We start from the raw sequence: 57,671 nt of genomic DNA on the forward strand, positions 1-57,671 counted from the left end.
AAAGAATGGAAGAAGATAAAAACGAAACAGACAAATCTCGTCAAATTAGGTGTAGACAGAGAAAAAGCGTGGGAATGGGCAAATAGCCGCAAGGCTTACTGGCGAATTGCTAACAGTCCTATCCTGCACAGAGCTCTTGATAACAAATACTGGCGAGGACTAGGTCTGAAAAGTCTTTTGAACAGATATCAAACAATGCGTTGGACTTAATGAAACCGCCGTATACGAGAACCGTACGTACCGTGGTGTGAGAGGGGAAGGTTAATCACCTTCCTCTACTCGATTTATGAGAAACTTCTTCTTTCGGCTTTGCCAAAAAGCCAGCTATGGCAATACTTAAAAGCACTACCCAAAATGTAAACTTCCATACAGTGCTTTGTGGAAATGCTTCAGGGATAATCGCTAATGCTGGATGAGCGAACGTGAGCATGACAAGTTTTACCCCAACCCAGCCTACGATAATAAATGCTGCAGTTTCTAATGCGGGACGATCATGTAAAAGCTTAACGAACAAAGTGGCTGCAAAGCGCATAATGATAAGTCCAATCATGCCACCTAAGAAAATGACAGCGAACTGTGCTCCATCCATACCGCCTATTGATGGAAACGGCGTTGTTGGAAGTGTGATCGCTAATGCGAATGCAGCAAGGATAGAGTCAACTGCGAATGCAATATCGGCAATCTCAACTTTAACGACGGTCATCCAAAAACCAGATTGTCTTTTTGGTTTTACACGTTTTTGTTTGCTGCTTTTCACGTTTGCGCTGTACGTTTTCACGAGATGATTAATACTTAAAAACAGAAGGTAAGCAGCTCCAATCGCTTGTAATTGCCAGATGTTTACGAGATAAGATATGACGAAAAGTGCAATGAAGCGAAGGACAAAAGCGCCAGCTAATCCATAAAACAAGGCTTTTTTTCGTTGTTTATTTGGTAAATGCTTTACCATGACTGCCATCACGAGTGCGTTATCGGCAGCGAGTATGCCTTCGAGACCGATTAAAATGACGAGAACCCATAAATATTCTAGAATTAACGCTGTTTCCATTCCAGAAACCTCCTCGTAAAATAAAAATGACCTTTACTTCTCGTCCAGTAAAGGCCATACAAAGTATAAAAAACCTTTACCGCACGTTGGCAAAGGTCTTGCTAACAACATACTTGTTGCCAACAAAGCCGAGGATTGCTCCTGGATTGACGACTTTGCTGCTAAAGCTACTCCCCTTTGGGTCATTACTTGTTACTTCTACTATAAAAGAAAGTAAACTGAACGTCAAATACTTTTTTACGAAAGTGACAACTATAACTGTTATGTCCGGTGTGCGACTTAAGCTTGTGTTCAGGCTTTCAGTATTATCGTTAACATTTATTATAAAGAGACAGATAGACTACGAACGACTGCGACGCGTAAGCGCGTGTTAGGAAGCTCTATATCTGTGCCTAAGATTCGCTACCTATAAATAGAGGCACGGCAGACTTAATACGCCACATTCTGTGGCAACGTCTGCTTGCCCCACTCCTGTGTGCCTAAGTCTCGTTTTTCCACGTTTCAATCGTACATACAGGTGTTAAAATCGTGATAAGTTTTGCTACTCGTTTGCTTACGCAAATGATTACTTTAAATCAGTGGCTTTTTTGAAACGATGACCCCATCTTCGTCAGCGTAAACGTAATCGCCAGGTTGCCAGTTCACACAACCGAATGAAAACGTACCATTTCGTTCGCCTTCGCCTTTTTTCTTACTTTTCAATGGGTTTGTGCCAAGTGCAAAAACACCAATATCAATCTTAGCAATATCAGCAGAATCACGAATACAGCCATTAATAATAACGCCCGCAATTCCTCTTGATTCGGCAATGCCAGCGAGGCGATCGCCCATTAATGCACATTTTTTTGAACCTCCGCCATTTACGACGATCACGGAGCCTGCAGGTACTGTTTCGAGTGCTTCTAAAAAAAGCACATTATCTTCGTATACACTGACTGTTTCAATTTTTCCAGAAAAACGTTTTCTTTTTCCATACGATTTAAATCCGAGTTCACACACTTGTACATCGTTTGCGTGATCGTCACACAAATCGGCCGTTTTAAAATTCGTCATGAGCCATTCCTCCAATTTCTTTGTGATATCTTAAGTTTTTTTAAGAAAAAAGCAGAAAAATGTATGTAACGTGATTACATATCATATCGTAACAGATGATACGTTTCGGTGCTACTGTGAAAAAGTATAAACATAAATATGGTATGCTTAGCAATAATGGGATTTTAAAAGCGAGGCGCGTATGATGAAAGACATTTCAAGTTCACTCATTATTGATGAAGCGATAAACAAGCTTAAAAATATGAAAAACGGTCAAAGTGACCGCTCTATCGTTGAACATTTGTACGCCATTCGAGCGTATTGTGATTTGCTTATTAAAATATATGAGGGTGACATGGAGCCGACACAAAAGCGACCGAAACAAGTTGTAGAAAAACATGAATCACCTCGAGATGATTATGATTCGATTTTTGATTTCTAGCTTTCGTATCCATTGACAAGTGTTTCAAGTTTGCCTGTTTCAGGATCAATAATTAGTCCGTGAACAGCGGTATCTTTCGGAAGGAGAGGGTGATGCTGAATCATGTCGACACTAGATTTTACTCCTTCTTCAACCGTGTCAAAACCTTTCAGCCATGAGGCTAAGTCAATGCCAGCATGTTCTAACGTCGTTAATGTTTCTTTGGAAGCTCCGCGTTCAACGGCTTTCTTAAGAATTGTTTTCGAGTCAAGACTTTGCATACCACAATCACGGTGTCCAACAACACAGATTTCATCAGCATTCAGCTCATAGACGGCAACGAGAATGCTGCGCATAATACTTCCAAATGGATGTGATACGATGGCACCGCCATTTTTAATAATTTTAACGTCACCATTTTTTAAGTTCATCGCATTGGGTAACAATTCAACAAGTCTCGTATCCATACACGATAATACAACGAGCTTTTTATTTGGAAATTTTGTCGTTTTATATTTTTCATATCGTTCATTTTCAACAAAAGTACGGTTAAACTCTAAAATTTCATTAAGAATTGTCATAGAATTCCCCCAATTTTTTAATGATTACATAAGTATACACGATCTTTTTCAGAATCAATAGTAAAAACATGCAAGAAGTAACTCATTTTGATATCTTGTAAAAAGAAATAACCGATGTTATGGAGGAATTGAAGATGAAAGCATTTTTAATTTTAGGTGCATTGAATGCATTTCTTGCGGTTGCGTTAGGTGCATTTGGAGCACATGGTTTGGAAGGTAAGCTTTCTGAACGATTGATGGACGTTTATAAAACAGGTGTTCAATACCATATGATGCATGCACTTGGACTTATTTTTATTGCGTTGCTAGCAGATCGGTTCACAGGATCGAATCTCATTCATTGGGCAGGATGGACGATGTTTATCGGGATTATTTTATTTTCTGGAAGTTTGTATGCGTTAAGCATGACGAATGTCGGTGTGCTTGGGGCGATTACACCATTTGGGGGCGTCGCGTTTTTAACTGCATGGACTTTCGTAGCTATCGCCGCCATTAAAGCATTATAGTTCTTGATATGAATATCAAAAGAAAAAAGAGAAATCGGATCGATGCCGATTTCTTTTAACGTCATCTCGAAGGGTAGGTTTCCAATGTGTAGGGGTATGTGTATTCAATTGGTTCATCGAATGTAACGTAATCAACGTAAACCATTAAAATGAGGTAGCGTCGATCGGTTTGCGGATCACGTAATATGACATGGTCGCGTCCAGCTGCTAAAATTTCACCTCGAAATACTTTTGCATTCCACTTTTCATTATTTTCAAATGTTGCATAAACAGTCGCTATCTTCCCGCGGTTTAAGCGTAAAATATTTTCAACATACGATTGTTCTTGTGGCAGTTGTCCTCCAGATCCCGGTCCGATTCCAGAAGGCACCGGGACAGTTGGTGTTAGTTGTTGCTGGTAACTTTGGTTCATTTGTTGCATCTGCTGGGGCAGCATTTGTGTCATTTGCGGTTGCATTTGTTGTGCTTGGTAGCTTTGAGCTGGATGTTGTCCGTAGTAAGGGTATTGACGATATTTTTGACTCAAAAAAAATCATCCTTTCCTTTAAAGTTAATTTTTTCCTTTCAAGAAGTTGGAATATAGTGCCAAACAGAAAGTTTTTGATTTGTTTGAAGGTTTGCTTTCATCGAACTTCTCGATCAAAATACACTTGGGCAATCTGTTTGCGTTGGACTATAAAAACAATGTGTTTTAAATCGTCCAGCATTCCATTGGTTATACCATTGTGCAGGACATGGACCACCTGGATCGAAAAACCAAAGGCTATTTGTTGCTGGATGAAACCGTTCTCCTTGAATTGTTCTTCGCGCTAGACGCTTATCTTGTTCTCGAGCACGTTGGTAAAAGTAACCTTTCATTGTTGCTTCAAATCCGCCGGGTCGTTGAAATACCATTTGTTCAATCGTTCGAATGTTAGTAAAATCTAAACAATCTACAAGAACGCGATTCACACCGACATTCCCGACCATAAGCATGCCGAGTTCCCCTTCACCTTCAGCTTCTGCTCGCATCAGCCGGGCCAATAATTCTACTTCTTTTTCATTGTGGGGAATAACTGCCATTTACTCACCTCTTTCTCTCATCGATGAATAAGGTGTTTGCCCAAACAGCTTATGCAATTTTTTAAAAAAAGTGCATAATAAAAAGCATATGCTGTACAGTAAAGTGAAGGTTGTTGCTTCAGTCTGATAACTAGTGAATCTTAAATTATCGTTTTATAAAGTAAAATTTATTCAGTTACCGCGTGGGATATGAAACACCGGAATTTGACAACGAAGAGGAAGTTGTTTGAGGAGTACCGTTCTATTAAAAACAAAAAGCTCCCGCAATAAACACGGAAGCTCATGATTATATAGCTAAAAATTTAGCAACTTCGTCTTTTTTCAGTAAATTACCGACGAAGAATGAACCAAATTCAGCATATTTAGCACTTGTTTCATCAAAGCGCATTTCATATACAATTTTCTTAAATTGCAGGACGTCGTGGGCGAATAATGTCACACACCATTCCCAATCATCAAACCCGACAGAACCACCGATAATTTGTTTGACTTTGCCAGCGTACTTACGGCCAATCATCCCGTGGTTGTACATGAGTTTACGTCTTTCATCCATTGAAAGCAAATACCAGTTTTGATCGACATTGCGACGTTTGTCCATCGGATAAAAGCAAATATGGTTCCATTCAGGAAGCTCAGGTTTCAAGCGTGATTGGATAAATGGATCTGTCTCAGGGTCTACATCTTTTTGTGGTATGTAGTTACCAAGCTCGGTGACAGAAACATAAGAGTAAACTGGAATGGTATACTGAGCAAATGTCGTTTTGTTAAATGCATTTTCGATTTCGTTTAATTCTTGCATCGTCGGGCGAAGAAGCATAATCATAAAGTCTGCTTTTTGACCTACGATTGAATACAACGTGTATTCACCTTCACGTTTTTCTTTTACAGCATCCCACTCTTCTAAAAAAGTGAGAAATTCATTAATTGCTGATTCCCGCTCATCATTGGATAACATTTTCCAAGCTGTCCAGTCCATTTTTCGAAAGTCATGAAGACAATACCAACCATCTAACGTTTGTGGTGCTTCACTCACAACAAAACCCTCCTTAAACTGATGAATATCACTTCATGTAGTTTAACTATAACATAGTGAGAATATGGAAAGAAAACGAACAAGTGAATGGTTTATAACAATTTATTGTATATGATGTGACAACCTCCTTTTTCAAGGCAAGAGCTTAAAAAGTCTTTTGAAAGCTACGGTTTGTGAGCACCGTCAAAACCGACATTCTGTGTCCCGAACGATTTCAATCGTCCTTCACTCACGATCGGTCCCTTTAAATGTTTAGCGGTAAGAGAACTTTTTTCGTCCGTAATTTGACTCGGTCATAATACGTTTTAAAAAGTATTGTTTCATCCTCATTTAAGTCTGTTTGAATGACGTGTCCATATTCGTTTAGTAAATAAATGAGCCGGCGATTTAATTCTGAATGAGCGATGTGTTGTGATGAAATTTCTGCTAGCGATGCCATCGCTTCAGGGTAAATTGGAGGGCAACAGTTCGGTTCATTGTCAGATGCTCGTTTGTAAAAATGTTCGATGACGCGTGCCCGCTCGGAGCCGCTACCACTCGTACATACATACACTTGAGTAGCGACACCGCCACGGATGCGACGTTGTGAAATGCCAGCAAACTTTTTTCCGTTAATGCTTAAATCATATCGACCTGGGCAGTAGGAACCGACAATTTCTCCAGTTTCAAAGTCAATTCCGTACGGAGCAAGCAGCATCCTCAAAAAAACTACCATCGTTTCAAACCCTTTTTCTATCGAGAGATTGTTATCTTTTTCATGTAAAATAAGCGATAGATTATAAATTCCTTCGTCAAGAACGACAGCGAGCCCGCCTGAATTACGCACGATGACGTTCCAACCGTCAGCCTTCAAAAACTCGACCCCTTCGCGCAACGCCGAAAGTCGTCCATCTTGAATGCCGAGGACGATCGTTTTGTCGTGCACCCAAGAGCGGGCGACAGCGGGCGATTGTTTTTTTCCGACGGCTTCACAAAGCGTATCGTCAAGTGCAAACGAAGAAAGTGCATCATGATTTGGTGCGAACTGTGAGTTTTCAATGACTCTCCACGTTTCTTGCGTTAAGATAGAATGTAAATTCATTGATTGATTTCTCCTCGTTATGTTTAAATACCTTTTGTTATTATAGCACGTTCAATCTTGTATATTTGAGGGGGTGCGTTCATGGTATATAACGAAAAGCTGCATGAAGAAAAAGTGTTTAAAGATCCTGTCCATCGTTACGTTCATGTTCGAGATAAGTTAATTTGGGATTTAATCGGGACGAAAGAATTCCAAAGGCTTAGGCGAATCCGACAGCTCGGTACGACGTATTTAACGTTTCATGGTGCGGAACATAGCCGCTTTAGCCATTCACTCGGCGTCTATGAAATTATGCGGAGAATCATTGAAAACTTTCAACAGTTTACGAACTGGAGTGAAGAGGAACGTCTGCTTGGCTTGTCCGCAGCGTTACTCCACGACATTGGTCACGGTCCATTTTCACATACGTTTGAAAAAGTATTTCATCTTAACCATGAAAAGTTTACAGAAGAAATCATTCTTGGTGAGACGGAAGTAAATACAGTTTTGTCGAAAGCAAATCAAGATTTTCCGCAACAAGTAGCAGACATCATTGCGAAAACGTCTAAAAATAAATTGCTCGTCAGTTTGATCTCAAGTCAAATTGATGCTGATCGGATGGACTATTTGCTTCGTGATGCGTATTTTACTGGGGTAAGCTACGGTCAGTTTGATCTTGAACGAATTTTGCGTGTCATGCGTTTCTATGACGATCAAGTCGTCATAAAGTCAACAGGCATGCACGCCGTTGAGCATTATATTATGAGCCGTTACCAAATGTATTGGCAAGTGTACTTTCATCCAGTTTCGCGTAGTGCTGAAGTCATTTTAAGAAAAATTTTACACCGAGTGAAAGATCTAGCGTCTCAAGGGTATGCATTTAAACAACCCCCAGATGTATTTCATTCTTTTTTTACAGGAAAAGTAAGCCTTTCGGAATATTTACAGCTCGATGAATCTTTTATTTTATACTTTTTTCAAAAATGGCAAGCAGAAGATGACGAAATTTTAGCTGATTTATGCCGACGCTTTACTAATCGTAAGCTGTTTAAATATATGGAATTTAATCCGATGCAAGTGAAGGAATGGTATGAGTTATATGAAGCGTTTCAAGAAGCGCAGATCGATCCAGATTATTATCTTATCCTTGATTCTTCCTCGGATTTACCCTACGATTTTTACCGTCCTGGAGAAGAGGAAGAACGGATTCCCATTCAATTGCTAATGCCAAATGGCGATGTTCGAGAACTTTCGAGAGAATCAGAATTAGTCGATGCGATTTCAGGGAAGAAACGTACGGATCATAAATTGTATTTTCCACTCGATCAAATTGAAGATTTATCGACGAACCGAGCGGCGAAACTGCGAATCGTTGAGATGCTGAAGCGAGGAGGCACATAAACAATGTTAGAAAATCACGCAAAATTAATGGCTGTATTGCAAAGCTCTGGAGAAATCGTTGGGAGAAAAAAGCTCCAAAAAATGATTTTCATCGCAAAAAAATTAAACTTTCCATTTTACGAAAAATACGATTTTCATTTTTATGGTCCATATTCTGAAGAAGTGACGTTGAAAATTGAAGAATTAGTAAACTTAGGGCTCGTTGTTGAAACACAAGAAAAAGTGGGTGGCTACGTGCAATATCGCTATTCTTTATCCGATAAAGGTGAGCAATTTTTAACAAACTATGATGTCAATCCCCTTGCGCTTCGTCGCTGTGTGAAAGTGATGAATCGTGAAAGTGCACGGTTCCTTGAACTCGTTTCAACGATGATGTACTTTGAACATTTAGAAAAGCATGATATCATCCACAAAGTTTCCGTCGTTAAAGAAAAACAGTACTATACCGAACGTGAACTTGCCGATGCCTTTGAATTTATTGAGACGTTAAAAACGCTCATTCATTGATTTTTCGCTCGTTTCCATTAATACGCGAATTCGAGACCAAAGTTTGTGTCCAACGGCATAACGGAATAGTAATAACGTTATATAGCAAGCGAAAATAATTGCAAATGTCGAAGTGAAAATCGCAACGTAAGAGAATAAAAACTCTCGTAATTCAGGTAGTGCTTTGCTCGGGAAAGGTAGAAGAAGCAGTAAGCTTATACATTCATACGTAATTGCAATCGATATGATTAGTGTATGAACGGAATGTTTGCTTGATGTCGGAAACAGTTTGCGATAAATGATGCTGAAGCAAGTGATTGAAATGGTGATCGCGATCAGGATCGGTGCACTGAACTGTGCAGTTAACATGTACAAGAAAAGGAAAGACAAGCTTGCACTGATTCCTATTCCGATTCCGAAAAATAAATAGCGCTGATGACAAATCCACGTTTTCATGTACGAGCGCTCTCCTTCAAAATGATCTTCTTAGTCCATCTATATACCCGAAGCATGGAAAAAATAACGTTTGCTGAATGACAGTTGTGACGGAACAGATACGAATACGAAGGGTTATCATATAAAACCCGATTCACTTGCAAAAATCCTTAATTCGAGTCGTTAGTGTCAACGAGTTAAGTTATGCTTCATGATGTCACAAATTGACATTTGCTACGAACGATGTGATAATCTTAATATGAGTATATGTTCATGCATGCATAATATAGGTAAGAGATAAGTATTGGAATGACGTCGTTTTTTCGCTTCATACACATTCAATTGTAAATAGACGAGAGTTTCTACCTACTGCATTTTTAAAAAATATGAAAATAGTCAACGATAGAAGAATAAGAGCACCTTTATAGACATGCAGCGATTAAACGAAAGCATTGATTTAGAGAGGAGCTTAAAATGGGGAACGATCATGGACATTTCGAATCACATGGGGCAAACAAAAAAGTTTTATTACTCAGCTTTATCGTCATAACGTTATATATGATTGTGGAGGCTATAGGCGGATTTCTTACAAATAGTCTTGCTTTGTTGGCAGATGCTGGTCATATGTTAAGTGACGCGATATCACTTGGGATTGCATTATTGGCTTTTACATTCGGGGAAAAAGCTGCAAATTATAGTAAAACCTATGGATATAAACGATTTGAAATTTTAGCCGCTGTTCTAAACGGGTTAACACTCGTTATTATAGCCATTTATATTTTTTACGAAGCCATCCAGCGATTTCAATACCCACCTGAAGTTGCTTCTAGAGGAATGTTAATCATCGCTACAATTGGCTTATTTGTTAATATTTTTGTAGCGTGGATTATGATGCGTGGCGGGGATGTAGAAGAGAACTTGAATATGCGCGGAGCATACTTGCATGTGATTAGTGATATGTTTGGTTCCATTGGTGCCATTATCGCTGCAATGCTTATCTTATTCTTCGGATGGAGCTGGGCAGATCCACTTGCAAGTGTTGCTGTTGCCGTACTCGTATTACGCAGTGGTTATTCAGTGTTGAAATCCGGGATCCATGTCTTAATGGAAGGAACACCACAAAATGTAGATATGAGCAACGTAATAAAAATCATCCAAAATACGCAAGGAATTGAAAACATTCACGATTTGCACGTTTGGGCGATCACAAGTGGATTCAATGCGTTATCTTGCCATGCCGTTGTAGATGACCAACTGTCGATAGCCGAAAGTGAACGATTGCTCAAGCAAATCGAACAAAACCTTGAACATCAAAACATTCACCATATGACGATTCAATTAGAAACATCGTCACATCAACATAACAATTCGATTTTATGTGAAATGAAAGTTGAACGATTTATACATCGGTAACATCATTCCTAATAGGACTGTTGAGTTCTATCACAAATGTTAAACATAAGGGGCATTACACTGGTTATCATGTCATGCCCTCATGTTCCGTTTACACGTGTGGCAAAAATATGAGTTGATATAAAAACAGTACAGCAAACACGTATAGTAGCGGGTGTACTTCACGCCACTTTCCTTTAGCCAGCTTCATTAATGGATAAGAGATAAATCCTAATGCAATCCCTGTTGCAATACTTGACGTAAGTGGCATACTAATGACGATAAGAAATGTCGGAAAGGCTTCATCAAAATCGTTCCAATTTATTTTGCCTAAGTTTCCTGCCATAAGCGCACCGACGACGATAAGGGCAGGAGCCGTAATGGCAGAAATACTTGATACCGCACTAACGAGCGGACCGAAAAAGGCCGCGATGATGAACAGTATACTGACAACGAGTGTCGTTAAGCCCGTCCTCCCCCCTGCAGCAACACCGGTGGACGATTCAATATAGGCACTTGTTGGGCTCGTACCGAACACAGCTCCAGCCGTCGCTGCAACGGAGTCAGCGAGGAGTGCGTGTCGAGCTTTTGGAAGCTTTCCTTTTTTCATTAACCCCGCTTGTTCAGCAACTCCGATCATCGTACCTGTTGTATCAAACAGCGTGACAATTAAAAACGAAAAAACAACAGCGTATAATCCGTAATGGACGACGTCCATAAATGCTTGCAACGGACTTCCGAATATAAAAAACTCTGGAAGAGCCGGTAATTTAACAAACCCTTCAGTAAACGAAAGTTGATCAGTAAAATAAGCGATCAACCCTGTAATGATCATTCCGATAAAGAGAGCACCATTGACATTCATTGCGATGAGAATAATTGTAACCGCTAATCCGATGAGCGCGAGTATGACAGAAGGTGAATGCAAATCACCTAACGTTACGAGGTTATCTGGATGCTCTGCTATAATACCGGACATTCGCAAGCCGATAAAAGCGATAAACAATCCGATTCCCGCAGTAATTCCGTACTTTAAATTTGCCGGAATGGCTTCGATTAATTTTTCTCGAAACGGAGTAAGTGATAAAATGATAAATAAAATTCCGGAAACAAAAACAGCACCGAACGCTACTTCGTAAGGAACGTTTGCTTGTCCAACGACTGAAAAAGCAAAATATGCATTTAGCCCCATTGCTGGCGCAATGGCGATCGGATAGTTAGCAAGAAGTGCCATCCACAGTGTTCCGATGACGGAAGCGATAATCGTTGCAATAAATACCGTATCAAAAGGTACTCCGGCATTAGACAAAATAATAGGATTGACGATAATGATGTATACCATCGTAAGAAATGTCGTAACTCCTGCTAAAATTTCTGTCTTAACGGTCGTGTTATGTTCTCGTAATTTAAACAACGTTGTCCTCCTTACACGTGTATATAAAAACACTTTTTAATCGTATTCATTTTGGGTCAGGTTTGCAAGAAAAAACGTTATAGCGGAATGAATTATGATTAATATGGTAAAATGTTAGATAAAGAATGCGGAGGGATTCGTAATGAAAGACATTTTTAAAAGTGACAATTCAGATTTTACGATCATCTCGAATGACTCAACAGATGGACACGGTGGTTTCGGTGCCGGTTCATTTTCTTTAAATAATATGACACCTGTCTTTGTTGATATTGAAGCAAATGAAGCTTTTATCGATGTCGGGGCCATGCACGCGCGAAGTAAGGTGGAAAAACGCGTAAAATTTTTACATGAAGAAGAAGCAGTTCCGAAACCTGCAAAGCCTTATTGGCTCGTCTGGGTGACGACTGAGCGATCAGAAGCGGGTCCGTATTACGCTGGAGTTGCTGCTTGTTATATGACCGTAAATAAAGAAGCAAAACGTGGTTTTAAAAATTTTCCTGATCATGTAAACAAAATGGATAAATCACGCAAAGGCCAAATTGTTGTCGCTCATATGGACGATAAGTCAAAAGCGATTTTAAAAGATTTTTTAAAAGGTTTTAATGCTGAAATGTGGGAGAATTCGAGTGAAAAATTAAAAAATGATCTGTCATAGCATTCGTTGTTCAAAATAGAGAGGAATGTGAGACAAAGTTGTTGATGATATAACAAAGTGTAGATTCATGAATGGTCGTTTTGCGAGGCAAAGTCTGTGAATCTTTTATGAAAATTGTAGAAAACTCTTGTCGTTCGTAGCGCGAACAATTAAAATAGATAGTACATGTGTAAATGAGCTGACAACATTCGGTTCCGTCTACCGAACTAGGAAGCACAATGAAACACATGTTACTAGGACACAAAAATGCCCGAGGAGAAATGAGCTTCTCGGGCATTTTTATTCGACAAAAGGTTTCAGTAAGATTTCCCACCATTTTTTCTCTTCTTCTTCAGCTGGTGTTTGCTGTCCTTTCTTATCGCCATGTAAAGGACAAGCATCAGTCGGTTCCGTTCCTTTTACATAATACATATATTTTGTCTGTTCACAGTCTTCTGTTGCACGTTGACCTGTTAAAGGGTCGATGCGTATGCCGATGACGTTATCTGTTGGCTTGAACTCAATGACGGGCTTATCTTTTAGCGCTTTTTCCATATAGTGAGCCCAAATTCGTTTTGCATAGCCGGTATCGTTCACTTTGTGTAATGTTTTTCCTTTATCGTATCCTGACCAGACGGCTGTTACGAGCTGAGGTGTATACCCGATCATCCAACTATCAGTTGACGTCGTACCTGATTTACCAGCCATCGGTCGCGTTAAAATGTTTTGAATCGAAGACCCAGTTACTGTTGTATATCCGTTTAAATTTTCATCGAACATGCCTGTCATTAAATTTGTCGTAACAAATGCAATATTTTCATCTAGCACTTTGTTTATTTTTTCTTTATGTTCGTAAATGATGTTTCCGTCTCTGTCGGTTACTTTTTCGATAAAATACGGCTCTGCTTCTTTTCCACTGTTCGCAAAGATGGCATACGCATGTGCCATTTCCATTACGCTAACAGGTTCTGTTCCAAGAGCAAGGGAAGGAAATTTAGGCAAGTGGCTTGAAATTCCAACTTTACTTGCAACATCGACGAGCTTGTCCAAGCCAATGAGTAAATGGGTTTTTACTGCGTACGTATTATCAGAAACCGCAATGGCTTGAGCGAGTGTAATAAAGTCATTTGCGTATCGATTTTCATAATTGCTTGGCGAATACGTATCGGCTCCGTCGTTAAATGTAAACGTCGTTTCTTCACTTAAGAGTGGAGTCGATGGTGTAAAGCCATGTTCGAGTGCAGCATAGTATAAAAGCGGTTTGAACGTACTTCCTGGTGCGCGTTTCGCCTTTAATGCTCGGTTAAAAGTACTTTTTTCATAGTTTCGTCCACCGACGAGTGCCTTCACGGCCCCGGTTTTTGGATCGATGGAAACGAGAGCCGTTTCTAGCTCCTCATTGTCTGTAATCGTACTCTCGATTAACGCTTCAGCTTTTTCTTGCATTGATTGATTGAGCGTTGTATAAATGTTTAACCCACCAGCTTCAACGACATCTTTGCTTAAACCGATTTCTTCAATTAACGCTTCTTCAACCGCGTCAAGAAAGTATGGTGCTATCGCTTTTTCACGTTCTTCTTTTTGCTTAATTATAATGTTTTCAGATTTTGCTTTACTTTCTTCCAGTTCTGAAATATAGCCGTTGCTTGCCATCGCTTCTAACACAACTTCTTGGCGTTGTTTTGCTTTGTCAAAAGCGCGTTCAGGTGAATAGTAAGTCGGACCTTTCGGAATTCCCGCGATCAAACTCGCTTCAGATAAAGATAGCTCTTTTGCCGATTTTTGAAAGTAATAATTTGCAGCTTCCTCAATTCCGTACGCTCCATGCCCGTAATAAATCGTATTTAAGTAGCCTTCGAGAATTTCGTCCTTTGAATAATTTAACTCGAGTCGAATCGCATAAAATGTCTCTTTCAGTTTACGAACCCATGTTTTCTCATGGCTTAAGTAAATGTTTCGGGCAAGCTGCATTGTAATTGTGCTCGCACCTTCTACTTTTGCTCTAGCCTTTATATTTGCGATCGCGGAACCTAAAATTCGTTTCATGTCAAAGCCAAAGTGGTTGTAGAACCGCTTATCTTCGATCGCGATTGTCGCTTCAATAAGTTCATCAGAAATATCTTGAAGCGAGACCCATTCTCGGTTGATTCCTGATTGGTTTGCTTTTGCGATCACGACATCGTTTTCATCGTAATACGTACTGTTTATTGGTACGTGCATCGGTGGCGGACCACTAATTTTTACATACCCAAACAAAAGAATGATAGCTGCAAACGTAAGGAGAACTGCATATCCAGCTGAGCGCAGTATCAATCTAGTAAAAATTGATTTTCGTTTTCGTTGTTGTCGTCTTCTACGTTTTATTCTTGATTCCATCACCTGACCCCCCTAAACCGATCGACTCGTTCAAGAACAGTATGGAAATTTTTCCAACATCTTAAACATGAAGGAAAAATTATCGTTGTTCTTGATTTCGGAAAGGGGAGTGAAAGATAATAACTGAATGAGATATGCTGTGCTACAATCAGGTGCGAAAGTAACTTGCTTGTGAAAAATAGCTCAGATAGGCAAGGTGGAACTTATTAAGCAGGAAGCTGTTGTTAATTGCGCATTGAATCATAAGTCGCTATAATGATAACGTTAATGACAGTTGCAGACAGGATGTGCTTTTTTTGACAAAGTTTTTTACACAGTCGGACATTCGCCTATTGATAGAAACGACAATTACGGTGGAGTCTAGACGAGAACATTCCCGTCTCATCGTTAACGGAACGATCTATTCAAAGGGCGACATAACCTTTTGTATATACAAAGAATCAACTGAAAGCGGAGAAGTGAATCATACGATAAAAATTGACGCGCGCTCGCGGTCGATTACGGTCAGTCGAAGCGGTGCGGTGTCGATGCGTCAACGTTTTATCCCTTCTCAAAAAACAGAAGGAACGTATCACACACCATACGGGTCGCTTCCAGTTACGACGTTAGCGAAAAAAATACAGTTTACATGGGATGATAAGCAGAAAAAAGGAACGCTTCTACTTGCTTATGATCTTTGGATACAAGGGAACTATACGGGTTTTTATACAGTGAAAATACATATGGAGGGAGTTTAGTCGTGAATATCGTTGAAACGGTTCAAAATAAACTAAAAGAAGAAATTACCTCTGCCGTTTTAAAAGCAAAACTTGCTGAGCAAGACGAAATGCCGAACGTTATGCTTGAACTTCCGAAAGAGAAAGCACATGGGGATTACGCGACGAATGTTGCGATGCAACTAGCACGAATTGCAAAAAAGCCGCCTCGTGAAATTGCGGAGGATATCGTAGCGAATATGAACAAAGAGAATGCTTCGATTTCGAAAATTGATATTGCTGGACCGGGCTTTATCAACTTTTTTTTAAATCAAGATTACTTAACTACTATCGTTCCGATGATCATTCAGTTATGTGACGAATACGGAAGGTCAAATTTTGGAGAAGGTAAGAAAGTTCAAGTTGAATTCGTGTCAGCAAACCCGACAGGTAGCCTCCATCTCGGACATGCAAGAGGAGCAGCATATGGTGACACGCTTTGTCGACTATTAGACAAAGCGGGCTATGACGTGCATCGTGAATATTACATTAATGACGCGGGAAACCAGATTCAAAACCTTGCTTTGTCAGTAGAAGCACGTTATTTTCAAGCGCTAGGCCTAGAAAAAGACATGCCTGAGGATGGATATTATGGTGAAGATATCATTCAGTTTGGACGTGAACTAGCCGAAACGGAAGGCGATCGATTGATCCAAATGCAAGAAAAAGAAAGACATGATTTCTTCCGAAATTACGGTTTGCAAAAAGAACTCGAAAAAATTAAACAAGATTTAGAGGATTATCGAGTTAAATTCGATGAATGGTATTCAGAAACGTCGCTTTACACGTCTGGAAAAGTGAACGACGTGCTTAAAAAGCTTAAAGAGCGTGGAGAAACATATGAAAAAGACGGAGCTGTCTGGTTTCAGTCCACGGCCTATGGAGACGATAAAGATCGTGTACTCATTAAGCAAGACGGAACATACACGTATTTAACACCTGATATCGCGTACCATGAAGATAAATTTAAACGCGGTTTTGAAACAGTTATTAACGTTTGGGGTGCCGATCATCACGGCTATATTCCGCGGATGCGTGCAGCCGTCGAAGCACTAGGTTATGACCCAAGCCGATTTAAAGTTGAAATCATTCAAATGGTAAATTTAATGCAGAACGGCGAAAAAGTGAAAATGAGCAAACGAACAGGAAAAGCAGTAACCCTTCGTGAGCTTATGGAAGAAGTCGGCATCGATGCGATGCGTTGGTTTTTTGCAGCACGGAGTTCTGACTCGCATCTAGACTTCGATATGGATTTAGCCGTTTCACAGTCGAATGAGAACCCTGTTTATTATGTGCAATACGCACATGCAAGAGTGTGTAGTATTTTACGCCAAGGTGAGGAGCTCGGCTATGAGTATACTGAAAACGTCGAGTTAACAAGTCTATCCTCTGAAAAGGAAATCGAACTATTAAAAAAGCTCGGTGAATTTCCACAAGCAGTCGCTGATGCTGCTGATAAGCTTGCTACCCAAAGAATGACAAACTACGTGTTTGAACTCGCATCTGCTTTACATAGCTTTTACAACGTTGAACGTGTTATAGACGAAGAGAATGTTCAACAAAGTAAAGCGAGATTCCAATTGATGAAAGCTGTTCAAATTACGCTCAAAAATGCACTCGCGTTACTAGGTGTTTCAGCACCAGAACGAATGTAATGCATAACGTAGAGACAAAAAGTCGTTCGCACCATTTTTTGTCTTTGCTAATTTGTTAAATTTGCGGTGTGACGTATTAAACGTTTCATCACAAGCATATTGGTATGATTTTTCAATTAAGATAAGCCTTTTGAATGAATGCTCATTCAATATTTTTGGTATAATCATTCGTAAAGACACGTTTGCAAATTTCTTTCAATTTTGATTAAATAAGGCTAACAAAAGGGGGAAATAACATGGATAATCTTCTCGTGATAAACTTGATTGCGACGATTATCGTAATCGGTTATGCAGTTTATTTATTCGCTTACGTAGTAAAATCGCGAGTCGAATTTATTAAACTAGGAAAAAAACCTGAATTTCGTTTGACGACAAACGAAAGAATTCACAATTTAATGGTCAATGTCTTTGGGCAAAAGAAGCTCATGAAAGACAAAAAAAGCGGGACCATTCATGTGATGTTTTTTTATGGCTTTATTTTAGTTCAATTTGGTGCGATTGACGTTATTTGGAAAGGGATCAAGCCGGGAAGTCATTTGCCATTCGGCCCACTTTACCCAGCATTTACATTTTTCCAAGAAATCGTCACACTTACGATTTTAGTTGCGGTTGCATGGGGTTTTTACCGCCGTTATATTGAAAAAATCCCTCGTTTAAAGCGCACGATTTTTGCTGGACTTGTCTATTACTTAATCGGAACATTAATGTTAACTGTTCTTCTCAGCAATGGAATGGAAATCATTTGGCATGAACAATCTTTAGCATGGACATCACCAATTGCTTCCATCATTGCATTTGCGTTTCAAGGCATTAGCCCTACGGCTGCCGGAGTTCTATTCTATGTTTTCTGGTGGATTCACTTACTCGCATTGCTAGCTTTCTTAGTGTACATTCCACAAGGAAAACACGCACACTTAATAGCAGGTCCTGCAAACGTTTGGCTAGGTCGTACGGAACCAGTTGGTAAACTAGCTTCCATCGATTTTGAAGACGAAACAGCAGAAGTATTCGGAGTTAACAAAATCGAAGACTTCAACCAAAAGCAGTTAGTCGATTTATATGCCTGTGTTGAATGCGGACGTTGTACAAACATGTGTCCTGCAACAGGGACAGGAAAAATGTTGTCACCGATGGATTTAATTTTGAAATTACGTGATCATCTAACAGTAAAAGGTGCTGCTATAACTTCCCGCACACCGTGGGTACCGGCATTTGCCCTTTCAAATACGTATGGCAACCAAGTGGCTTATCAAGCTCGCCAAGCAGCTGGCGGTGAAACGGCAGCAGCGAGCGAAGGTGAAATGCTTGCTCAAGCGATCGTCGAAAATGATCTTATTGGTAATGTTATTACCGAAGAAGAGATTTGGGCTTGTACAACGTGCCGTAACTGTGAAGATCAATGTCCAGTTATGAACGAGCACGTTGACAAAATTATCGATATGCGTCGTTATCTCGTACTTACAGAAGGAAAAATGGATCCAGAAATTCAACGCGCTGTAACGAATATCGAGCGTCAAGGGAACCCTTGGGGGATTAACCGTAAAGAACGCGAAAATTGGCGTGAATTGCGTGACGATGTCCATGTTCCGACAGTAAAAGAAATGGAGAAAGCCGGAGAAGAGTTTGAATATCTTTTCTGGGTTGGCTCAATGGGCTCATACGATAACCGAAGCCAAAAAGTGGCATTATCATTTGCAAAAGTAATGAATGAAGCTGGTATTAAATTTGCCATTTTAGGAAACAAGGAAAAGAATTCTGGAGATACACCTCGTCGTATCGGAAATGAATTCCTTTTCCAAGAGCTGGCTGCTAAAAACATTCAAACGTTTGAAAAACACGGCATTAAGAAAATCGTTACGTGTGACCCACATGCATACAATACGTTGAAAAATGAGTATCCTGAATTTGGTCTTGAAGACGTTGAAGTGTACCACCATTCAGAACTACTTGCACAGTGGATTAAAGAAGGTAAAATTAAGCCTGTTCACGAAGTGAACGAAACGATCACATTCCACGACTCTTGTTATCTTGGTCGTTACAACGAAGTATATGATCCACCGCGTGAAGTACTTGAAGCCATTCCTGGTGTGAAAATCGTTGAAATAGAACGTAACCGCGATACAGGGATGTGTTGTGGTGCGGGTGGTGGACTCATGTGGACAGAAGAAGATACAGGTTCACGGATTAACGTTGCACGTACTGAGCAAGCATTAGCAGTTAACCCATCTGTCATTTCAAGTGGATGTCCGTATTGCTTAACAATGCTCAGTGATGGTACGAAAGCGAAAGAAGTTGAAAATGAAGTCCAAACGTTAGACATCGTAGAAATTTTAGAAAAATCCATTGTCAAATCTGAGGAACAAGTTGTAAACTAAAAATAGCAACAAGATTTTGACAGGAACGAGATTTATGAGTTCCCATCACAACTATGAGAAAAAGGATGTATGGGAACTCTTTTTTTGCGCATAACTGAGCGACTGCTCAGTCGCGAAAAGTTTTTAGAAAGTGAGGCGAGTTAAACATGGAGAGAAGCGTAATTATTGATGGTGCAAGAACGCCGTTTGGAAAATTTGGTGGTGCATTGAGTTCATTTTCAGCTGCAAAATTAGGTGGTTTTGCGATAAAAGCTGCGCTTGAACGTGCTCAAGTCGGTGGAGAACAGGTGGATGAAGTTATTTTCGGATCAGTATTACAAGGAGGGCAAGGGCAAATTCCATCGCGACAAGCAGCTAGACATGCCGGATTGCCTTGGGAAGTTGCAACAGAAACAATTAACAAAGTGTGTGCGTCAGGCATGCGTAGTGTTACGCTTGCAGACCAAATTGTTCGCGCTGGAGACGCCAATGTTATTGTCGCTGGTGGCATGGAATCGATGAGTAATGCCCCTTATTTCATGCCAAAGGCACGCTGGGGAATGCGTATGGGTGATGCGGAACTAAAGGATTTAATGATTCACGACGGCTTAACGTGTTCATTTCAAAGTGTCCATATGGGTACTTATGGTAATTCAGTGGCGAAAGAATACGGCATTACTCGGGAAGAACAAGATGAATGGGCGCTCATGAGCCACCAACGTGCGATCGCTGCACGGGAAAAATTACGTGAAGAAATTGTAGCAATCGAAGTTCCACAAAGAAAAAGCGATCCGCTTATCGTTCAAGACGATGAATCACCGCGTGAAGATACTTCACTCGAAAAATTAGCACAACTACGATCTGCTTTTTCCAAGGATGGCACAATTACAGCGGGGAATGCGCCAGGTGTGAATGATGGAGCAGCAGCGCTTATCGTTACGTCTGAATCTTGGGCAAAGCAAGAGAATTTGCCAATATGTGCAAAAATAATTGCGTCTGCACAATTATCGATTGAAGCAGAATATTTTCCGAAAACCCCCGGACTCGTCATCGAAAAGCTTTTGAAAAAGACAGGCAAACGGAAAGAAGACATCGATTTATTTGAAGTGAATGAAGCCTTTGCTGCGGTCGCGTTAACAGCAGGTAAACTTGCACAGTTAGATGCCGATAAAGTGAATATAAATGGTGGTGCGGTTGCACTCGGTCATCCAATTGGAGCTAGTGGTGCAAGAATTATTTTAACATTAATGTATGAATTAAAACGTCGTGGCGGTGGTTTAGGGATTGCTTCGATTTGTAGCGGCGGCGGCCAAGGCGATGCGATAATGATTGAAGTATAAAAAGTTTGAAGCGAGTCGATGGTCTGAATCATTTGGGCTAACTAGAGGTAAGACGTTTGCATTTTTTTTAACATCTGTTAAAACGATAGTGATATATCGACAAATGACACGTTATAAATATAGTAAAGAGGAGAGAAAACAATGAACTTTTTATTATCTGAAGAACATGACATGCTACGAAAAATGGTTCGTGATTATGCAGAAAATCATTTAGAACCGACTGCAGCTGACCGTGATGAAAATCAAACATTTGATCGAGAGTCGATGTTTACGAAACTTGCAGAGCTTGGCCTTACGGGAATCCCGTGGGAAGAAAAATACGGTGGATCAGGCATGGATTATTTAGCTTACGTTATCGCTGTAGAAGAGCTTTCACGCGTTGACGCTTCAGCAGGTGTCACATTATCTGCGCATACATCACTTTGTAGCTGGCCGATCTGGAAGTTTGGAACAGAAGAACAGAAAGAACGGTTTTTAAAGCCACTTTCAGAAGGTACGTTTCTCGGTGCGTATGCATTGACAGAGCCTGGTTCAGGAAGTGATGCAAGCAACATGCGGACAACCGCAGTGAAAGATGGTGACAGCTACATTTTAAACGGATCAAAGATTTTTATTACGAATGGCGGCGAAGCGGAAGTATACGTCGTCTTTGCACAAACAGACAAAGAAATAGGCTCCCGTGGCATTACAGCATTTATCGTTGAAAAAGGCATGGAAGGCTTTTCAATGGGGAAAAAAGAAGATAAATTAGGGATTCGTTCGTCACCGACGCTAGAAATTATTTTTGACAATGTAAAAGTTCCCGTCGAAAACATGCTCGGTAATGAAGGCGAAGGCTTCAAAATTGCGATGATGACACTCGACGGTGGACGTAACGGAATTGCAGCACAAGCGGTAGGAATTGCTCAAGGTGCACTAGATGCAGCAATTGCATATGCGAAGGAGCGTAAGCAATTTGGCAAGCCAATTGGTCAGCAACAAGCGGTTGGGTTTAAACTGGCTGATATGGCAACGAAAATCGAAGCGGCACGTTTATTAACGTATCAAGCCGCATGGCGTGAAGGTGCAGGTTTAAGTTACGGAAAAGAATCTGCGATGTCGAAACTGTACGCCGGTGATATAGCGATGGAAGCGACAGTTGAAGCGGTACAAGTTTTCGGTGGTTACGGTTATACGAAAGATTACCCTGTTGAACGTTACATGCGTGACGCAAAGATTACGCAAATTTACGAAGGAACAAATGAAATTCAGCGACTCGTCATCTCAAGAATGTTGTTAGCAGATTAATACAAAATGAAAACCCCACTTATAGAGTAGAGTCATACATTAAAAGTGGGGTTTCTATATCGATCGAAAAAACGAAGCAAGGAGGGGTACAATGGAAGGAAGAACGGTACCAACACTCGTAAAAGATGAAGAACTAATTAAAAAACGACGAAATCAAATGATCAAATCTGCAGTTTCCCTTTTTAAGCAAAAAGGTTTTCATCGTACAACGACGAGAGAAATCGCACAAACTGCAGGATTTAGCATCGGGACGTTGTATGAATATATTCGGCAAAAAGAAGATATTTTATATCTCGTTGTCGACTCGATTTATGAACAGTTTTGCTCTCGTATGGAAGAAGCGGTATCACAAGGAGGAAACAGTGGAGAGCGGCTGCATAATGGAATTCGAGCTTATTTTAAATTGATTGACGACATGCAAGATGAAATGCTTGTCATGTATCAAGAGTCTAAATCGTTAAATAAAGATTCACTTCAATATGTGCTAAAAAAAGAATTGCTCTTAACGTCCATTTTTGAACAACTCATTACAGATTGTGTAGACGAGAATATTTGTCATTTAAGTAAAGAAGAAATTCATGCATTTGCTCATAACATTTTAGTTTTAGGTCAAATGTGGGCATTCCGAAGGTGGGCGTTACATTCGTTATACACGATTGAAGAGTACACCGAATTACAAATGAAGTTAATGAACGTACGGGAAAAAATCCCGATTTAACAAATTGAAGGAGGGGATTGATAATGGCATATGTTCCAAAGCATCACGTCCGCTTCATTACAGCTTCAAGTTTATTTGACGGTCATGACGCTTCGATTAATATTATTCGGCGTATTCTTCAAGCGAGTGGGGCGGAAGTGATCCATCTTGGGCATAACCGCTCTGTTGACGAAATTGTAAACGCTGCCATTCAAGAGGATGTTCAAGGAATCGCTGTATCATCTTATCAAGGTGGTCATGTCGAGTTTTTTAAATATATGGTCGACTTGCTTGAAAAACAGAATGCATCACACATTCGTATTTTTGGTGGTGGCGGCGGGGTTATCGTTCCACGCGAACAGAAAGAACTAGAAGCGTATGGGATCGCTAAAATCTTTTCACCTGAAGATGGTCGCGAATTAGGCTTGCAAGGCATGATTGATGAAATGCTTAAAGTCTGTGATTTCTCGCTGACTAGTGACGAAACACCATGTCGTAAACAAATACGAGCTAAAAATAACGGCGCGATTGCCCGAACAATTACATTCGTCGAAGAAGGAAAAATGATTGAGCTTTCACCGTTAGAGAAAAACATTCCTGTACTCGGGATAACAGGAACAGGAGGATCAGGGAAAAGCTCCTTAACGGATGAACTTGTTCGGCGTTATTTACATGCTTTTCCTAAAAAGACTGTCGCGATTCTTTCAGTCGATCCGACGAGACAAAAAACAGGTGGCGCACTTTTAGGCGATCGCATCCGGATGAATGCTATTCATACTGAGCGAGTTTATATGCGCAGTCTTGCAACACGTCATTCAAAAACTGAACTATCCGAGTCAATAAACGAAGTTATCTCCGTCGTGAAAGCAGCAGGTTACGATTTAATTATCGTTGAAACGAGCGGAATAGGGCAAGGAAATGCGGAGATTGTCGAATTTTCTGATGTTACCCTTTATGTCATGACGAGTGAATTCGGTGCACCAACACAGCTTGAAAAAATTGAAATGCTCGACTTTGCGGATGTCATTGCGATTAACAAATTTGATCGCCGTGGATCAAAAGATGCATTGCAAGCCGTAAAAAAGCAATACCAGCGTAACCTTCAGCTTTTTCACATTCCTGTTGAAAATATGCCAGTTTACGGTACGATGGCGAGTCAATTTAATGATCAAGGCACAAATAAGTTATTTAAAGCGATACTCACAAAGATCAATGAAGTGAATAAAGGAAATTGGACATTGCCAATCGACATAATAGAAGGCAATAACGAGATGAAAATCATCATTCCTCCCGAGCGAACGAATTACTTAAATGAAATTGTCCTCACTGTTCGATCCTATCATAAACAAACGGAAGCACAGGCTAAGCTAGCTCAGCAAGCGTTCCAAATTGACGGAACAATTCAATTATTACGAGAAAAGACGATATCTGATGATAGTTTTCATACGTTAAAAACGATAAAAGCTGAAATTGATAGAACATTGTCGAGTGAAACGAAAATGTTATTAAAGAATTGGAAGCAGTTAAAAAAATCGTATGCAAAGAAACAGTATGTTACAAAAGTGCGTGATAACGAAATTGTTACAGATTTGAAAGTAACTAGTTTATCTGGTTTACAAATTCCAAAGGTGAGCTTGCCGAAATATTCCGATTGGGGTGAAATTGTCCGCTGGCTTCGAAAGGAGAACGTACCTGGTTCATTTCCATTTACAGCAGGAGTCTTCCCGTTTAAACGCCAAACTGAAGATCCGAAACGCCAGTTTGCTGGGGAAGGTCCACCTGAAAGAACAAATCGACGGTTCCACTATTTGTCAAAAAATGATGCCGCGAAACGGTTAAGTACAGCGTTTGACTCTGTTACGTTATACGGAGAAGATCCTGATTACCGTCCGGACATTTTTGGAAAAGTTGGAGAAAGCGGTGTTAGCGTTTGTACGCTTGATGATATGAAAAAGCTTTACGATGGTTTTGACTTGATCGATCCGTCAACGTCAGTTTCGATGACGATTAACGGCCCAGCTCCGATCATTCTAGCAATGTTTATGAATACGGCGATCGATCAACAACTGAAAGCATTTGAAAAAGCAAACAACAGGAAACCGACAGAAGACGAAAAAATGCAGATTAAAGCAAGAACGCTTGAAAATGTGAGAGGTACAGTTCAAGCCGATATTTTAAAAGAAGATCAAGGTCAAAATACGTGTATTTTTTCTACAGAATTTGCGCTACGCATGATGGGAGACATTCAACAATATTTCATTGACCATAACGTAAAAAACTATTATTCCGTATCGATTTCGGGATACCATATTGCCGAAGCGGGTGCGAACCCGATTTCACAGCTTGCGTTTACACTAGCAAATGGTTTCACGTACGTTGAGTATTATTTAAGTCGTGGCATGAACATCGATGAATTCGCTCCCAATTTTTCATTTTTCTTTAGCAATGGACTTGATCCTGAATATACGGTTATCGGCCGAGTAGCGAGAAGAATTTGGGCCATCGTCATGCGTGAAAAATATGGAGCAAATGAACGTAGCCAAAAGTTAAAATATCACATTCAAACGTCGGGACGGTCACTGCACGCACAAGAGATGGCCTTTAACGATATCCGTACGACATTGCAAGCATTAATGGCCATTTATGATCATTGTAATTCATTGCATACGAACGCATACGATGAAGCAGTTACGACACCGACAGAAGAATCCGTGAGACGAGCGATGGCGATCCAACTCATCATTACGAAAGAGCTTGGGCTAGCAAAAAATGAAAATTCTTTGCAAGGTTCATTTATCATTGAAGAACTAACCGATTTAGTTGAAGAAGCTGTGTTGCTAGAGTTTGAACGGTTAAATGAACGAGGCGGAGTTCTCGGTGCAATGGAAACGCAATATCAGCGCAGTAAAATTCAAGAGGAGTCTATGTATTATGAATCATTAAAACACGCAGGTACACTTCCCATTATCGGAGTGAACACGTATCGAAACGAAGAAGCTACTGTTCAAGAAGATGATGATATTCCACTCGTTCGTGCGACGAAAGCAGAGAAAGAGTTGCAAATTAACAACTTAAATCAATTTAAAGAAAAACATCAAAAAGATGCGGATAAGGCATTGAAAAAGCTAAAGGAGACAGCTCTAAACGGGGGAAATATTTTTTCAGAACTTATGGAAACTGTGAAAGTAGCGAGCCTCGGACAAATTACGCAAGCACTATATGAAGTCGGTGGAAAATATCGCCGAAATATGTGATTCCAGAGATAAGAGGTTAGAGGCGAGATGTCAGACAAAAATTGTAGAGCTAACATTTTAATAATCTTTTAAAATAAATACGTTTATGTGTGGAAAATCGGTGCATAATTTGTTTATAATGATTGGTATGATTTTCTATCGAATGCTCAAGAAAGGAAGTGCCTCTATGTCGCTTATCGACAACTTAACAAAAGAAGAAATATTAGAAACGCCAATGATTGATATTATGTACCATTATTTAAACGATGAACGAAAGCCGGTAGATTTTTATACACTTATGGATAAAATTGCTGAATATAAAGGCTGGTCAAATCATGAGAAGAAAGCTCGGCTCGTGCAAGCTTATACAGATATGAACATCGACGGACGATTCGTAGCTCTCGGTGACAACAAATGGGGATTAAAAAGCTGGTATCCAGTTGAACAAACAGAAGAAGAGCTAGCGACAACAATTAAACCGAAAAAACGGAAGAAAGTGGCTGAAGATGATTTTGATGATTATGATGAAATTGTCGAGCTAGAGATCGATGAAGATGAAATTTCGGCATTAGAAGAAGACGAGGAAGAGCTCGATCTTGAAGACGAAATCGATGAACTAGACGTCGATAAAATCGCTGAAGATGATGAAGACTTTATCGAAGAAGATGATGAACTTAACATCTTAGAAGAAGGGGAATAAGCTCGAATAGCTCTCTTGACAGGAGAAGGTAGAATCGATACAATCATTTTTGGGCTTTACGTTTGATCATATTTAGTTTAACCGTGAAACAAAAGCGCCCCCATACGTTTACGGGGTACCGCTTTTGTTTTTTTATTTTATGATGAGGAAATCCTAACGGATAGAGGGGGGCAACTCATGAATACGAAATACATCTTTGTAACCGGCGGTGTCGTTTCCTCTCTAGGAAAAGGCATAACAGCAGCTTCACTTGGTCGATTGCTAAAAAATCGTGGCTTAAAAGTAACAATTCAAAAGTTTGACCCATATATTAACGTTGATCCAGGCACGATGAGTCCATATCAGCATGGTGAAGTATTCGTGACGGAAGACGGGGCTGAAACAGACTTAGATCTTGGTCATTATGAACGTTTTATCGATATTAATTTAACGAAATACAATAATATTACGACGGGAAAAGTATATTCAAGCGTAATAAAAAAAGAGCGCCGTGGTGATTATTTAGGTGCAACTGTGCAAGTGATTCCACATATAACGAATGAAATTAAAGAGCAAGTATTTCGTGCAGGTAGAGAATCTAATTCAGACGTCGTCATCACAGAAATTGGCGGGACTGTCGGTGATATTGAAAGCTTGCCATTTCTTGAAGCGATTCGCCAAATAAAGAGTGATGTAGGAATTGAAAATGTACTTTACATTCATTGTACGCTCATTCCATATTTGCATGCAGCAGGTGAAATGAAAACAAAGCCGACTCAGCATAGTGTGAAAGAACTACGTAGCCTTGGCATTCAACCAAATGTGATCGTCGTTCGTTCAGAGATTCCTGTTCCACAAGAAATGAAAGACAAAATCGCTCTTTTTTGTGATATCGATTCGAAGTCTGTTATCGAAGCCCGTGATGCCGATACGTTGTATAAAATTCCGCTAGATCTACAAGCGCAGCATTTAGATAAAATTGTTTGCGAACATTTGAAGCTAGATTGCCAAGAAGCAGAGATGAGCGAATGGAAACAGCTCGTTCATAAAGTAACACACTTAACTAAAACGACGAAAATCGCAATCGTCGGTAAATATGTTTCATTGCACGACGCTTATCTTTCAGTCGTTGAAGCATTGAATCATGCCGGCTATACGTTTGATACAGAAGTCGAAATTGAATGGGTAGACTCCGAACAAGTAACGAAAGACAATGTTTATGAGCGATTAAAAGACGTGAAAGGAATCGTCGTACCTGGAGGATTTGGAGATCGTGGCATTGAAGGGAAAATTGAAGCGATTCGATTTGCACGTGAACATCAAATTCCGTATTTTGGAATTTGTTTAGGAATGCAGCTTGCCTCCATTGAGTTTGCTCGCAATGTCCTAGGACTCAAAGGTGCACATTCAACAGAATTTGATAAGCATACGCCGCACCCGATTATCGATATCATTCCTGAGCAAGAAGACATTCAAAACATGGGTGGCACATTGAGATTAGGTGTTTATCCGTGCAAATTAAAAGAAAGTACAAAAGCATTTGAAGCCTACAAAAGTTTAGATATATACGAGCGTCATCGCCATCGTTATGAATTTAATAACGAATACCGAATACAAATGGAAGAAGCTGGTTTTATTTTTTCAGGGACAAGTCCTGAGGGTGATCTCGTAGAAATTATAGAATTGAGCAATCACCCTTGGTTTGTCGCTTCACAGTTTCATGCAGAATTTAAGTCGCGACCGACGAGACCACATCCGCTTTTTGAAGGCTTTATCTCAGCAGCATTAAAGCAGTAACGGAAAATCCCATTTCCGTTCTGCTTTTTTTAGTATTCAGTTTTAGAAAGAGTTTTCTTTTAGCAGGATTTTAGTCTTTTTTGGCGAAAAAGCTTAAATGGGGCAAAAACATGAAATTGACAAGAGCTATATAAACTAAATAGTGTGAGGCGGGACGAGGTGAAATATGAGTAAACGCTTGTTAATTGTCGATGATCAATATGGAATCCGGATCTTACTTCGTGAAGTTTTCGCTAAGGAAGGATTTGAAACGTATGTAGCGGAAACGGGAGAGGAAGCGCTGAACATAGTTCAGAATGAGAAGCCAGATTTAGTTTTGCTCGATGTAAAAATCCCTGGAATGGACGGCTTGGACATATTAAAACATATTAAAGACTATGATAAAAATATTAAAGTGATGATGATGACCGCTTATGGAGAGCTAAATTTAATGAGTGAAGCAGTAAAGGAAGGTGCAATTGCTTACTTTTTAAAGCCATTTGACATTAATGAAATTCGAACTTCTGTTAAAAAAGAATTGTGTTAAGCTTTTCGATTCATTACCGAATTATGCTATAATAATACGGAAATCATGCATACATATAGGAGGATTTATACGATGCCTTTAGTCTCCATGAAAGAGATGTTGGAAAAAGCGAAAGCAGAAGGCTATGCTGTCGGTCAATTTAACTTGAATAATTTGGAGTTTACACAAGCCATTTTACAAGCAGCAGAAGAGGAACAATCACCGCTTATTTGTGGTGTTTCAGAAGGAGCCGGCCGTTATATGGGTGGCTTTAAAGTTGTTGTGAAAATGGTTGAGACACTGATGGAAGAATACAATGTAACCGTTCCTGTTGCGATTCATCTAGATCACGGTTCAAGCTTTGAAAAGTGTGTAGAAGCGATTCACGCAGGTTTTACGTCTGTCATGATTGACGGTTCTCATTTACCGCTTGAAGAAAATATCCAACTGACGAAACGGGTGGTCGATGTCGCACATGCAGTCGGAGTTTCAGTTGAAGCTGAACTAGGGCGTATTGGTGGTCAAGAAGACGATTTAGTCGTAGAAGATGCAGAAGCAATGTATGCTATTCCGAGTGAGTGTGATGAGCTTGTACGACGAACAGGTGTTGACTGTTTCGCTCCAGCTCTCGGATCGGTTCACGGTCCTTACAAAGGTGAACCAAATCTTGGTTTTGATCGCATGGAGGAAGTCATGAAGCTTACAGGCGTACCGCTCGTACTCCACGGTGGTACAGGAATTCCTACAAAAGATATTAAACGAGCCATTTCACTCGGTACCGCAAAGATTAACGTCAATACAGAAAATCAAATTTCAGCAACACGCGCAGTGCGTGAAGTTTTAGCGGAAAAGCCAGATTTATACGATCCGCGTAAATATTTAGGTCCGGCACGTGATGCGATTAAAGAAACAGTAAAAAGTAAAATACGCGAATTTGGGTCATCAAATAAAGCTTAAGGCTGACCGACAACCGTTCGCATACGTTGAATTTAAGAAGATAAACGTTGATCAAGAAGATGTATGCGAACGTTACGCAACAAGCTATTTACCGCAATGTACGGTTTTTCCCTAAATGAGGAGGAAGTGCGAATGAAATTTTTTATCGATTCAGCGAACATTGAGGAGATTAAAGAAGCGAATGCACTTGGAGTTTTAGCGGGTGTCACGACGAATCCATCACTCGTAGCAAAAGAAAATGTCAATTTCCATGACAGATTGCGTGAAATTACAAGCGTTATTACCGATCGTTCCGTCAGTGCAGAAGTGATTTCTACTGATGCAAAAGGGATGATTGAAGAAGGAAAACAGCTCGCTTCGATCGCGCCGAACATAACTGTAAAAGTCCCGATTACTCAAGAAGGCTTAAAGGCAGTTAAAGCGTTAAGTGATCAAAATATTCAGACGAACGTTACACTCGTCTTTTCTGTTAACCAGGCATTGCTCGCTGCCCGTGCAGGAGCAACATATGTTTCTCCATTTTTAGGTCGCTTAGATGATATTGGCCAAGAAGGTATCCCACTCATTCGTGACATTGCAAAGCTTTTCTTAATTCATAATATCGATACACAAATTATCGCTGCTTCAATTCGTCACCCGATCCATGTAACACAAGCAGCTCTAAGCGGTGCTCACATTGCGACCATTCCTTTTAAAGTGATTAATCAACTGTTAACTCACCCATTAACCGAGCAAGGATTAGCTAAATTTTTAGCGGATTGGAATCAAACACAATCATAATCAAATGAAACATTCACTAGTAAAGTAGAGCGAGATGTAGTATGTTTCTTGTATCATACATATGTCATTCATTTGTGATTTTCACTAGTCATTATTTAGAAAATGGTAAAAAAATACATGAAATTATTTAAATAGGAAAGAATAGAACTACGAATTATATAAAACACATTTTTGAATACACAAACATAGAATTGTCGGATTTTTGGTTCATAGTACAGGCGCAACTTGACTTCTAGCTACGCTTGAATGCTTGCCAATGGTAGTAAGTTTTTTCTTGTAGCTCGATGAGAAAGAAGGGAGACCAACATGGATAAGCTAATGATCGAAGGAGGCCATCCTTTGCAAGGGAGAGTCGAAATAAGCGGAGCAAAAAATAGCGCAGTTGCTCTTATACCTGCTGCTATTCTTGCGAATTCAACCGTTGTTATCGATCATTTGCCGAACATCTCAGACGTTTGGATTTTAAGTGAATTGTTAAAAGAAATTGGCGGTGATGTTACGCTCGATCGCAATAAGCTTACGATCAACCCAGAAAATATGATTGCGATGCCCCTGCCAAATGGCAATGTAAAAAAATTAAGAGCCTCTTACTATTTAATGGGCGCGATGCTTGGTCGATTTAAAAAAGCAGTGATTGGACTTCCAGGCGGTTGCAATTTAGGACCACGCCCTATTGATCAGCATATAAAAGGTTTTCAAGCACTTGGTGCAACAGTTACGAACGAGCAAGGTGCGATTTATTTGCGAGCGGACGAACTTATCGGTGCCAAAATTTATTTAGATGTCGTCAGTGTTGGAGCGACGATTAACATTATGCTTGCGGCGGTAAAAGCGAAAGGTAGAACGATCATTGAAAACGCGGCTAAGGAGCCTGAAATTATCGATGTCGCAACTTTGCTGACAAGTATGGGTGCAAAAATTAAAGGAGCTGGCACAGACGTCATTCGTATTGACGGCGTTGAAGAACTGCATGGTTGCTATCATTCGATCATTCCCGATCGAATTGAAGCGGGTACATATATGATTATTGCTGCTGCAATGGGCAAAGAGATGACGATTGATAATGTCATTTCACAACATTTAGAATCATTAATTGCAAAGCTTAGAGAAATGGGAGTCGGTGTTGAAACATATGAAGACTATGTGATTATTCGGAACAATAAAGAACATTTATCTTCTGTTGATGTGAAAACACTCGTTTACCCCGGTTTTCCCACCGATTTGCAGCAACCTTTTACGTCACTTTTAACAAAAGCAGACGGAACAAGTATCGTGACGGATACGATTTATTCAGCTCGGTTTAAACATATCGATGAGCTTAGGCGTATGGGTGCAAAAATTAAAGTTGAAGGCAATTCTGCGATCGTTAATGGACCGTCTCAGCTTGAAGGGGCAAAAGTAAAAGCAAGTGATTTACGAGCGGGAGCAGCTTTAGTAGTAGCTGGATTAATGTCTAATGGGATTACAGAAGTGTATGGTCTTGAACATATCGATCGTGGCTATGAACAATTAATCGACAAACTTTCATCGCTTGGTGCTAAAGTGTGGCGAGAAAAAATGACAGAAGAAGAACAAGAAGCACACGTTAAAAATTTTTAGCTTAATTTTATAAAAAAGGATCATAGAGAGCGAAAAGCTAAACGTACAGGATGTTTAACTTGAGATTAAAAATTTTCGCTTTGTCATTAGCGAGTTTTAATGTAGTCATGCTAACGTTGCGGTCGATCAACCGAACTTTTTGAACAACGTCTTTTAGGGAGTAGTGAGAATGGAACGAACTTTAGGAATGGAAATTGTAAGAGTGACTGAAGCAGCGGCTATGTCGTCAGCAAAATGGATAGGAAAAGGGAAAAAAGATGAAGCAGATGCTGCAGCAACGACAGCGATGAGAAATATGTTTGACACGATTCAAATGGAAGGTATTGTCGTAATCGGCGAAGGTGAAATGGATGAAGCCCCAATGCTTTACATCGGTGAAAAGCTTGGTACCGGAAACGGACCAAAAGTGGACATCGCTGTTGATCCATTAGAAGGAACAAACATTGTTGCATCAGGCTCATCGAATGCGCTTACCGTTTTGGCGATCGCTGAAAGAGGGCACTTACTTCATGCGCCAGATATGTATATGCACAAAATTGCAGTAGGACCTGAAGCGGCAGGGCAAGTTGACATTAACGCTTCCGTAGCGGATAATTTAAAAGCCGTAGCTAAGGCAAAAAATAAAGAGATCGAAGATGTCGTCGCAACGGTTCTTTTGCGTGATCGACACACTCAACTTATTCAAGACATCCGAGAAGCAGGTGCACGAATTAAACTTATTACTGATGGTGATGTAGCTGCAGCCATTAATACTGCATACGAAGGAACCGATGTTGATATTTTATTTGGACAAGGAGGCGCCCCTGAAGGAGTATTAGCTGCTGTCGCGTTAAAATGTCTCGGTGGTGAAATTCAAGGAAAGCTCGCGCCTCAAAATGATCAAGAAATTGAACGTTGTCATAGGATGGGAATAACAGACATCAATCAAGTTTTTCGTACGGAAGACCTTGTCAAAGGTGATGATGCCCTATTTGCGGCAACAGGTGTGACTGATGGAGAGTTAGTAAAAGGTGTTCGCTTTCAGAAGCATTATGTAACTACAGAAACGTTACTCATGCAAGCAAAAACGAATACAATTCGCATCATTCAAGCGAGACACGATGTAAATGTTATGGAAAAATAAATAATTGGCTAAACTTGCTAAAGCAACCGTTTCCTGCTTATGATAGTGGGGAACGAGCTTACATAAAATCCCCTGTGCTTCTCTTATGCTTCAATTTTATAACCAATCCCAATTTTTACACGAAGAAATGATGGTTAAGCAATAAAAATTAAATAGTAAAAGCGTGGTGTCGTAATGGGAGTAAATCTATCAGAATTAGAAAATATGAAACTGAAAGAACTTTATGAGCAAGCAAAAAAGTATAAAGTTTCATACTACAGCAAATTAAATAAAAAAGAACTTATATTTTCAATTTTAAAAGCACAAGCTGAGCAAGACGGACTTTTATTTATGGAAGGCATTTTGGAAATTATTCCGAATGAAGGATTTGGTTTTTTACGTCCGATTAATTATTCTCCAAGTATGGAAGATATTTACATTTCCGCGTCGCAAATTCGTCGGTTTGATTTAAGAAACGGTGACAACGTTTCAGGAAAAGTACGTCCTCCTAAAGAAAACGAACGATATTATGGATTGTTGCACGTTGAAGCAGTTAATGGTGAAGAACCAGAGTTAGCCAAGGAACGCGTTCATTTTCCAGCCCTCACTCCTCTGTATCCCGAACGAAAAATTCAACTTGAAACAGAACCAGATAAAATTTCATCGCGAATTATGGATATGTTTGCCCCTGTTGGTTTCGGACAAAGAGGATTAATCGTCGCTCCGCCAAAAGCAGGGAAAACGATGCTACTTAAAGAAATAGCGAACAGCATATCGACGAATCATCCAGAAGCAGAATTGATCGTTCTTTTAATCGATGAACGGCCGGAAGAAGTAACAGATATAGAACGTTCAGTCAAAGGCGATGTCGTTCATTCAACATTTGATGAAACTCCAGAAAATCATATTAAAGTGGCTGAACTCGTATTAGAACGGGCGATGCGCCTCGTTGAACATAAAAAAGATGTCATCATCTTGCTTGATAGCATAACAAGGCTTGCTAGAGCATTTAACCTCGTTATTCCTCCTAGTGGTAGAACGTTATCAGGTGGAATTGACCCTGCTGCATTTCACCGCCCGAAACGCTTTTTTGGCGCTGCACGTAACATTGAAGAAGGCGGAAGCTTAACGATTTTAGCGACAGCATTAGTTGAAACAGGATCTCGTATGGATGACGTCATTTACGAAGAATTTAAAGGGACAGGCAATATGGAGATGCACCTTGACAGACGTCTTGCTGAACGCCGAATATTCCCAGCGATTGATATTATGAAGTCAGGGACGAGAAAAGAAGAGCTCCTACTTCCGAAAAATGAATTAGATACGTTATGGGCTATTCGTAAAACGATGGATGGCTCTGTAGAATTTGTAGAACACTTTTTAAAGCGACTGAAAGAATCAAAAACGAACAAAGAATTTTTTGAACGCTTCAAAAAAGAAAAAAGTGGAAATAACTAAAAGTGACTTGTTTATATTTTCGTATAGACTTCCCTTTTTGACAATTTGAGAGAAAATATGGAACGAGACCAAGAACGTAAACAGATAACTGATAACAGTGCACGTTATAATAAGTTTACTTAATTGCACTTGCGTATTCTTTTTTCCGCTGTTATAATTTTTCTGTATGTGTAAGTAAACTCTGTTTCTCATAATGGATTCAGGGCGGAAGGAGTGAACGAGATGAAAACAGGAATTCATCCGGAATATAAAAAAGTGACCGTAACATGTTCTTGTGGAAATGAATTTGAAACAGGTTCTGTAAAAGAAAACTTGCGTGTTGAAATTTGTTCTGAATGCCACCCTTTTTACACGGGACGTCAGAAATTTGCTGACGCAGGTGGACGTGTTGACCGCTTTAAGAAAAAGTATAACCTTAAATAAACGCTATATGCGTTGCGGATACAATGAGGCTTCAGCTTAAACAGTTGAAGCTTTCATACTTTTACAACTCTCTTGTCAGGGAGTTTTTTTATTTATCCATTTCGTTTAGCAGTAAATGTCAAGTTGCAAAATTGGGGTAAGTATCGTTATGGGAAAATTGAACAACTATATTTGCTTAATAAATCGGACATCTTAATGAAAAGGGAGGTGTCCATGAATGAAACGACTTTTGCTCACCGGCACATTGGTCGCCATGCTAGCTGCATGTAATAACCCGTCGCCTCCACAAGCAAATCCAAATGATATGCCGATGAGAGATCAATTTTTTGGTGTTGGACCAGTTAATCATAAGTGGACGCGAAGCGGGGAAGGCATTCGTTACAATTATGATACGAATCAAAACCCGCAAAGCATTAGAAACCTCTCTGATCAACAGCTTTCGATTAGTGACGACCAAGACAAAATTCGTCACCTTGTTCAAACCGAAAGCGATTTTGAACCCGGCATGGTCGCAATTGTCGGAAATCGTGCTTACGTTCATGTTCGCACAGGAAAAAATGTGACTGATGACGAAGTGAATAACCTTTACGATAAGCTACAAAAGGCTATGCCACGCTACACGATCCGTCTCATGATGCAAGATTAGCGGACAATGTGTGCCTCAATGGAACACTCATTGAGGCACTTTGTTGTTACATTTTTGCGAATTTGTGTCATAACGCTTCGGGATTGTGTCATACACGCTTTGTATGTTTTTATCATTGGTTCTTACTTTACTACAAAAAAGCGGCGATCATTGGAGTTATCATAACTAAAAAGACAAAAGAAGTATAGAGTAACAATTCCTTTAAGGTGTAATTTACTTCTCTTTGCTGACCAAACAAATTTATAACTTTCTAACGATCCATCGGTTTATACAATATGCTAAGGCTGTCGCAATGATAAAGGCTTGCAGTTCAATTATGGCATGTAATCATTTGAAATAAAGAATTTCCTTTACCAGTAGACAAGTGAACAGAATTATAAATATAAAACATTAAACCGATCATGATTTCGTTATAAAACAATAAAACTGTATACAAATAAAAAGTATAGGAATAATTGCTAAAAATAAAATTTGGATTGCTACTTGAATATTATTTGTGAATAAAGATACAGCACCTTTAAATGCTAAGTTCTTTTTAACCAATATTATCTACACCCAATTTATTGAATTTTCCTTCGGTTCAAACCCTATCAAAGAGCTAATGAAATAGTAATTATTATGGAGCAAATGAGTCTAGTGTAAAAAAACGAGGTTTTATTAGATCTTTTAAAAAAATAAGCAACAAAAAATTTCCTTTCTAAATTTATTCACTTTTTATTATACATTGCTTTAGTTTCTCTTTATAAACTTTGTCGAAATAACTAATTAGGAATCAAACAGAAAGGCATTGTAAAGATTGTTATACATCCATTACATATATTATAATAGTACTGTTATGCTGATGAATTGCATTGATTGATTGGAGTGGAATTATCGTGTATGAACGCTTGCAAGCGCTTGAAAATCGATATGACGAATTAAACGCTCTTTTAAGTGATCCAGACGTTATTGCTGATCCGAAAAAGCTAAAAGAATATTCGAAAGAACAATCTGACCTTGAAGAAACCGTTCAAGTATATCGTGAGTATAAACGAGTAAAAGACGAATTAGATGATGCGAAATCAATGCTTGATGATAAACTTGATGATGAGATGCACGAAATGGTTAAAATGGAAATTGCGGAGCTAGAAGAAAAAGAAGAAACGCTTACAGAACGGTTGAAAGTATTACTTCTTCCGAAAGATCCGAATGATGACAAGAACGTAATTGTTGAAATTCGCGGAGCAGCTGGTGGCGATGAGGCGGCATTATTTGCTGGCGATTTGTATCGGATGTATAGCCGCTATGCCGAAATGCAAAATTGGAAAATCGAAATTATCGAAGCATCGTATACAGAACTTGGTGGATACAAAGAAGTGATTTTTATGATTAATGGAAAAGGTGCGTATTCGCGTCTGAAATATGAAAATGGGGCACATCGTGTCCAACGTGTTCCGCAAACGGAATCAGGTGGCCGCATTCATACGTCAACGGCAACTGTGGCAGTTTTGCCTGAAGCAGAAGAAGTCGAAGTGGATATTCATGAAAAAGACATTCGTGTGGATACATTTGCTTCGAGTGGACCAGGTGGACAAAGCGTCAATACGACGATGTCAGCAGTTAGACTGACACACATTCCAACTGGAATCGTCGTGTCGTGCCAAGATGAAAAATCGCAAATTAAAAATAAAGAAAAAGCAATGAAAGTATTGCGTGCACGCATTTACGATAAATTTCAACAAGAAGCACAAGAAGAATACGATGCAACGAGGAAATCGGCTGTCGGTACCGGCGACCGCTCTGAACGAATACGGACGTACAATTTTCCACAAAATCGTGTAACTGATCATCGCATCGGACTGACAATTCAAAAACTCGATCAGATTTTAGAAGGAAAGATTGATGAGTTTATTGATGCACTTATTATTGAAGATCAAGCAGAACGTATGAAACAGGTAGGAACATCATGACAAATCGAAAGTGGAAAATTAGTGAAGCCTTGTTTTGGGCTTCTTCTTTTTTAAATACAAAGACAACTGCTCCGGAACTATTGCTCGCTCATTTGTTACGGTTAGATCGGACGCAATTACTTTCAAATTTACGAGAGACGTGTCCTGACGATATTATAGAACAATTTCAAGAACTCATGACTCGTCATAAACTAGGGCTTCCTGTCCAATATTTAATTGGGGAAGAGCATTTTTACGGTCGTTCGTTCCTCGTTAACAAATCGGTTCTCATCCCGCGTCCGGAAACAGAAGAGCTTGTCCAACTCATGCTTCAAAAAATGACTGCACGGTTTTATAAAAAACAAACCATAACAGGTTGTGACGTCGGTACAGGAAGTGGTGTCATTGCGATCACGCTTGCGTGTGAAGCTAAAAAACTTGAAATGACAGCGACAGACATATCGAAAGATGCTTTACAAGTGGCAAAACAAAATGCAGAGCGACTTAACGCAACGAACGTTACCTTCGTACATGGAGACTTGTTATATCCGGTAATCTCAAAACGAAACCGCTTTGATATTATCGTTTCCAATCCGCCATATATTGAGACAAATGCCATTTCTAAATTAGATGTTAATGTACGTGCACATGAACCTCATCTTGCCCTTGATGGTGGAAAAGACGGATATGCAATTTATCGCAAGCTCATTCGTCAACTGCCAGAAGTGATAAACGAACAAGCGATTATCGGCTTTGAAGTCGGAGTTGGACAATCAAAAACAGTCGCTGCATTACTTCACGAGCAATTTCCTGACGCTAACATCGAAACGACGGTCGATATTAATGGGAAAGACCGGATTGTAAGTGCAGAAATAGGGTTTTATCGTTAAAAATTATACAAGGGGCATGAAAAAATTAAGCATGTTGCCCTTATGTTAGCCAACTGTCGATTTATGCAATAATTTCACGGATTGTTTTTCGTTTATAACGGTGTATTGCTGTCCAAACTGATGGCTGAAAGGACGGTGCAACCGATGAAACGTGAAGCAATCATTTTTTTATTTCTATCAATAGCGGTTGTTTATGCATCTATTTATGCGCCAGTAGCAGAGCGAAAACTAGAGGCGAATATCATTCCAGAAGATGCCATTCGCCTTCGCATATTAGCACATAGTAACTCTGATGCAGATCAAGAAGTGAAGCGGATCATTCGTGATAAAGTCCGTGCTGAAATTACGTCATGGGTTGAACATTATCGGTCTGTTGATCAAGCACGAGATGAAATCGAAAAGCATTTGCCAGACATCCGTGAACTCGTTAAAATAGAGCTGCAAAAAGCAGGTATTAGCTTACCATATTCTGTTCAGCTCGGATCATTCGCCTTTCCAACGAAGCTATATGGTAATATCGTCTATCCAGCTGGTGAGTATGAAACAGTGCTAATTACGCTAGGTGATGGTTCAGGTGCGAATTGGTGGTGTGTTCTCTTTCCGCCACTTTGTTTTCTTGACATTGACAACGGTGAAGCGGTAAAAGAAGAAGAGGATGATTTTAATGATAAGCCCGTTGAAAATGAAAATGAGAAAGACAATGACGAACTTAAAGAAAGTATTGAAGTCACCTTTTTTATCGTTGAATGGTTTAGTAACCTGTGGACAAAATTAAAAGAAATCTTTTAAGTTGTTAACAATATTAAGTAATTATCCACAAAATGTGTATAATTACTAGGAGCTATGAACAAAAACAGATAAAACCTCAAGAAAAGAAGTGACATTGTGGAAAAATTAGGGAAAACAAAATGGTGGTCAGTGGATAATGATGTGAATAATTTAATTGAAGACGATTCTATTGTAGAAGCGGCACAACTTTTACAACAAAATGAAGTCGTTGCATTTCCTACGGAAACGGTGTACGGACTCGGTGGGAATGCGTATTCTGATGAAGCGATTAATAAGATCTTTGCTGCGAAAGGGCGACCAACGGATAATCCACTCATTATCCACATTTATTCACAGGAACAGTTAAATGAAATCGTTGCTTCTGTTCCTAAAGTTGCAAAGCAGCTGATCGAAACGTTTTGGCCGGGGCCTTTAACGCTCATTTTACCGAAAGGGAAACAAGTAAGTGAGAGGGCAACAGCTGGACTTAAAACCGTAGCTGTTCGTATGCCGAATCATCCGGTTGCCCTTGCAATACTTGAAAGAGCGAACATTCCGATTGCCGCACCAAGTGCGAATCGTTCAGGAAAACCAAGCCCGACGACTGCAAAACATGTGATCGCTGATTTAAACGATAAAATCGCTGGTGTTGTTGATGGGGGACGAACAGGGATTGGCGTAGAGTCAACCGTAGTACAAATTGATGGCGAGAACGTAACGATCTTAAGGCCGGGCGGGATTACACGTGAGCAAATAGAGACCATTATCGGTAAATGTCATGTTCACGAATCAGTGCTAACAGATATACATTCTCCGCAGTCACCAGGAATGAAATATACACACTATGCACCATTGGCACCCCTATATGTCGTTTATGGGAATGAACATCGACTTCATGAATGGATTGCAAAAGAACGAGCGAAAGGGCATCGTGTTGGAATATTAACGACGACTGAAAATGTAAATGCCTACAAAGCTGATCGGGTTTTAGCTTGTGGAAGCCGTAGCGAGTTATCAACAGTTGCAGAACAACTGTATGCAACATTACGCCAGTTTGATCGTGAAAACGTTGATGTCATTATTAGCGAATCGTTTCCGAAAGAAGGGATTGGCGTCGCCATTATGAATCGTCTTGAAAAAGCAGCAACGAAAATGATTGTGTAAACATCATTTTCATAGTATTCGAGTGTAGATCATGTGAAAGGAAATCGGCACACAACCGATTTCCTTTACTTTTTTTTACTCACGTAATCGAGTACCATTTCGTGTGATACGTATTTTCGTTCGGGAGTCAATCCGCTTTTTCTAAGTTCATTTATTTCGTCAGTAATAAGATTAATTTTTTTCGTGGAAAAATCTTTTCCGGCTTTTGCTTTTTTAAGCACTTTTTCGATTGCAACTTCCCGCTTTTCATCTAATTCTAAAAAAGTTTTAATAATCTGATGTTGTTGATTGACATGGTTTGTAATAGCCTTATGTACGCTCATTCGTTTCTCTCCTCATGTATAAGTTTTCTTCTTATTATAGCAAAAGTGAAGACTCGTCTATTTTCTATTCACTGAGCATACCGTTATAAAAGCTATGCTTTTAGGAGGAGCACGATGGATGTAGCGTATGTAATCGGCGAACTCATTACAATTGGAGCAATGGCTTTTGCTTTTTCGATGGATTCCTTTTCGTTAGGATTAGGCATGGGTATGCTAAACCTCCGCATAAAACGTATCGCTCTCATTTCGATGTTGTCAGGTCTATTTCATATGATTATGCCTTTAATCGGTATGTCGATTGGAAAAGTGCTCACGACTCATTTTGGTGAGATTGCGATGATTGCTGGCGGAATTTTACTTATCCTAATTGGATTAACAATGATCCGCTCTGCTTTTCAGTTTAATAAGCGTATGTCTGTCATTATGCCGTATGGCATCGGTTTACTTCTCTTTCCCGTAACAGTTAGCATCGATAGTATTTCTGCTGGGTTAAGTCTAGGTATGTTTGGGGCACGTGTCGTTGTGACTGTCTTATTATTTGGTTGCATCAGTACAATGTTAACAATGGTTGGTTTGTTGCTAGGACGTAAGTTTCATACTTTTTTCGGAGGATATAGCGTTACGATTGGAGGTATCATTTTACTAGCATTCGGTGTAAAAATAATGATCCATTATCTGTCATAAGGCCGAATCGGTAGTCGTTAGAAAATTGTCAATGATTTCTTCGAATCGATTGGAATGTAGGTGATCAGTAGTGTAATATCGTTATTTAGAGGAGGTTAATTGTGAAAAAGATTCTTTTTATATGTACTGGTAATACATGTCGAAGCCCTATGGCTGAAGCCCTACTAAAGCATAAAAAGAAAGACATCGAAGTTCAGTCAGCAGGGCTTTTTGCGTTTGATGGTGGACCTGCAAGTGAACAAACAGTTCAAGTTTTAAAGGAAAAAGGAATTTCATGTGAGCATCGTTCCAAACAAGTGAACGAATCTCTGCTGAATTGGGCGGATGTCGTTTTAACGATGACAGAGGAACATAAAGCCCGTTTGCAAGCACTATTTCCTGCATATAAAGATCATATACATACATTAAAACAATTCGTTGAAGCTGACGATAATAATATTGACGTCCAAGATCCGTTTGGCGGACCGCCTGAAATGTATCGGAACACGTTTGCTGAACTCGCATCACTCATGGACAAGCTAATCAAAAAAATAGAGAAATAAAGCGAGGGGGAAAAGAAGTGGCTAATGACATTAAGAGAGTAAAGTGGGGGTTGCAAAAAAAGCTCGCGATATTTACATCTACACTTGCAATCATAACATATGGTTCGACAGCCTTTTTTGTTTTTTTTGTGTATGACTTTTTTAATGTACAAATGAATGAAATGGTGTATATGGCGATTATGTTAGCAGCGGGGATTATGTGGACAGGTATTCTTGCATATTTTTCAGCACGTGTGATTACAAAGCCAATGATCGAACTAGAGCAAGCGGCGAGAACAGCTGCAAGTGGAAATATAAAAGATAATGCGCCGATTCCAAACACATCCGATGAAATTAAACAGTTAGCCGTCGCATACAATGACATGCTGACGAATTTACGTCAAATTGTAAGCGATATTAAAAATAACTTTACGGAAACGGATAAAAAAGTAAGAGAAATGACAGGTGCGGTTGAACATGTCCTTGGACAAGCTGAAAATGTAAAAACGACGATTCAAGAAATTGCCTCTGGAGCCGAACAATCTGCAGTTGCAGTACAAGCGACTGCTGAATCAATGGAAGATATTACAGAAGTAGCGCTACAAGTCCAAAAAGAAGCAAAAGGACAAAAAGAACTAGCCAGCGAAATGGTCACAACGTTACAAGAGAGCGAAGACGTCGTTAAGTCGCTTGTTGAAGGTGTTCAACGGGTCGCTACTGATTCAGAAGAGTCGTTGACCGCTGTTTCTCGTCTAGAAAATCATGCAAAAGAGGTCGGACAAATTATTTCGCTCGTTGGAGAAATTGCTGAACAAACGAACTTACTCGCTTTAAATGCTTCAATTGAAGCAGCAAGAGCAGGTGAACACGGTCACGGTTTTGCGGTTGTAGCAGAAGAAGTCCGAAAGCTCGCCGAAGAAAGCGGCAATGCGGTACAAGAGATAACGAATAACGTCCATAATATCCAGTCGGAAGTGGCAAATGTTGTGAGTCGAATGAATCATCAAGTTGAACTTGCTACGACCGAAGCAGCTAAAGGGCAGGAAACGACAAAAGCGATTGCAGAAATGAGTCAGTCCGTCAATGAAGTAACGAAATCAGTCAATACAATTGCAACGCTCGTTAATCGTCAAATGGAAAGCGTACAAGTAACGTCACAGCAATCTCAAGAAGTAGCAGCTATTGCAGAACAGACCTCGGCAGGTGCTGACGAAGTAGCAATCGCAACAGAACAGCAAACAGAAGCGATTGAAAAGATCGAAAAAACCGTTTCTAATTTAGCAGAGCAAGCGGATAGATTGAATGAAACGATTAAAAAATTTATACTAGAATGACAATAGAGACGAACAGCAACGGAGGGAATATACATGAAAGTCGCGATTGGATCTGATCATGGCGGGTTTACTTTAAAACTAGAAATTAAAAAGCTATTAGAGGAATTGAATATTGAATATGATGATGTGGGTTGCCATGATGAAAGTTCTGTAGACTACCCAGATTTTGCAATTCCTGTTGCGGAAAAAGTCGCCAATGGAGAAGCAGACCGCGGCATCGTCATTTGCGGAACCGGAATAGGCGTATCGATAAGTGCGAATAAAGTGAAAGGGATTCGCTGTGCCCTCGTTCATGACGTATTTTCAGCGAAAGCGACACGTGAACATAATGACAGTAATGTCTTAGCGATGGGTGAGCGTGTCATTGGACCAGGCTTAGCTAGAGAAATTGCGAAAACTTGGCTTGAGTCAGAATATGAAGGTGGCAGACACGAACGACGTGTAAATAAAATTAAACAATACGAAGAAAAGCAATAAATTGTGAAGGACGGCGAAAAAAGAATGGAACACGTAACAGAACAAATGAATGAGCTTTTGCAGCAATTTGAAAAGCTCGTCACGTTCAAACCGAATTCTTTAATCGTCATTGGAGCGAGCACGAGCGAAGTGATTGGTAAACAGATTGGCACGTCAGGTGCGATTCATATTGCAAAAGCACTCTATGGACCATTAATAAATTTTGAAAAACGTACAGGTGTTACACTCGCATTCCAATGTTGTGAGCATTTAAATCGCGCCCTCGTTATTGACGAAGCAGAAGCTGAAAAACGTGGTTATGAAAAGGTCACTGTTATTCCTGTTCCATCTGCGGGGGGTTCTATGGCTTCCTTTGCTTTCAATCAAATGCATAATCCTGTCGTCGTTGAAGAGATTCAAGCTGATGCGGGGATTGACATCGGAAACACGATGATCGGTATGCATCTAAAACAAGTTGCCGTTCCGTTACGTACTTCCATCCGCCACATCGGTGAAGCATACGTTACACTCGCAACGACAAGGCCAAAACTCATTGGTGGAGAGCGGGCTCAATATAAACGTTAAGCCGGTTTATGCATGTTTGCAAACCGGCTATAAAATTAAAATGAATCCAATCTCATCGCTTATTTTATAATTTTCTCCTCGAAAGTTAGACTTTCATTAAGGACATATTCACCAGCCGATAGTCCTTCTTTTTTGTTGACTCTGACAACAAATCCTTTTGAAACATCGTGTTTTTGATTAAAGGGTTCAGCTTTTTTAATGTTCTGGTCATTGGTCATTGAGGCACTATGCTCGTAAAGCTTTGACGTTTTGTGTTTTTCGTTTAGTGAAAAAGTAAAAGGTGTAGAATCAAGTCTTTACGACCAACGTAAGTAAGCTCAGAGAAAACCACTCCGTATAAAGTTTTTAGGTGGGAGTGGAAGCATCGATGTTGGTGATTGATTGTTTTTCCCACTAGCAACGAAGAGTAACAAGCAAATAGCAAGCTTACTTGTGGACTTTCCTATTTTATAACCGTAAACCCAATTTCACCATTGATAGTGTAATGTTTATTTTTGTCAGAAAAATCAGCAAATCCGTGAATGATATATTCTCCATCAGGCAGACCTTTCTTTTTTACTGTTTTGAAAAACTTGACGCTCGCTTTATCGTCTTCAAAAACATGTCCTTTTGTTACAGTATATTTTTTAATTAAAGGTACATCTTTTTTTAACTTGCTCGTTACACCGATGTCACGGATGAGTGTTTCGATTTTTACGTTACGGGTTCGTTCTTCAAGGGCGAAGGTTAGCGGAGTTTCTGCATGAAAAATTTCAATCGTTTCTTCATCTCCGACATATGTTAGCTCAGCAATAATCGACGTGTCTTCATATTCATCGTACATCCCTTTTTCCGTATAAAGCTTGTAGATGAAGTCACCCTCCTTTCGTTCAACTTCAGGCGGTGGAAGTGCAGTCGATTGCACAATCGACGGTGGATGATCGTTTCTCTTCGGGTCACCTCCTGTTGGTCCACAAGCTGTAATGAGTATCGTAAATAAAATTAAAAAACTTGCTATATATTTGCTCATAAGATTCACCTCAATGATAGAACTGACAGAATCTAAAAAAAGTTTCAATACTTAACATTCTTATATTTGATAACCTATAATATAAAAAAGTTTGGTTATGTTACAATTAGAGCCAATATGAAAATATGACAGATTACTAGCAAAACCCGTACATTCATACAGATTTCATTAAAAAGATTCGCATTTAGCTTGAAAACCAACGAGAAATCGATTATTGTTGAAACATAGATCATTCGGAAGGGAATTGGAAGGAGTTTATGATGAAACATTTACACCATGCAGATAAACAAGTATATGATGCGATTCAACAAGAGCTTGGTAGACAGCGTGACAAGATTGAATTAATTGCTTCGGAAAACTTTGTTAGTGAAGCAGTGATGGAAGCACAAGGATCGGTATTGACGAACAAGTATGCAGAAGGTTATCCTGGGCGTCGTTATTACGGGGGTTGTGAATATGTTGATATTGCCGAAGATTTAGCACGTGATCGTGCGAAAGAAATTTTCGGTGCGGAGCATGTAAACGTACAGCCACACTCAGGGGCGCAAGCGAATATGGGCGTTTATTTTACAGTGTTAGAGCCAGGTGACACAGTACTCGGCATGAATCTAGCACACGGTGGACACCTTACACACGGTAGCCCAGTGAATTTTAGTGGAGTTCTCTACAATTTCGTAGAGTATGGTGTTGATAAAGAAACCGAATATATTGATTATGAGGACGTTCGTCAAAAAGCACAAGAACATAAACCGAAATTAATCGTCGTTGGGGCAAGTGCGTATCCAAGAACGATCGATTTTGTGAAGTTCCGTGAAATTGCAGATGAGGTTGGAGCCTACTTAATGGTTGATATGGCCCATATTGCAGGTCTTGTAGCAGCTGGTTTTCATCAAAATCCCGTTCCATATGCTGAATTTGTTACGACGACAACACATAAAACGTTGCGGGGGCCGCGCGGTGGCATGATCCTTTGCAAAGAACAATTTGCGAAACAAATTGACAAATCGATTTTCCCAGGTATTCAAGGTGGTCCATTAATGCACGTTATTGCGGCAAAAGCCGTTGCGCTCGGCGAAGCACTACAGCCTGAATTTAAACAATACGCAGAGAACATTATTGCGAACGCAAAACGTCTCGGCGAAGCACTGACAGCGGAAGGGATTTCTCTCGTATCAGGTGGAACAGATAACCATTTGCTACTCGTTAACTTAACGAGTCTTGGCATTACAGGAAAAGTGGCTGAAGAAGCATTAGATGAGATTGGAATTACGGTGAATAAAAACGCTGTACCTTTCGATAAAGAAAGCCCATTTGTCACAAGTGGAATTCGCATTGGGACAGCAGCAGTGACGACACGTGGATTTGGTCTTGAAGAAATGGATGAAATTGCAAAAATTATTGGTCTCGTCTTAAAAAATTTAAACGACGACTCAAAAATTAATGAAGCGAAAGAACGTGTAAAGGCACTTACAGCTCGCTTTCCTATGTATACAAACTTATAATTTTTTAAGGACATCTTGACTGTGTCAAGATGTCCTTTTTTGGTGTGCGAGGCATGCACATATTCTATAAGGTTAAAGTCCTGAGCCGTGAAGGCAGTAGTAGCGATTAGCTTAAGACAAGGGTGTCTACCGTGAGGTGGAATCTGAAGGAAGTCATGGAGTAGACCAGATGCCAGTAGAATCCCTACGAGCGCACTTTGTCGAGCATTGGCATAACTTAAAGGAACTAATCCTTCTGGTACTTACTTTCGGAGTCCAGTACGTCGCGTCGAAATCCCGAAGCCAAACGGTGGAATTAGGAAGCCAGGTATCCCCACCGTGATAGACCGTTTTCTTCAACAAGCTATTGCACAAGTGTTAACACAAATATATGACCCGTCATTTTCGCATCAAAGCTATGGTTTCCGTCCGAGCAAACGTGGACACGATGCCGTTAGAACAAGCAAGGAACTACATCAAAGAGGGTAAACGTTGGGTTGTAGACATTAATTTAGAGAAATTCTTCGATAAAGTGAACCATGATAGACTGATGCAGAAATTGAGTGAAAGAATTACAGACCGACGAGTTTTACAACTTATTCGTCGATACCTGCAAGCAGGAGTTATGGAACGTGGACTTGTACAGCCAAATACAGAAGGGACACCACAAGGTGGACCACTTAGTCCGCTCTTATCCAATATTGTATTGGATGAACTCGACAAAGAGTTAGAAACAAGGGGGCTTAGTTTCGTTCGCTATGCGGATGACTGTAACATTTACGTACGCTCTAAACGAGCGGGATTAAGAATGATGAAAAAGATCACGAAATTTGTTGAAGAAAAACTCAAACTTAAAGTGAATCAACAGAAAATTGGAGTAGACCGCCCATGGAAGCGAAAATTCCTTGGATTTTCGTTTACATCGGAAAAACAATCTCCGAAAATTCGTATCCACAAAGAAAGCATTAAGCGTTTTAAACAAAGAGTCCGTGAGCTAACATCAAGAAAACATTCCATAGATATGGAACGTCGAATCGAACGACTGAACCGTTACCTAGTGGGATGGTTAGGATATTACCAATTAGCCGAAACATTAACAATATTTAGAGATATGGATAGTTGGATAAGACGGAGATTACGAATGATTCGGTGGAAAGAATGGAAGAGAACGAAAAAAACGCAAACATGATGAAGTTAGGTATAGACAAGTGGAAAGCGTGGGAATGGACAAATAGCCGAAACTTTCTGGAGAATCTCTAACAGTCCTGTTCTCCATAGAACACTTGGCAATAAATATTGACAGAGTCTAGGTTTGAAAAGTTTTTTAAACAGATACGAAACGATGCGTTGGACTTAAATGGAACCGCCGTATACCGAACGGTACGTACTGATGGTGTGAGAGGACGGGAGTTAATCACTCCCTCCTACTCGATTAAGTTTTTATGCAAACTAAACGTTTGTCATGTTTTTGTCACAAAAGTCAAATGGAATGGATGGTGTCCGTTTCTAAAGAAAGATATGAGCAGAACTTGGGTTGAATTGTTCGCAGTTTTTCTGTATATTTGTCAAGAAAGTAAAGTACTTGTGAGACTAGAAAAATACAACATGAACAATGGCAACGTTAAAGGGGGCAGTCGCAGTGGGAAAGGTAAACGTACTTGAACATCCACTCATCCAGCACAAACTTACATACATACGAGATGTTAAAACAGGCTCGAAAGAATTAAGAGAACTAGTGAACGAGGTCGCAATGTTAATGGCTTTTGAAATTACGAGACATTTACCGGTGAGGGAAGTTTCCGTTCAAACTCCTGTTCGTGAAGCGAAATCCTATGTACTTGCTGGTAAAAAACTCGGGCTTGTTCCAATTTTACGAGCAGGTCTCGGGATGGTAGATGGTGTATTACGATTGATTCCGGCAGCAAAAGTAGGTCATGTCGGATTTTATCGCGACCCCGACACATTGCAACCTGTTGAATATTATGTGAAACTGCCGTCCGATGTCCATGAACGAGAATTTATCGTCATCGATCCGATGCTAGCGACAGGAGGTTCTGCTGCTGCTGCCATTGATGCATTAAAGACACGAGGAGCAAGAAACATTAAGCTGATGTGTCTCGTCGCTGCTCCAGAAGGAGTGGAAAAAATAACAAAAGAACATCCAGACGTTGATATTTATTTAGCTGCACTTGACGATTCATTAAACGATAAGGGGTATATCGTTCCAGGTCTTGGTGATGCAGGAGATCGACTGTTTGGGACGAAATAGTAAAAGTGTGGCTAAATTGTCACAACCTGCAGAAAGCAAGAAATATTCTCAAAAACGTTCGTTGACATGCATTATACCCTATTGTATTCTATCTAAGGATACATATAATGGCTAACATTATAATTATTATGAAATTGCAGTTGGGATACCCCGCTTATGCATGCATTCCTTATTTGTAAGAAAAGAAATCGGCAACAGGAGAGAAGCAATGCTTCAAAAAAATCTAGTCCGTCGTTACTTGTCATATGCCGCTTACCTATTAGCATTTTTTGTTTTAGGCTGGGGTTTCACCTCATATCAAGATGTTTTTCTTGGTCTTATTTTAGGAACAATTATTAGCTTTATAAATATTCTTTTTTTATCTTATCGAGTTAAAAAAGCTAGTGATGCGGCAGTCGAAGGAAGAAAAGTTCGCTCAGTAGGGATGATGCAACGGTTTGCTTTAGCGGGATTAGCCGTGTTTATCGTATTTCAATTTCCAGACGTATTTCATTTGTTTAGTATGATAATCGGTCTTATGACTGGTTACATTATTATTTTTATAGATTCAATTTTGAACTCATAACAGTCTTCGGTTGGAAGTGAGGTGAATAGATTTTGGAATACAACAATCCAGAAGTAGAACTGTTTGGTCTAGTTTTTAATCTTTCGACGATACTTATGTCGACAATTGCTGCTGTTATCGTTTTTATTATCGCGATAGTCGCAACGAGAAACTTACAACTTAAACCGACTGGTATGCAAAACTTTATTGAGTGGGTTTTCGACTTTGTAAAAGGTATGATTAATAGTACGATGGACTGGAAGACAGGTGGACGCTTCTTAACGCTTGGCGTTACACTACTTATGTATATTTTCATTGCAAACGCACTCGGATTACCATTTTCAATCGTACTTGGAGATAATGAATTATGGTGGACAACTCCGACAGCCGATCCAACATTGACGTTAACAATGGCCACGTTAATTGTTGTTCTGTCGCATTATTATGGAGTGAAAATGAAAGGTCTAACAGGGTATGGTAAAACATTCATAACGCCAGTATGGTGGATGTTTCCATTGAAAATTATTGAAGAGTTTGCAAACACACTTACGCTTGGTCTTCGTCTTTATGGGAACATGTTTGCTGGCGGTGTATTGATGGGACTTCTAGCTACGATGATGACAAGCAGCTTTTTTGGTGCAATTGGAGGAGCAATTCCGATGCTTGCATGGCAAGGGTTTAGTTTATTTATCGGTGCAATCCAAGCGTTTATTTTTACAATGTTAACAATGGTTTATTTAGCTAATAAAGTGGCTGATGACCATTAATTATAAATGAAAAAACTATTTTATTTTTTGTACAAATAAAAGGAGGACATTTAGAATGGGAGCATTAGCAGCTGCACTTGCAGTAGGATTAGCGGCAATTGGTGCCGGCTTAGGTAACGGAATTATTGTTGGTCGTACAGTAGAAGGAATTGCACGTCAGCCAGAACTACGTGGGACACTTCAAACGACAATGTTTATCGGTATCGCACTAGTTGAGGCTATTCCAATTATCGCTGTTGTTATTGCATTTATGGTTATGGGTAGTTAACAACCACATAGCTTTAGCTAGTCGTGTTTCATAATGGCGAAGTCTGTTCTAGAAGAAATGGGACCTTCGCCATTCGTGTTGTCTAGCTTCTACGGCTCGCTTTGCCACAAATTGTGATGAGTATATGGCAATAAGAGCCTCTACAAACTTTGCAGCAACGATAAGAAGTTTCAAAAGTAGGTTCCGTACTCGAAAGAGTATTACAATATTTAGGATGACTTGCATCTTAACCTTTTCGTTACGTAGACTTCGAAGGGAGTGAAAAAAGTGGAATTTTTGACAATTGGCGCAGTCGTCGATGGCGGCACAATTATAGCTCAATTGCTTATTTTCCTCATTTTACTTGCATTGTTACGCGCGTACGCATGGAAACCATTAATGGGCATCATGAAGCAGCGCGAAGAACATATTTCATCGGAAATCGAAACAGCAGAAAAAAATCGCGCGGAAGCAGAGCGGTTTTTAGCTGAACAACAAAGTGAATTAAAGAAAACGCGTGAAGAAGCACAAACGATGATTGAAAATGCAAAACAACTTGGTGAAAACCAAGGTAAAGAAATTATTGCGAATGCGAAAAATGAAGCTGAACGTATTAAGAAAGAAGCGGTGGCTGAAATCGAACGTGAGAAAGAAGCAGCGATCAATTCCCTTAAAGAACAGGTGGCTTCACTTTCAGTTATGATCGCATCAAAAGTTATTGAAAAAGAACTTGATGAAAAAGCTCAAGCGCAGTTAATCGATGAATACCTTAAAGAGGTAGGCGAAGAACGATGAGCATGGGAAATGAACTCGTAGCGAAACGTTACGCTGTTGCCTTATTTGAGTTAGTGAAAGAAAAAGGAGCTTTATCTCAAGCTGAAAAAGAAGCTGAACTTATTCAAACGCTTTTTAACAATGAGGAGCTTAATCATTTTTTTTCACATCCGAAAATTACAACAGAACAAAAAAAATCGTTACTTGTTGATTTTGTAAAAGATAAAATTTCAAATGAAGTATTGAACACACTCTTTTTAATGCTTGACCGTAAGCGAGGCGATAGCATCGCTGAAATGGCGAAACAACTTTCATTGCTTGCGATGGAAGAGCGAAATGTAGCAGAAGCGGTTGTATACTCCGTTACGCCGCTCAACGAAGAACAGCAACAAACAATTTCAAAAATAATCGCTGAAAAAGTTGGGAAAGAAAGCTTGCGTATGCAAAACATTGTTCATCCTGATTTGCTTGGCGGATTAAGAATACGAGTTGGTAATCAAATTTTTGACGGCAGTGTAAGTGGTAAACTAGAAAGTTTAAAGCGCCAAATCACTGCGACAAACGTGTAATAGTGTGAATTCAAAAGGAGTCCTTATTGAATGTCTATTACCCGAAATCGTATCGTACCACACTATGATGATAGGGGTGAATTTTCATGAGCATCAATGCTGAAGAAATTAGTTCGCTTATAAAAAAGCAAATTGAAAATTATGAAAGTGAAATCGAAGTAAGCGAAGTCGGTACAGTTATCGAAGTGGGTGACGGTATCGCTCGTGTACATGGTCTTGACAACGTCATGGCAGGAGAGCTCGTTGAATTTTCAAACGGTGTCATGGGCATGTCCCAAAACTTAGAGGAAAATAACGTTGGGATTATTATTCTCGGACCGTATACAGACATCCGTGAAGGTGACGAAGTAAAACGGACAGGGCGGATTATGGAAGTTCCTGTCGGTGAAGAATTACTCGGTCGAGTCGTAAACTCATTAGGCCAACCGATTGACGGTCAAGGTCCAATTGAAACAACTAAAACCCGTCCAATTGAGAGCCCAGCACCAGGAGTAATGGATCGGAAGTCCGTTCATGAACCTCTCCAAACAGGTCAGAAAGCGATCGACGCGCTTATTCCAATTGGACGTGGACAACGTGAGCTTATTATTGGAGACAGACAAACAGGGAAAACTTCGATTGCCATTGATACGATCATCAATCAAAAAGATGAAGATATGATTTGTATTTATGTTGCAATCGGACAAAAAGAATCAACCGTTCGTGGCGTCGTAGAAACGTTTCGCCAACACGGTGCACTTGACTATACAATTGTCGTCTCAGCGACAGCTTCACAGCCAGCACCACTATTGTTCCTTGCACCTTATGCAGGTGTAACAATGGGTGAAGAATTTATGTATAACGGAAAGCACGTACTTGTCGTCTATGATGACTTATCGAAACAAGCAGCTGCCTACCGTGAGCTATCTTTATTGCTTCGTCGTCCTCCAGGCCGTGAAGCGTACCCTGGTGACGTTTTCTACTTGCATTCACGTTTGCTAGAGCGTTCCGCTAAGCTAAGTGATGCACTTGGTGGCGGCTCATTAACAGCCCTTCCATTTATTGAAACACAAGCAGGAGACGTTTCAGCATATATTCCGACGAACGTAATCTCAATTACAGACGGACAAATTTTCTTACAATCTGACTTATTCTTCTCGGGTGTGCGTCCAGCTGTAGACGCAGGTTTATCTGTATCACGTGTCGGTGGATCAGCACAAATTAGTGCGATGAAAAAAGTTGCTGGTACACTTCGACTTGACTTAGCGTCTTACCGTGAACTCGAGGCGTTCGCTCAATTCGGTTCAGACCTTGACAAAGCAACACAAGCTCGCTTAAATCGTGGTGAACGTACAGTTGAAGTTTTAAAGCAAGGATTGCATAAACCGTTAGCGGTTGAGAAGCAAGTTGCGATTTTATATGCGTTAACACGTGGATTCCTTGACGATATTCCAGTAGAAGATATCTCGCGTTTTGAAGAAGATTACTACACGTGGCTCGAACATAATCGGAAAGAAATTCTCGACACGATTCGTGAAACGGGTAAGTTACCAGATGAGGAAAAGTTTAACGAAGCAATTACAGACTTTAAGAAAACATTCGTAACAAGTAATAAAAAATAAACATTTAAACATTTTGCATCACAGTTTGTGCATGTCCTTCCAGGATACGTGTCATCGGTACGCCGCCTAAAAACCAACAAATTATGGAAATGGCGGCACTTGTATATCCTGTGTATTGCAGTAAGTTACGCGCTTCTGCAATTGTGTACATGACGAACCTCCATAATAAGGTGGTGAATTAGCAAGTGGCATCTTTACGCGACATTAAAACTAAAATTAATTCAACAAAAAAAATGCGGCAAATTACGAAAGCAATGGAAATGACATCCGCGGCAAAATTAAGCCGAGCTGAAATGAATGCGAAACGATTTGTCGTATATATGGATAAAATACAAGAAGTTGTTGCGAGTATCGCTCTCGGTAGCCAAAGTGCAACACATCCGATGTTAGAAAGTCGTGAAGTTAAGAAAACAGGCTACTTAGTCATAACTGCTGACAGTGGGCTTGCTGGCGCATACAACAGCAACATCATTCGTAAAGTTTTACAAACGATCGAAGAACGCCATACATCGAAAGATGAATATGCAATCATTGCAATCGGAAAAATGGGGTTACAATTTTTCCAAAAACGTGGTATGCCTGTCGTTGAATCTGTTGTCGGGTTAAAAGATCAACCTGAGTTTTCTGAAATTAAAGCGATCGCTTCGAACGCAGTAAGCTTGTTTAGTGAGGGTGTGTATGATGAACTATTTATGTACTATAATCACTTCGTCAGTGCGATTTCACAACAAGTAACTGAAAAGAAGCTATTGCCAATTACAGATTTACAGCAGGGACAAACAACATTAAGTTCATATGAATATGAGCCTTCAGAAGAAGAAATATTAAATAAGTTACTCCCGCAATATGCTGAAAGCTTGATTTATGGTGCACTGCTTGATGCTAAAGCAAGTGAACACGGAGCACGAATGACTGCAATGAAAAGCGCATCAGATAATGCGGAAGAACTTATCGATTCATATACACTTGCTTACAACCGTGCACGACAAGCAGCAATCACACAAGAAATTAGTGAAATTGTCGGTGGGGCAGCAGCATTAGAATAACCATCTAGCTTATTCGACTTAAGGCTGCAGCTACTCACTGCATAGAAAAACTGTTGTTGCAACGTCAACACGAGCATATTGATGTGCGCTAGGTTTAAGGAAGATTTGACGTGTTTTCACAGAATGTGTGACTTCTATATTACTCACAAGCGATCGATAGTCTTGTTAAAAGAAGTGCTCGAAAGCTGATCTTATTTTTTAGCGATTATAATTAGGAGGGAAAACGATGAGCAATGGACGAGTTGTTCAAGTAATGGGTCCCGTCGTTGACGTTAAGTTTGACAGCGGCGCTCTCCCTGAAATAAACAACGCGCTGAAAATTGATTATAAAGCGCAATCAGAGTCCGAAGCGGACATCGATTTAACACTTGAAGTTGCTTTACATCTTGGTGATGATACAGTCCGTACGGTAGCGATGTCGTCAACTGATGGTGTAAAACGCGGCATGGAAGTTGTAAATACAGGTGGACCGATTTCCGTTCCAGTCGGTGATGTAACGTTAGGACGCGTGTTTAACGTACTAGGTGATCACATTGATCTCGGTGAGGCAATTCCAGAAGAAGAACGCCGTGATCCGATCCACCGTGAAGCACCAAAATACGAAAACCTTTCAACAAAAACAGAGATTTTAGAAACAGGAATTAAAGTTGTTGACCTTCTCGCTCCATATATTAAAGGTGGAAAAATCGGTCTATTCGGTGGAGCAGGTGTAGGAAAAACAGTATTAATTCAAGAACTTATTAACAACATCGCTCAAGAACACGGTGGGATTTCTGTTTTCGCAGGTGTTGGTGAGCGTACACGTGAAGGTAACGACTTGTACTTTGAAATGAAAGATTCTGGAGTAATCGATAAAACGGCGATGGTATTTGGTCAAATGAACGAACCACCAGGTGCACGTCTCCGTGTTGCTCTAACTGGGCTTACAATGGCTGAGTATTTCCGTGATGAACAAGGTCAAGACGTCCTATTGTTTATCGACAACATTTTCCGGTTTACACAAGCAGGTTCTGAAGTATCTGCACTTCTTGGCCGGATGCCATCTGCGGTTGGTTATCAGCCTACACTCGCAACGGAAATGGGACAATTGCAAGAACGAATTACATCAACAAACGTTGGTTCTGTAACATCGATTCAAGCCGTTTACGTGCCAGCGGATGACTATACTGACCCAGCTCCGGCAACAACGTTTGCTCACTTAGATGCAACGACAAACTTGGAGCGTAAACTTTCAGAGCAAGGAATCTATCCGGCTGTAGACCCGCTCGCATCAACGTCTCGTGCACTTTCACCAGAAATTGTAGGTGAAGAACATTACAATGTTGCCAGACAAGTACAGCAAACACTTCAAAAATATCGTGAATTGCAAGACATTATTGCAATTCTAGGTATGGATGAATTGTCAGATGAGGATAAATTAACGGTCGCACGTGCACGCCGTATTCAATTCTTCTTATCACAAAACTTCCACGTAGCTGAACAATTTACAGGACAACCAGGTTCTTACGTACCTGTAGAAGAAACTGTAAAAGGATTTAAAGAAATTCTTGAAGGAAAGTATGACCATCTCCCAGAAGATGCTTTCCGTCTCGTCGGACGGATTGAGGAAGTAATCGAAAAAGCAAAAGAAATGGGAGTCGAAGTATAACGACGTAAATTCCTAACTATTCAGCCTGACTTGAGGATGCTTATCACCAGATAATCTGGTGATAAGCAAGGATAACACATCTGTACGATGGTCCATATCGATCATGAATGTAAATGATTGAATTTGGATTACTGAATAACAGGTTGATGAGGTGGAGCACCTGTCGTTACGTAAGGAGGGGTTTTCACATGAGTAAAGTAAAAGTTAGTGTTGTCACCCCAGACGGTCCCGTTTATAGCGGTGAAGCAGAAATGGTGAGTGTGAAAGGACTTGGCGGAGAACTCGGAATTTTACCGAATCATATTCCGTTCGTAACACCACTCACGATCAATCCAATTCGCTTAATGAATGACGGAAAATCTGATTTGGTTGCTGTCCACGGTGGCTTCATTGAAGTTAGACCTGACGAGATTACAATTTTGGCACAGGCAGCTGAATTACCTTCTACAATTGATGTTGAACGTGCAAGGAAGGCAAAAGAACGGGCAGAGGAAAGACTTAGACAAGGACAACAAGAAAAAATAGATTTTGTCCGAGCGGAAAACGCTTTAAAGCGTGCCTTAAACCGTTTGGAAGTAGCGGAGTAAACAGATGAGCACTGAGTGAGCGTTTTCACTTGGTGTTTTTTCTGCCCGCAATAATTCCATAAGGAGTGATCCGATGGAAAGCATTGCGATTCAAGGGATCGTTAATATCGTTATCGTTCTTGTTATCATCGTCATAACTTGGTGGGCATTGCAAGCGTTTAAGATAGACTTATTCGTAAAAAACCCAAACGGACCCCAAGCAAAAGCACTCCTCATCTTACTTACCATAGCCATTGGTTCATTAGTCGGAAACTTTTTTATTCATTATTTAGAATGGGCGACGTGGATTAAATACATATTTACAGTCTGAAACGTCGAAAGTTGACGA

The 57,671-nt window shown here is 40.0% G+C and carries 57 protein-coding genes and 2 pseudogenes; 46 read left to right on the forward strand and 13 right to left on the reverse strand.

The window, feature by feature from the left end; translation table 11 throughout:
• A pseudogene (locus tag ABU914_RS05320) lies at nucleotides 1-210 on the forward strand (group II intron reverse transcriptase/maturase); the annotation flags it as partial.
• 55 nt (nucleotides 211-265) lie between these two features.
• On the opposite strand, the gene ABU914_RS05325 reads toward ABU914_RS05320, so the two are convergent.
• Both ABU914_RS05325 and rraA read right to left on the reverse strand, forming a co-directional pair.
• A complete protein-coding gene (locus ABU914_RS05325) occupies nucleotides 266-1,048 on the reverse strand; it encodes a TerC family protein (protein ID WP_379668696.1) in 783 nt (260 codons plus the stop codon).
• A gap of 570 nt (nucleotides 1,049-1,618) precedes the next feature.
• Complete coding sequence (rraA, locus tag ABU914_RS05330; protein WP_379668697.1) at nucleotides 1,619-2,101, reverse strand: ribonuclease E activity regulator RraA; 483 nt, start codon at nucleotides 2,099-2,101, stop codon at nucleotides 1,619-1,621.
• A 184-nt stretch (nucleotides 2,102-2,285) separates the two neighbouring features.
• Between rraA and ABU914_RS05335 the strand changes: the two genes are divergently transcribed.
• Nucleotides 2,286-2,522 carry a DUF5327 family protein gene (locus ABU914_RS05335; RefSeq protein WP_379668698.1) on the forward strand — a complete coding sequence of 79 codons (237 nt, stop codon included), beginning with the start codon at nucleotides 2,286-2,288 and terminating at the stop codon, nucleotides 2,520-2,522.
• On the opposite strand, the gene ABU914_RS05340 is transcribed toward ABU914_RS05335, so the two are convergent.
• Nucleotides 2,519-3,082: a beta-class carbonic anhydrase gene (locus ABU914_RS05340; protein ID WP_379668699.1), complete on the reverse strand. Its 564-nt coding sequence runs from the start codon at nucleotides 3,080-3,082 to the stop codon at nucleotides 2,519-2,521. The genes ABU914_RS05335 and ABU914_RS05340 overlap by 4 nt on opposite strands.
• Before the next feature lie 134 nt (nucleotides 3,083-3,216).
• On the opposite strand from ABU914_RS05340, the gene ABU914_RS05345 reads away from it, so the two are divergent.
• Nucleotides 3,217-3,588 (forward strand): DUF423 domain-containing protein, encoded by a 372-nt coding sequence (locus ABU914_RS05345; RefSeq protein ID WP_379668700.1) that lies wholly within the window; start codon nucleotides 3,217-3,219, stop codon nucleotides 3,586-3,588.
• Between the two features lie 61 nt (nucleotides 3,589-3,649).
• Here the strand turns inward: ABU914_RS05345 and gerQ are convergent, their stop codons facing one another.
• From gerQ to ABU914_RS05365, 4 genes are all read right to left on the reverse strand, one after another.
• Nucleotides 3,650-4,114 (reverse strand): spore coat protein GerQ, encoded by a 465-nt coding sequence (gene gerQ / locus ABU914_RS05350; protein WP_379668701.1) that lies wholly within the window; start codon nucleotides 4,112-4,114, stop codon nucleotides 3,650-3,652.
• 113 nt (nucleotides 4,115-4,227) lie between these two features.
• Complete coding sequence (locus ABU914_RS05355; RefSeq protein ID WP_379668702.1) at nucleotides 4,228-4,650, reverse strand: cell wall hydrolase; 423 nt, start codon at nucleotides 4,648-4,650, stop codon at nucleotides 4,228-4,230.
• A 286-nt stretch (nucleotides 4,651-4,936) separates the two neighbouring features.
• Nucleotides 4,937-5,683, reverse strand: coding sequence for a hydrogen peroxide-dependent heme synthase (gene hemQ, locus ABU914_RS05360; protein WP_379668703.1), 747 nt, complete (start codon nucleotides 5,681-5,683; stop codon nucleotides 4,937-4,939).
• Nucleotides 5,684-5,927: 244 nt separating this feature from the next.
• Complete coding sequence (locus ABU914_RS05365) at nucleotides 5,928-6,764, reverse strand: lipoate--protein ligase family protein (protein ID WP_379668704.1); 837 nt, start codon at nucleotides 6,762-6,764, stop codon at nucleotides 5,928-5,930.
• Between the two features lie 81 nt (nucleotides 6,765-6,845).
• Between ABU914_RS05365 and ABU914_RS05370 the strand changes: the two genes are divergently transcribed.
• Nucleotides 6,846-8,144 (forward strand): HD domain-containing protein, encoded by a 1,299-nt coding sequence (locus tag ABU914_RS05370; RefSeq protein WP_379668705.1) that lies wholly within the window; start codon nucleotides 6,846-6,848, stop codon nucleotides 8,142-8,144.
• Nucleotides 8,145-8,147: 3 nt separating this feature from the next.
• Complete coding sequence (locus ABU914_RS05375) at nucleotides 8,148-8,651, forward strand: YwgA family protein (RefSeq protein WP_379668706.1); 504 nt, start codon at nucleotides 8,148-8,150, stop codon at nucleotides 8,649-8,651.
• Here the strand turns inward: ABU914_RS05375 and ABU914_RS05380 are convergent.
• On the reverse strand, nucleotides 8,631-9,086 hold the full coding sequence (locus tag ABU914_RS05380; RefSeq protein WP_379668707.1) for a hypothetical protein: 456 nt from the start codon (nucleotides 9,084-9,086) through the stop codon (nucleotides 8,631-8,633). The genes ABU914_RS05375 and ABU914_RS05380 overlap by 21 nt on opposite strands.
• Nucleotides 9,087-9,539: 453 nt before the next feature.
• Between ABU914_RS05380 and ABU914_RS05385 the strand changes: the two genes are divergently transcribed.
• Nucleotides 9,540-10,478, forward strand: coding sequence for a cation diffusion facilitator family transporter (locus tag ABU914_RS05385; protein WP_379668708.1), 939 nt, complete (start codon nucleotides 9,540-9,542; stop codon nucleotides 10,476-10,478).
• 91 nt (nucleotides 10,479-10,569) lie between these two features.
• Here the strand turns inward: ABU914_RS05385 and ABU914_RS05390 are convergent, their stop codons facing one another.
• On the reverse strand, nucleotides 10,570-11,871 hold the full coding sequence (locus tag ABU914_RS05390; protein WP_379668709.1) for an NCS2 family permease: 1,302 nt from the start codon (nucleotides 11,869-11,871) through the stop codon (nucleotides 10,570-10,572).
• 142 nt (nucleotides 11,872-12,013) lie between these two features.
• Between ABU914_RS05390 and ABU914_RS05395 the strand changes: the two genes are divergently transcribed.
• Nucleotides 12,014-12,526: a YwhD family protein gene (locus tag ABU914_RS05395; RefSeq protein ID WP_379668710.1), complete on the forward strand. Its 513-nt coding sequence runs from the start codon at nucleotides 12,014-12,016 to the stop codon at nucleotides 12,524-12,526.
• A 279-nt stretch (nucleotides 12,527-12,805) separates the two neighbouring features.
• Here ABU914_RS05395 and ABU914_RS05400 read toward each other — a convergent pair whose 3' ends face one another.
• A complete protein-coding gene (locus ABU914_RS05400; RefSeq protein WP_379668711.1) occupies nucleotides 12,806-14,881 on the reverse strand; it encodes a transglycosylase domain-containing protein in 2,076 nt (691 codons plus the stop codon).
• 296 nt (nucleotides 14,882-15,177) lie between these two features.
• On the opposite strand from ABU914_RS05400, the gene ABU914_RS05405 reads away from it, so the two are divergent.
• The 21 genes from ABU914_RS05405 (at nucleotide 15,178) to ABU914_RS05505 (ending at nucleotide 40,898) form a co-directional block, all read left to right on the forward strand.
• The gene (locus tag ABU914_RS05405; RefSeq protein WP_379668712.1) at nucleotides 15,178-15,618 is read left to right on the forward strand and encodes a YwiB family protein; all 441 of its coding nucleotides are present in this window, start codon (nucleotides 15,178-15,180) and stop codon (nucleotides 15,616-15,618) included.
• A gap of 2 nt (nucleotides 15,619-15,620) precedes the next feature.
• Nucleotides 15,621-17,291: an arginine--tRNA ligase gene (gene argS / locus ABU914_RS05410; protein WP_379668713.1), complete on the forward strand. Its 1,671-nt coding sequence runs from the start codon at nucleotides 15,621-15,623 to the stop codon at nucleotides 17,289-17,291.
• A 236-nt stretch (nucleotides 17,292-17,527) separates the two neighbouring features.
• Nucleotides 17,528-19,666 (forward strand): (Fe-S)-binding protein, encoded by a 2,139-nt coding sequence (locus ABU914_RS05415; RefSeq protein ID WP_379668714.1) that lies wholly within the window; start codon nucleotides 17,528-17,530, stop codon nucleotides 19,664-19,666.
• Nucleotides 19,667-19,812: 146 nt separating this feature from the next.
• Complete coding sequence (locus ABU914_RS05420) at nucleotides 19,813-20,985, forward strand: acetyl-CoA C-acetyltransferase (protein ID WP_379668715.1); 1,173 nt, start codon at nucleotides 19,813-19,815, stop codon at nucleotides 20,983-20,985.
• A gap of 141 nt (nucleotides 20,986-21,126) precedes the next feature.
• Nucleotides 21,127-22,272 (forward strand): acyl-CoA dehydrogenase, encoded by a 1,146-nt coding sequence (locus tag ABU914_RS05425; RefSeq protein ID WP_379668716.1) that lies wholly within the window; start codon nucleotides 21,127-21,129, stop codon nucleotides 22,270-22,272.
• A gap of 91 nt (nucleotides 22,273-22,363) precedes the next feature.
• Complete coding sequence (locus ABU914_RS05430; protein ID WP_379668717.1) at nucleotides 22,364-22,990, forward strand: TetR/AcrR family transcriptional regulator; 627 nt, start codon at nucleotides 22,364-22,366, stop codon at nucleotides 22,988-22,990.
• A gap of 23 nt (nucleotides 22,991-23,013) precedes the next feature.
• Nucleotides 23,014-26,223, forward strand: a complete 3,210-nt coding sequence (gene icmF, locus ABU914_RS05435) for a fused isobutyryl-CoA mutase/GTPase IcmF (RefSeq protein ID WP_379668718.1) — start codon at nucleotides 23,014-23,016, stop codon at nucleotides 26,221-26,223.
• 166 nt (nucleotides 26,224-26,389) lie between these two features.
• Entirely contained in the window at nucleotides 26,390-26,902 is a 513-nt protein-coding gene (gene rpoE / locus ABU914_RS05440; protein ID WP_379668719.1) for a DNA-directed RNA polymerase subunit delta, read from the forward strand.
• Nucleotides 26,903-27,079: 177 nt separating this feature from the next.
• Nucleotides 27,080-28,678: a CTP synthase gene (locus ABU914_RS05445; RefSeq protein ID WP_379668720.1), complete on the forward strand. Its 1,599-nt coding sequence runs from the start codon at nucleotides 27,080-27,082 to the stop codon at nucleotides 28,676-28,678.
• Nucleotides 28,679-28,844: 166 nt separating this feature from the next.
• Nucleotides 28,845-29,204: a response regulator gene (locus ABU914_RS05450; RefSeq protein WP_379668721.1), complete on the forward strand. Its 360-nt coding sequence runs from the start codon at nucleotides 28,845-28,847 to the stop codon at nucleotides 29,202-29,204.
• A 72-nt stretch (nucleotides 29,205-29,276) separates the two neighbouring features.
• On the forward strand, nucleotides 29,277-30,140 hold the full coding sequence (gene fba / locus ABU914_RS05455) for a class II fructose-1,6-bisphosphate aldolase (protein WP_379668722.1): 864 nt from the start codon (nucleotides 29,277-29,279) through the stop codon (nucleotides 30,138-30,140).
• 132 nt (nucleotides 30,141-30,272) lie between these two features.
• Nucleotides 30,273-30,920: a fructose-6-phosphate aldolase gene (gene fsa / locus ABU914_RS05460; protein WP_379668723.1), complete on the forward strand. Its 648-nt coding sequence runs from the start codon at nucleotides 30,273-30,275 to the stop codon at nucleotides 30,918-30,920.
• 306 nt (nucleotides 30,921-31,226) lie between these two features.
• Nucleotides 31,227-32,519 carry a UDP-N-acetylglucosamine 1-carboxyvinyltransferase gene (locus ABU914_RS05465; RefSeq protein WP_379668724.1) on the forward strand — a complete coding sequence of 431 codons (1,293 nt, stop codon included), beginning with the start codon at nucleotides 31,227-31,229 and terminating at the stop codon, nucleotides 32,517-32,519.
• Between the two features lie 169 nt (nucleotides 32,520-32,688).
• Nucleotides 32,689-33,642: a class II fructose-bisphosphatase gene (gene glpX, locus ABU914_RS05470; RefSeq protein WP_379668725.1), complete on the forward strand. Its 954-nt coding sequence runs from the start codon at nucleotides 32,689-32,691 to the stop codon at nucleotides 33,640-33,642.
• 174 nt (nucleotides 33,643-33,816) lie between these two features.
• Nucleotides 33,817-35,079, forward strand: a complete 1,263-nt coding sequence (rho, locus tag ABU914_RS05475; protein ID WP_379668726.1) for a transcription termination factor Rho — start codon at nucleotides 33,817-33,819, stop codon at nucleotides 35,077-35,079.
• A 222-nt stretch (nucleotides 35,080-35,301) separates the two neighbouring features.
• Nucleotides 35,302-35,502: a 50S ribosomal protein L31 gene (gene rpmE, locus ABU914_RS05480; RefSeq protein ID WP_379668727.1), complete on the forward strand. Its 201-nt coding sequence runs from the start codon at nucleotides 35,302-35,304 to the stop codon at nucleotides 35,500-35,502.
• A gap of 217 nt (nucleotides 35,503-35,719) precedes the next feature.
• Entirely contained in the window at nucleotides 35,720-36,148 is a 429-nt protein-coding gene (locus ABU914_RS05485) for a hypothetical protein (protein ID WP_379668728.1), read from the forward strand.
• Between the two features lie 875 nt (nucleotides 36,149-37,023).
• Nucleotides 37,024-38,097 carry a peptide chain release factor 1 gene (prfA, locus tag ABU914_RS05490; RefSeq protein WP_379668729.1) on the forward strand — a complete coding sequence of 358 codons (1,074 nt, stop codon included), beginning with the start codon at nucleotides 37,024-37,026 and terminating at the stop codon, nucleotides 38,095-38,097.
• A complete protein-coding gene (gene prmC / locus ABU914_RS05495; RefSeq protein ID WP_379668730.1) occupies nucleotides 38,094-38,966 on the forward strand; it encodes a peptide chain release factor N(5)-glutamine methyltransferase in 873 nt (290 codons plus the stop codon). Before prfA ends, prmC begins: the two co-directional genes overlap by 4 nt.
• Nucleotides 38,967-39,110: 144 nt before the next feature.
• Entirely contained in the window at nucleotides 39,111-39,755 is a 645-nt protein-coding gene (gene spoIIR / locus ABU914_RS05500) for a stage II sporulation protein R (protein ID WP_379668731.1), read from the forward strand.
• Nucleotides 39,756-39,851: 96 nt separating this feature from the next.
• Entirely contained in the window at nucleotides 39,852-40,898 is a 1,047-nt protein-coding gene (locus tag ABU914_RS05505) for an L-threonylcarbamoyladenylate synthase (protein ID WP_379668732.1), read from the forward strand.
• Between the two features lie 65 nt (nucleotides 40,899-40,963).
• On the opposite strand, the gene ABU914_RS05510 is transcribed toward ABU914_RS05505, so the two are convergent.
• Nucleotides 40,964-41,221, reverse strand: coding sequence for a DUF2533 family protein (locus ABU914_RS05510; protein WP_379668733.1), 258 nt, complete (start codon nucleotides 41,219-41,221; stop codon nucleotides 40,964-40,966).
• Nucleotides 41,222-41,335: 114 nt separating this feature from the next.
• Here ABU914_RS05510 and ABU914_RS05515 point away from each other — a divergent pair, with 114 nt between their 5' ends.
• From ABU914_RS05515 to ABU914_RS05535, 5 genes are all read left to right on the forward strand, one after another.
• Complete coding sequence (locus tag ABU914_RS05515) at nucleotides 41,336-41,905, forward strand: manganese efflux pump MntP (protein WP_379668734.1); 570 nt, start codon at nucleotides 41,336-41,338, stop codon at nucleotides 41,903-41,905.
• 101 nt (nucleotides 41,906-42,006) lie between these two features.
• Nucleotides 42,007-42,447, forward strand: coding sequence for a low molecular weight protein arginine phosphatase (locus ABU914_RS05520; RefSeq protein WP_379668735.1), 441 nt, complete (start codon nucleotides 42,007-42,009; stop codon nucleotides 42,445-42,447).
• Nucleotides 42,448-42,464: 17 nt separating this feature from the next.
• Entirely contained in the window at nucleotides 42,465-43,760 is a 1,296-nt protein-coding gene (locus tag ABU914_RS05525) for a methyl-accepting chemotaxis protein (RefSeq protein WP_379668736.1), read from the forward strand.
• A gap of 33 nt (nucleotides 43,761-43,793) precedes the next feature.
• Complete coding sequence (gene rpiB, locus ABU914_RS05530; RefSeq protein ID WP_379668737.1) at nucleotides 43,794-44,237, forward strand: ribose 5-phosphate isomerase B; 444 nt, start codon at nucleotides 43,794-43,796, stop codon at nucleotides 44,235-44,237.
• A 24-nt stretch (nucleotides 44,238-44,261) separates the two neighbouring features.
• Nucleotides 44,262-44,801 (forward strand): TIGR01440 family protein, encoded by a 540-nt coding sequence (locus ABU914_RS05535; protein WP_379668738.1) that lies wholly within the window; start codon nucleotides 44,262-44,264, stop codon nucleotides 44,799-44,801.
• A gap of 442 nt (nucleotides 44,802-45,243) precedes the next feature.
• Here the strand turns inward: ABU914_RS05535 and ABU914_RS05540 are convergent, their stop codons facing one another.
• Nucleotides 45,244-45,810 carry a hypothetical protein gene (locus tag ABU914_RS05540; RefSeq protein WP_379668739.1) on the reverse strand — a complete coding sequence of 189 codons (567 nt, stop codon included), beginning with the start codon at nucleotides 45,808-45,810 and terminating at the stop codon, nucleotides 45,244-45,246.
• A gap of 260 nt (nucleotides 45,811-46,070) precedes the next feature.
• On the opposite strand from ABU914_RS05540, the gene glyA reads away from it, so the two are divergent.
• The 9 genes and pseudogenes from glyA to atpA all read left to right on the forward strand — a co-directional run bounded on the left by glyA (nucleotide 46,071) and on the right by atpA (nucleotide 54,062).
• Nucleotides 46,071-47,312: a serine hydroxymethyltransferase gene (gene glyA / locus ABU914_RS05545; RefSeq protein ID WP_379668740.1), complete on the forward strand. Its 1,242-nt coding sequence runs from the start codon at nucleotides 46,071-46,073 to the stop codon at nucleotides 47,310-47,312.
• A 136-nt stretch (nucleotides 47,313-47,448) separates the two neighbouring features.
• Nucleotides 47,449-48,591: pseudogene (gene ltrA / locus ABU914_RS15485) on the forward strand (group II intron reverse transcriptase/maturase).
• A 339-nt stretch (nucleotides 48,592-48,930) separates the two neighbouring features.
• Nucleotides 48,931-49,560 (forward strand): uracil phosphoribosyltransferase, encoded by a 630-nt coding sequence (gene upp / locus ABU914_RS05560; RefSeq protein WP_379668741.1) that lies wholly within the window; start codon nucleotides 48,931-48,933, stop codon nucleotides 49,558-49,560.
• A gap of 208 nt (nucleotides 49,561-49,768) precedes the next feature.
• A complete protein-coding gene (locus ABU914_RS05565; protein WP_379668742.1) occupies nucleotides 49,769-50,125 on the forward strand; it encodes an ATP synthase subunit I in 357 nt (118 codons plus the stop codon).
• Between the two features lie 32 nt (nucleotides 50,126-50,157).
• Nucleotides 50,158-50,871 carry a F0F1 ATP synthase subunit A gene (gene atpB / locus ABU914_RS05570; RefSeq protein WP_379668743.1) on the forward strand — a complete coding sequence of 238 codons (714 nt, stop codon included), beginning with the start codon at nucleotides 50,158-50,160 and terminating at the stop codon, nucleotides 50,869-50,871.
• 55 nt (nucleotides 50,872-50,926) lie between these two features.
• Entirely contained in the window at nucleotides 50,927-51,139 is a 213-nt protein-coding gene (atpE, locus tag ABU914_RS05575; RefSeq protein WP_379668744.1) for a F0F1 ATP synthase subunit C, read from the forward strand.
• A 267-nt stretch (nucleotides 51,140-51,406) separates the two neighbouring features.
• Nucleotides 51,407-51,913 carry a F0F1 ATP synthase subunit B gene (atpF, locus tag ABU914_RS05580; protein ID WP_379668745.1) on the forward strand — a complete coding sequence of 169 codons (507 nt, stop codon included), beginning with the start codon at nucleotides 51,407-51,409 and terminating at the stop codon, nucleotides 51,911-51,913.
• Nucleotides 51,910-52,461, forward strand: a complete 552-nt coding sequence (locus tag ABU914_RS05585) for a F0F1 ATP synthase subunit delta (protein WP_379668746.1) — start codon at nucleotides 51,910-51,912, stop codon at nucleotides 52,459-52,461. The genes atpF and ABU914_RS05585 overlap by 4 nt, the downstream gene beginning before the upstream one ends.
• An 86-nt stretch (nucleotides 52,462-52,547) precedes the next feature.
• Complete coding sequence (atpA, locus tag ABU914_RS05590) at nucleotides 52,548-54,062, forward strand: F0F1 ATP synthase subunit alpha (protein ID WP_379668747.1); 1,515 nt, start codon at nucleotides 52,548-52,550, stop codon at nucleotides 54,060-54,062.
• Between the two features lie 4 nt (nucleotides 54,063-54,066).
• Here atpA and ABU914_RS05595 read toward each other — a convergent pair whose 3' ends face one another.
• The gene (locus ABU914_RS05595; protein WP_379668748.1) at nucleotides 54,067-54,213 is read right to left on the reverse strand and encodes a hypothetical protein; all 147 of its coding nucleotides are present in this window, start codon (nucleotides 54,211-54,213) and stop codon (nucleotides 54,067-54,069) included.
• 34 nt (nucleotides 54,214-54,247) lie between these two features.
• Here ABU914_RS05595 and atpG point away from each other — a divergent pair, with 34 nt between their 5' ends.
• The 4 genes from atpG to ABU914_RS05615 all read left to right on the forward strand — a co-directional run bounded on the left by atpG (nucleotide 54,248) and on the right by ABU914_RS05615 (nucleotide 57,653).
• Nucleotides 54,248-55,108, forward strand: coding sequence for an ATP synthase F1 subunit gamma (gene atpG / locus ABU914_RS05600; protein WP_379668749.1), 861 nt, complete (start codon nucleotides 54,248-54,250; stop codon nucleotides 55,106-55,108).
• A gap of 226 nt (nucleotides 55,109-55,334) precedes the next feature.
• On the forward strand, nucleotides 55,335-56,756 hold the full coding sequence (gene atpD, locus ABU914_RS05605; RefSeq protein WP_379668750.1) for a F0F1 ATP synthase subunit beta: 1,422 nt from the start codon (nucleotides 55,335-55,337) through the stop codon (nucleotides 56,754-56,756).
• A gap of 188 nt (nucleotides 56,757-56,944) precedes the next feature.
• Nucleotides 56,945-57,343, forward strand: a complete 399-nt coding sequence (locus ABU914_RS05610) for a F0F1 ATP synthase subunit epsilon (RefSeq protein WP_379668751.1) — start codon at nucleotides 56,945-56,947, stop codon at nucleotides 57,341-57,343.
• Between the two features lie 73 nt (nucleotides 57,344-57,416).
• Nucleotides 57,417-57,653, forward strand: a complete 237-nt coding sequence (locus ABU914_RS05615; RefSeq protein ID WP_379668752.1) for a DUF1146 family protein — start codon at nucleotides 57,417-57,419, stop codon at nucleotides 57,651-57,653.
• The last annotated feature ends 18 nt before the right edge of the window (nucleotides 57,654-57,671 follow it).

It is taken from the genome of Pueribacillus sp. YX66 (assembly GCF_041725775.1).
Classification (GTDB): Bacteria; Bacillota; Bacilli; order Bacillales; family UBA6769; genus Pueribacillus.

Coding starts and splice junctions, on each gene's coding strand:
- ABU914_RS05510 (WP_379668733.1), bottom strand. CDS start 41,221: ATGAGCGTACATAAGGCTATTACAAACCATGTCAATCAACAACATCAG.
- ABU914_RS05370 (WP_379668705.1), top strand. CDS start 6,846: ATGGTATATAACGAAAAGCTGCATGAAGAAAAAGTGTTTAAAGATCCT.
- glpX (WP_379668725.1), top strand. CDS start 32,689: ATGGAACGAACTTTAGGAATGGAAATTGTAAGAGTGACTGAAGCAGCG.
- ABU914_RS05325 (WP_379668696.1), bottom strand. CDS start 1,048: ATGGAAACAGCGTTAATTCTAGAATATTTATGGGTTCTCGTCATTTTA.
- ABU914_RS05375 (WP_379668706.1), top strand. CDS start 8,148: ATGTTAGAAAATCACGCAAAATTAATGGCTGTATTGCAAAGCTCTGGA.
- ABU914_RS05400 (WP_379668711.1), bottom strand. CDS start 14,881: ATGGAATCAAGAATAAAACGTAGAAGACGACAACAACGAAAACGAAAA.
- ABU914_RS05340 (WP_379668699.1), bottom strand. CDS start 3,082: ATGACAATTCTTAATGAAATTTTAGAGTTTAACCGTACTTTTGTTGAA.
- ABU914_RS05585 (WP_379668746.1), top strand. CDS start 51,910: ATGAGCATGGGAAATGAACTCGTAGCGAAACGTTACGCTGTTGCCTTA.
- ABU914_RS05355 (WP_379668702.1), bottom strand. CDS start 4,650: ATGGCAGTTATTCCCCACAATGAAAAAGAAGTAGAATTATTGGCCCGG.
- ABU914_RS05380 (WP_379668707.1), bottom strand. CDS start 9,086: ATGAAAACGTGGATTTGTCATCAGCGCTATTTATTTTTCGGAATCGGA.
- ABU914_RS05615 (WP_379668752.1), top strand. CDS start 57,417: ATGGAAAGCATTGCGATTCAAGGGATCGTTAATATCGTTATCGTTCTT.
- spoIIR (WP_379668731.1), top strand. CDS start 39,111: ATGAAACGTGAAGCAATCATTTTTTTATTTCTATCAATAGCGGTTGTT.
- fba (WP_379668722.1), top strand. CDS start 29,277: ATGCCTTTAGTCTCCATGAAAGAGATGTTGGAAAAAGCGAAAGCAGAA.
- rpoE (WP_379668719.1), top strand. CDS start 26,390: ATGTCGCTTATCGACAACTTAACAAAAGAAGAAATATTAGAAACGCCA.
- ABU914_RS05565 (WP_379668742.1), top strand. CDS start 49,769: ATGCTTCAAAAAAATCTAGTCCGTCGTTACTTGTCATATGCCGCTTAC.
- atpE (WP_379668744.1), top strand. CDS start 50,927: ATGGGAGCATTAGCAGCTGCACTTGCAGTAGGATTAGCGGCAATTGGT.
- ABU914_RS05610 (WP_379668751.1), top strand. CDS start 56,945: ATGAGTAAAGTAAAAGTTAGTGTTGTCACCCCAGACGGTCCCGTTTAT.
- ABU914_RS05395 (WP_379668710.1), top strand. CDS start 12,014: ATGAAAGACATTTTTAAAAGTGACAATTCAGATTTTACGATCATCTCG.
- ABU914_RS05335 (WP_379668698.1), top strand. CDS start 2,286: ATGAAAGACATTTCAAGTTCACTCATTATTGATGAAGCGATAAACAAG.
- ABU914_RS05465 (WP_379668724.1), top strand. CDS start 31,227: ATGGATAAGCTAATGATCGAAGGAGGCCATCCTTTGCAAGGGAGAGTC.
- fsa (WP_379668723.1), top strand. CDS start 30,273: ATGAAATTTTTTATCGATTCAGCGAACATTGAGGAGATTAAAGAAGCG.
- glyA (WP_379668740.1), top strand. CDS start 46,071: ATGAAACATTTACACCATGCAGATAAACAAGTATATGATGCGATTCAA.
- ABU914_RS05430 (WP_379668717.1), top strand. CDS start 22,364: ATGGAAGGAAGAACGGTACCAACACTCGTAAAAGATGAAGAACTAATT.
- ABU914_RS05595 (WP_379668748.1), bottom strand. CDS start 54,213: ATGTACACAATTGCAGAAGCGCGTAACTTACTGCAATACACAGGATAT.
- ABU914_RS05365 (WP_379668704.1), bottom strand. CDS start 6,764: ATGAATTTACATTCTATCTTAACGCAAGAAACGTGGAGAGTCATTGAA.
- ABU914_RS05485 (WP_379668728.1), top strand. CDS start 35,720: ATGAAACGACTTTTGCTCACCGGCACATTGGTCGCCATGCTAGCTGCA.
- ABU914_RS05425 (WP_379668716.1), top strand. CDS start 21,127: ATGAACTTTTTATTATCTGAAGAACATGACATGCTACGAAAAATGGTT.
- ABU914_RS05415 (WP_379668714.1), top strand. CDS start 17,528: ATGGATAATCTTCTCGTGATAAACTTGATTGCGACGATTATCGTAATC.
- ABU914_RS05385 (WP_379668708.1), top strand. CDS start 9,540: ATGGGGAACGATCATGGACATTTCGAATCACATGGGGCAAACAAAAAA.
- prmC (WP_379668730.1), top strand. CDS start 38,094: ATGACAAATCGAAAGTGGAAAATTAGTGAAGCCTTGTTTTGGGCTTCT.
- ABU914_RS05515 (WP_379668734.1), top strand. CDS start 41,336: ATGGATGTAGCGTATGTAATCGGCGAACTCATTACAATTGGAGCAATG.
- atpD (WP_379668750.1), top strand. CDS start 55,335: ATGAGCAATGGACGAGTTGTTCAAGTAATGGGTCCCGTCGTTGACGTT.
- icmF (WP_379668718.1), top strand. CDS start 23,014: ATGGCATATGTTCCAAAGCATCACGTCCGCTTCATTACAGCTTCAAGT.
- ABU914_RS05420 (WP_379668715.1), top strand. CDS start 19,813: ATGGAGAGAAGCGTAATTATTGATGGTGCAAGAACGCCGTTTGGAAAA.
- ABU914_RS05535 (WP_379668738.1), top strand. CDS start 44,262: ATGGAACACGTAACAGAACAAATGAATGAGCTTTTGCAGCAATTTGAA.
- ABU914_RS05445 (WP_379668720.1), top strand. CDS start 27,080: ATGAATACGAAATACATCTTTGTAACCGGCGGTGTCGTTTCCTCTCTA.
- rraA (WP_379668697.1), bottom strand. CDS start 2,101: ATGACGAATTTTAAAACGGCCGATTTGTGTGACGATCACGCAAACGAT.
- atpA (WP_379668747.1), top strand. CDS start 52,548: ATGAGCATCAATGCTGAAGAAATTAGTTCGCTTATAAAAAAGCAAATT.
- rpiB (WP_379668737.1), top strand. CDS start 43,794: ATGAAAGTCGCGATTGGATCTGATCATGGCGGGTTTACTTTAAAACTA.
- ABU914_RS05450 (WP_379668721.1), top strand. CDS start 28,845: ATGAGTAAACGCTTGTTAATTGTCGATGATCAATATGGAATCCGGATC.
- ABU914_RS05540 (WP_379668739.1), bottom strand. CDS start 45,810: ATGAGCAAATATATAGCAAGTTTTTTAATTTTATTTACGATACTCATT.
- ABU914_RS05345 (WP_379668700.1), top strand. CDS start 3,217: ATGAAAGCATTTTTAATTTTAGGTGCATTGAATGCATTTCTTGCGGTT.
- rho (WP_379668726.1), top strand. CDS start 33,817: ATGGGAGTAAATCTATCAGAATTAGAAAATATGAAACTGAAAGAACTT.
- rpmE (WP_379668727.1), top strand. CDS start 35,302: ATGAAAACAGGAATTCATCCGGAATATAAAAAAGTGACCGTAACATGT.